Source organism: Limnobaculum parvum (genome assembly GCF_003096015.2).
Classification (GTDB): Bacteria; Pseudomonadota; Gammaproteobacteria; order Enterobacterales; family Enterobacteriaceae; genus Limnobaculum; species Limnobaculum parvum.
The window spans coordinates 2,301,863-2,359,533 of sequence record NZ_CP029185.2; the positions used below are offsets into that span (position 1 = coordinate 2,301,863).

54 protein-coding genes (2 of these 54 running past the window's edge) are annotated in these 57,671 nt (G+C 47.3%); 13 read left to right on the plus strand and 41 right to left on the minus strand.

Annotated elements, in window-relative coordinates; translation table 11 throughout:
• The 3 genes from tesA to HYN51_RS09665 form a co-directional block, all read left to right on the plus strand.
• Positions 1 to 423, plus strand: partial view of a multifunctional acyl-CoA thioesterase I/protease I/lysophospholipase L1 gene (gene tesA / locus HYN51_RS09655; protein WP_192878483.1) — the 3' portion only. It extends 228 nt beyond the left edge of the window; the window shows 423 of its 651 coding nt (coding positions 229-651); the start codon falls outside the window, past its left edge; its stop codon occupies positions 421 to 423.
• A 25-nt stretch (positions 424 to 448) separates the two neighbouring features.
• Positions 449 to 1,225 (plus strand): SDR family oxidoreductase, encoded by a 777-nt coding sequence (locus HYN51_RS09660; RefSeq protein ID WP_108899842.1) that lies wholly within the window; start codon positions 449 to 451, stop codon positions 1,223 to 1,225.
• A gap of 80 nt (positions 1,226 to 1,305) precedes the next feature.
• A complete protein-coding gene (locus tag HYN51_RS09665; protein ID WP_108899843.1) occupies positions 1,306 to 2,160 on the plus strand; it encodes a co-chaperone YbbN in 855 nt (284 codons plus the stop codon).
• Between the two features lie 205 nt (positions 2,161 to 2,365).
• On the opposite strand, the gene HYN51_RS09670 is transcribed toward HYN51_RS09665, so the two are convergent.
• Positions 2,366 to 3,505: an MFS transporter gene (locus HYN51_RS09670; protein WP_407936347.1), complete on the minus strand. Its 1,140-nt coding sequence runs from the start codon at positions 3,503 to 3,505 to the stop codon at positions 2,366 to 2,368.
• Between the two features lie 560 nt (positions 3,506 to 4,065).
• Between HYN51_RS09670 and HYN51_RS09675 the strand changes: the two genes are divergently transcribed.
• Positions 4,066 to 4,986: an SPFH domain-containing protein gene (locus HYN51_RS09675; RefSeq protein ID WP_108902015.1), complete on the plus strand. Its 921-nt coding sequence runs from the start codon at positions 4,066 to 4,068 to the stop codon at positions 4,984 to 4,986.
• A gap of 5 nt (positions 4,987 to 4,991) precedes the next feature.
• Positions 4,992 to 5,453: an NfeD family protein gene (locus HYN51_RS09680; RefSeq protein ID WP_108902016.1), complete on the plus strand. Its 462-nt coding sequence runs from the start codon at positions 4,992 to 4,994 to the stop codon at positions 5,451 to 5,453.
• Between the two features lie 176 nt (positions 5,454 to 5,629).
• On the opposite strand, the gene cueR is transcribed toward HYN51_RS09680, so the two are convergent.
• Together cueR and HYN51_RS09690 are read right to left on the minus strand one after the other, a co-directional pair.
• Positions 5,630 to 6,046, minus strand: a complete 417-nt coding sequence (gene cueR, locus HYN51_RS09685) for a Cu(I)-responsive transcriptional regulator (protein WP_108899844.1) — start codon at positions 6,044 to 6,046, stop codon at positions 5,630 to 5,632.
• A 23-nt stretch (positions 6,047 to 6,069) separates the two neighbouring features.
• Complete coding sequence (locus HYN51_RS09690) at positions 6,070 to 6,474, minus strand: lysozyme inhibitor LprI family protein (protein ID WP_157953017.1); 405 nt, start codon at positions 6,472 to 6,474, stop codon at positions 6,070 to 6,072.
• A 169-nt stretch (positions 6,475 to 6,643) separates the two neighbouring features.
• On the opposite strand from HYN51_RS09690, the gene HYN51_RS09695 reads away from it, so the two are divergent.
• The gene (locus HYN51_RS09695; RefSeq protein WP_108899846.1) at positions 6,644 to 7,633 is read left to right on the plus strand and encodes a sulfate ABC transporter substrate-binding protein; all 990 of its coding nucleotides are present in this window, start codon (positions 6,644 to 6,646) and stop codon (positions 7,631 to 7,633) included.
• Positions 7,634 to 7,681: 48 nt separating this feature from the next.
• Here the strand turns inward: HYN51_RS09695 and tam are convergent, their stop codons facing one another.
• The 5 genes from tam to cysG all read right to left on the minus strand — a co-directional run bounded on the left by tam (position 7,682) and on the right by cysG (position 13,143).
• Entirely contained in the window at positions 7,682 to 8,470 is a 789-nt protein-coding gene (gene tam, locus HYN51_RS09700; protein WP_108899847.1) for a trans-aconitate 2-methyltransferase, read from the minus strand.
• 221 nt (positions 8,471 to 8,691) lie between these two features.
• The gene (gene cysC / locus HYN51_RS09705; protein WP_108899848.1) at positions 8,692 to 9,288 is read right to left on the minus strand and encodes an adenylyl-sulfate kinase; all 597 of its coding nucleotides are present in this window, start codon (positions 9,286 to 9,288) and stop codon (positions 8,692 to 8,694) included.
• Between the two features lie 6 nt (positions 9,289 to 9,294).
• On the minus strand, positions 9,295 to 10,755 hold the full coding sequence (cysN, locus tag HYN51_RS09710; protein ID WP_108899849.1) for a sulfate adenylyltransferase subunit CysN: 1,461 nt from the start codon (positions 10,753 to 10,755) through the stop codon (positions 9,295 to 9,297).
• A 10-nt stretch (positions 10,756 to 10,765) separates the two neighbouring features.
• Positions 10,766 to 11,674, minus strand: coding sequence for a sulfate adenylyltransferase subunit CysD (gene cysD / locus HYN51_RS09715; protein ID WP_108902017.1), 909 nt, complete (start codon positions 11,672 to 11,674; stop codon positions 10,766 to 10,768).
• A 32-nt stretch (positions 11,675 to 11,706) separates the two neighbouring features.
• Positions 11,707 to 13,143: a siroheme synthase CysG gene (gene cysG / locus HYN51_RS09720; RefSeq protein ID WP_108899850.1), complete on the minus strand. Its 1,437-nt coding sequence runs from the start codon at positions 13,141 to 13,143 to the stop codon at positions 11,707 to 11,709.
• Between the two features lie 192 nt (positions 13,144 to 13,335).
• Here cysG and yghX point away from each other — a divergent pair, with 192 nt between their 5' ends.
• Complete coding sequence (yghX, locus tag HYN51_RS09725) at positions 13,336 to 14,253, plus strand: YghX family hydrolase (protein ID WP_108899851.1); 918 nt, start codon at positions 13,336 to 13,338, stop codon at positions 14,251 to 14,253.
• Here the strand turns inward: yghX and HYN51_RS09730 are convergent.
• Positions 14,234 to 14,350: a CcdB family protein gene (locus HYN51_RS09730; RefSeq protein ID WP_108899852.1), complete on the minus strand. Its 117-nt coding sequence runs from the start codon at positions 14,348 to 14,350 to the stop codon at positions 14,234 to 14,236. The genes yghX and HYN51_RS09730 overlap by 20 nt on opposite strands.
• Before the next feature lie 194 nt (positions 14,351 to 14,544).
• Between HYN51_RS09730 and HYN51_RS09735 the strand changes: the two genes are divergently transcribed.
• Complete coding sequence (locus HYN51_RS09735; protein WP_108899853.1) at positions 14,545 to 14,808, plus strand: hypothetical protein; 264 nt, start codon at positions 14,545 to 14,547, stop codon at positions 14,806 to 14,808.
• 151 nt (positions 14,809 to 14,959) lie between these two features.
• On the opposite strand, the gene HYN51_RS09740 is transcribed toward HYN51_RS09735, so the two are convergent.
• The 6 genes from HYN51_RS09740 to HYN51_RS09765 all read right to left on the minus strand — a co-directional run bounded on the left by HYN51_RS09740 (position 14,960) and on the right by HYN51_RS09765 (position 21,042).
• On the minus strand, positions 14,960 to 15,268 hold the full coding sequence (locus HYN51_RS09740; protein WP_108899854.1) for a CcdB family protein: 309 nt from the start codon (positions 15,266 to 15,268) through the stop codon (positions 14,960 to 14,962).
• Between the two features lie 2 nt (positions 15,269 to 15,270).
• Positions 15,271 to 15,513, minus strand: coding sequence for a type II toxin-antitoxin system CcdA family antitoxin (locus HYN51_RS09745; protein ID WP_108899855.1), 243 nt, complete (start codon positions 15,511 to 15,513; stop codon positions 15,271 to 15,273).
• A gap of 607 nt (positions 15,514 to 16,120) precedes the next feature.
• A complete protein-coding gene (locus tag HYN51_RS09750) occupies positions 16,121 to 16,855 on the minus strand; it encodes a phosphoadenylyl-sulfate reductase (protein WP_108899856.1) in 735 nt (244 codons plus the stop codon).
• A 9-nt stretch (positions 16,856 to 16,864) separates the two neighbouring features.
• Complete coding sequence (gene cysI, locus HYN51_RS09755; protein ID WP_108899857.1) at positions 16,865 to 18,562, minus strand: assimilatory sulfite reductase (NADPH) hemoprotein subunit; 1,698 nt, start codon at positions 18,560 to 18,562, stop codon at positions 16,865 to 16,867.
• Positions 18,562 to 20,367, minus strand: a complete 1,806-nt coding sequence (cysJ, locus tag HYN51_RS09760) for an NADPH-dependent assimilatory sulfite reductase flavoprotein subunit (RefSeq protein ID WP_108899858.1) — start codon at positions 20,365 to 20,367, stop codon at positions 18,562 to 18,564. Before cysJ ends, cysI begins: the two co-directional genes overlap by 1 nt.
• A gap of 168 nt (positions 20,368 to 20,535) precedes the next feature.
• Positions 20,536 to 21,042: a hypothetical protein gene (locus HYN51_RS09765; RefSeq protein ID WP_108899859.1), complete on the minus strand. Its 507-nt coding sequence runs from the start codon at positions 21,040 to 21,042 to the stop codon at positions 20,536 to 20,538.
• Between the two features lie 242 nt (positions 21,043 to 21,284).
• Between HYN51_RS09765 and copA the strand changes: the two genes are divergently transcribed.
• Complete coding sequence (gene copA / locus HYN51_RS09770; protein ID WP_108899860.1) at positions 21,285 to 24,005, plus strand: copper-exporting P-type ATPase CopA; 2,721 nt, start codon at positions 21,285 to 21,287, stop codon at positions 24,003 to 24,005.
• Positions 24,006 to 24,098: 93 nt separating this feature from the next.
• Here copA and HYN51_RS09775 read toward each other — a convergent pair whose 3' ends face one another.
• From HYN51_RS09775 to cdiI (HYN51_RS09820), 8 genes are all read right to left on the minus strand, one after another.
• Complete coding sequence (locus tag HYN51_RS09775) at positions 24,099 to 24,359, minus strand: hypothetical protein (RefSeq protein ID WP_108899861.1); 261 nt, start codon at positions 24,357 to 24,359, stop codon at positions 24,099 to 24,101.
• Between the two features lie 152 nt (positions 24,360 to 24,511).
• On the minus strand, positions 24,512 to 24,964 hold the full coding sequence (locus HYN51_RS09780; RefSeq protein ID WP_108899862.1) for a hypothetical protein: 453 nt from the start codon (positions 24,962 to 24,964) through the stop codon (positions 24,512 to 24,514).
• Positions 24,965 to 25,887: 923 nt separating this feature from the next.
• Positions 25,888 to 26,340: a hypothetical protein gene (locus tag HYN51_RS09795; protein ID WP_108899865.1), complete on the minus strand. Its 453-nt coding sequence runs from the start codon at positions 26,338 to 26,340 to the stop codon at positions 25,888 to 25,890.
• Positions 26,340 to 26,486, minus strand: coding sequence for a hypothetical protein (locus tag HYN51_RS09800; RefSeq protein WP_157953018.1), 147 nt, complete (start codon positions 26,484 to 26,486; stop codon positions 26,340 to 26,342). Before HYN51_RS09800 ends, HYN51_RS09795 begins: the two co-directional genes overlap by 1 nt.
• 154 nt (positions 26,487 to 26,640) lie before the next feature.
• Positions 26,641 to 26,907: a hypothetical protein gene (locus tag HYN51_RS09805; RefSeq protein WP_108899867.1), complete on the minus strand. Its 267-nt coding sequence runs from the start codon at positions 26,905 to 26,907 to the stop codon at positions 26,641 to 26,643.
• Positions 26,904 to 27,110 carry a hypothetical protein gene (locus HYN51_RS09810; RefSeq protein ID WP_157953019.1) on the minus strand — a complete coding sequence of 69 codons (207 nt, stop codon included), beginning with the start codon at positions 27,108 to 27,110 and terminating at the stop codon, positions 26,904 to 26,906. Before HYN51_RS09810 ends, HYN51_RS09805 begins: the two co-directional genes overlap by 4 nt.
• A 117-nt stretch (positions 27,111 to 27,227) precedes the next feature.
• Positions 27,228 to 27,578 carry a hypothetical protein gene (locus HYN51_RS09815; RefSeq protein ID WP_108899869.1) on the minus strand — a complete coding sequence of 117 codons (351 nt, stop codon included), beginning with the start codon at positions 27,576 to 27,578 and terminating at the stop codon, positions 27,228 to 27,230.
• A 157-nt stretch (positions 27,579 to 27,735) separates the two neighbouring features.
• Positions 27,736 to 28,119, minus strand: a complete 384-nt coding sequence (cdiI, locus tag HYN51_RS09820) for a ribonuclease toxin immunity protein CdiI (protein WP_157953020.1) — start codon at positions 28,117 to 28,119, stop codon at positions 27,736 to 27,738.
• A gap of 206 nt (positions 28,120 to 28,325) precedes the next feature.
• Here cdiI (HYN51_RS09820) and HYN51_RS09825 point away from each other — a divergent pair.
• Positions 28,326 to 29,431, plus strand: a protein-coding gene (locus HYN51_RS09825) for an IS3 family transposase (RefSeq protein ID WP_108899870.1) whose coding sequence is annotated in 2 segments (ribosomal slippage) — positions 28,326 to 28,578 and positions 28,578 to 29,431 — 1,107 coding nt in all. Because the reading frame shifts where the segments join, the coding sequence is not laid out codon by codon here.
• Here the strand turns inward: HYN51_RS09825 and HYN51_RS09830 are convergent.
• The 5 genes from HYN51_RS09830 to HYN51_RS09850 form a co-directional block, all read right to left on the minus strand.
• A complete protein-coding gene (locus HYN51_RS09830; protein ID WP_108899871.1) occupies positions 29,412 to 33,980 on the minus strand; it encodes a hemagglutinin repeat-containing protein in 4,569 nt (1,522 codons plus the stop codon). The genes HYN51_RS09825 and HYN51_RS09830 overlap by 20 nt on opposite strands.
• 199 nt (positions 33,981 to 34,179) lie before the next feature.
• On the minus strand, positions 34,180 to 34,776 hold the full coding sequence (locus HYN51_RS09835) for a hypothetical protein (protein ID WP_108899872.1): 597 nt from the start codon (positions 34,774 to 34,776) through the stop codon (positions 34,180 to 34,182).
• On the minus strand, positions 34,776 to 35,246 hold the full coding sequence (locus tag HYN51_RS16620) for a hypothetical protein (RefSeq protein ID WP_230513963.1): 471 nt from the start codon (positions 35,244 to 35,246) through the stop codon (positions 34,776 to 34,778). Before HYN51_RS16620 ends, HYN51_RS09835 begins: the two co-directional genes overlap by 1 nt.
• A 142-nt stretch (positions 35,247 to 35,388) precedes the next feature.
• Positions 35,389 to 35,778 carry a DUF6911 family protein gene (locus tag HYN51_RS09845; RefSeq protein WP_108899873.1) on the minus strand — a complete coding sequence of 130 codons (390 nt, stop codon included), beginning with the start codon at positions 35,776 to 35,778 and terminating at the stop codon, positions 35,389 to 35,391.
• Between the two features lie 19 nt (positions 35,779 to 35,797).
• Complete coding sequence (locus HYN51_RS09850) at positions 35,798 to 36,532, minus strand: cytidine deaminase-like fold-containing protein (protein WP_230514076.1); 735 nt, start codon at positions 36,530 to 36,532, stop codon at positions 35,798 to 35,800.
• Here HYN51_RS09850 and HYN51_RS09855 point away from each other — a divergent pair.
• Positions 36,445 to 36,633 carry a SymE family type I addiction module toxin gene (locus HYN51_RS09855; protein WP_108899875.1) on the plus strand — a complete coding sequence of 63 codons (189 nt, stop codon included), beginning with the start codon at positions 36,445 to 36,447 and terminating at the stop codon, positions 36,631 to 36,633. The genes HYN51_RS09850 and HYN51_RS09855 overlap by 88 nt on opposite strands.
• A 319-nt stretch (positions 36,634 to 36,952) precedes the next feature.
• On the opposite strand, the gene HYN51_RS09865 is transcribed toward HYN51_RS09855, so the two are convergent.
• The 9 genes from HYN51_RS09865 to HYN51_RS09900 form a co-directional block, all read right to left on the minus strand.
• A complete protein-coding gene (locus HYN51_RS09865; protein WP_108899877.1) occupies positions 36,953 to 41,260 on the minus strand; it encodes a hemagglutinin repeat-containing protein in 4,308 nt (1,435 codons plus the stop codon).
• A gap of 170 nt (positions 41,261 to 41,430) precedes the next feature.
• A complete protein-coding gene (locus tag HYN51_RS09870; protein WP_108899878.1) occupies positions 41,431 to 41,901 on the minus strand; it encodes a hypothetical protein in 471 nt (156 codons plus the stop codon).
• Between the two features lie 10 nt (positions 41,902 to 41,911).
• On the minus strand, positions 41,912 to 43,843 hold the full coding sequence (locus HYN51_RS09875; protein WP_108899879.1) for a VENN motif pre-toxin domain-containing protein: 1,932 nt from the start codon (positions 43,841 to 43,843) through the stop codon (positions 41,912 to 41,914).
• The gene (locus HYN51_RS16470) at positions 43,767 to 43,991 is read right to left on the minus strand and encodes a hypothetical protein (protein ID WP_192878393.1); all 225 of its coding nucleotides are present in this window, start codon (positions 43,989 to 43,991) and stop codon (positions 43,767 to 43,769) included. Before HYN51_RS16470 ends, HYN51_RS09875 begins: the two co-directional genes overlap by 77 nt.
• A gap of 344 nt (positions 43,992 to 44,335) precedes the next feature.
• Positions 44,336 to 44,938, minus strand: a complete 603-nt coding sequence (locus HYN51_RS09880) for a hypothetical protein (protein ID WP_108899880.1) — start codon at positions 44,936 to 44,938, stop codon at positions 44,336 to 44,338.
• A complete protein-coding gene (locus HYN51_RS09885) occupies positions 44,935 to 49,701 on the minus strand; it encodes a hemagglutinin repeat-containing protein (RefSeq protein WP_157953021.1) in 4,767 nt (1,588 codons plus the stop codon). Before HYN51_RS09885 ends, HYN51_RS09880 begins: the two co-directional genes overlap by 4 nt.
• 296 nt (positions 49,702 to 49,997) lie before the next feature.
• Positions 49,998 to 50,345: a ribonuclease toxin immunity protein CdiI gene (gene cdiI, locus HYN51_RS09890; RefSeq protein ID WP_157953022.1), complete on the minus strand. Its 348-nt coding sequence runs from the start codon at positions 50,343 to 50,345 to the stop codon at positions 49,998 to 50,000.
• On the minus strand, positions 50,342 to 50,875 hold the full coding sequence (locus HYN51_RS09895) for a CdiA family toxin C-terminal domain-containing protein (RefSeq protein WP_108899882.1): 534 nt from the start codon (positions 50,873 to 50,875) through the stop codon (positions 50,342 to 50,344). The genes cdiI (HYN51_RS09890) and HYN51_RS09895 overlap by 4 nt, the downstream gene beginning before the upstream one ends.
• 410 nt (positions 50,876 to 51,285) lie before the next feature.
• The gene (locus HYN51_RS09900) at positions 51,286 to 51,627 is read right to left on the minus strand and encodes a VENN motif pre-toxin domain-containing protein (protein WP_108899883.1); all 342 of its coding nucleotides are present in this window, start codon (positions 51,625 to 51,627) and stop codon (positions 51,286 to 51,288) included.
• Between the two features lie 44 nt (positions 51,628 to 51,671).
• On the opposite strand from HYN51_RS09900, the gene HYN51_RS09905 reads away from it, so the two are divergent.
• Positions 51,672 to 51,827: a SymE family type I addiction module toxin gene (locus HYN51_RS09905; protein WP_108899884.1), complete on the plus strand. Its 156-nt coding sequence runs from the start codon at positions 51,672 to 51,674 to the stop codon at positions 51,825 to 51,827.
• Between the two features lie 82 nt (positions 51,828 to 51,909).
• Here the strand turns inward: HYN51_RS09905 and HYN51_RS09910 are convergent, their stop codons facing one another.
• Positions 51,910 to 52,467, minus strand: a complete 558-nt coding sequence (locus tag HYN51_RS09910) for an immunity 42 family protein (protein WP_157953023.1) — start codon at positions 52,465 to 52,467, stop codon at positions 51,910 to 51,912.
• A 2-nt stretch (positions 52,468 to 52,469) separates the two neighbouring features.
• Entirely contained in the window at positions 52,470 to 53,327 is an 858-nt protein-coding gene (locus tag HYN51_RS16625; protein WP_230513964.1) for a DUF6862 domain-containing protein, read from the minus strand.
• A gap of 476 nt (positions 53,328 to 53,803) precedes the next feature.
• On the opposite strand from HYN51_RS16625, the gene HYN51_RS16355 reads away from it, so the two are divergent.
• Positions 53,804 to 53,953, plus strand: coding sequence for a hypothetical protein (locus HYN51_RS16355; RefSeq protein ID WP_157953024.1), 150 nt, complete (start codon positions 53,804 to 53,806; stop codon positions 53,951 to 53,953).
• A gap of 263 nt (positions 53,954 to 54,216) precedes the next feature.
• On the opposite strand, the gene xerC is transcribed toward HYN51_RS16355, so the two are convergent.
• Together xerC and HYN51_RS09925 are read right to left on the minus strand one after the other, a co-directional pair.
• On the minus strand, positions 54,217 to 55,305 hold the full coding sequence (xerC, locus tag HYN51_RS09920) for a site-specific tyrosine recombinase XerC (RefSeq protein ID WP_108899886.1): 1,089 nt from the start codon (positions 55,303 to 55,305) through the stop codon (positions 54,217 to 54,219).
• Positions 55,298 to 57,671, minus strand: the 3' portion of a protein-coding gene (locus tag HYN51_RS09925) for a CHC2 zinc finger domain-containing protein (RefSeq protein WP_108899887.1). The gene runs 884 nt beyond the window's last position; the window shows 2,374 of its 3,258 coding nt (coding positions 885-3,258); the start codon falls outside the window, past its right edge; the stop codon is at positions 55,298 to 55,300. Before HYN51_RS09925 ends, xerC begins: the two co-directional genes overlap by 8 nt.

The window sequence follows — 57,671 nt, forward strand, 5'->3', positions numbered from 1 at the left end:
GCGCAAGGACTATCCCGCTTGCCAGAATTACTGAAAACACATCAACCACGCTGGGTTCTAGTTGAATTGGGCGCAAATGATGGTTTACGAGGTTTTCCAACGGCCGATATTGAACGGGATCTAACGCATATTCTGACATTAGTGAAACAAGCTAATGCACAGCCGCTGTTAATGCAAATACGTATCAGCCCAAACTATGGTCGTCGATATACTGAGGGCTTTACAGCTATATATCCTAAACTCGCTCAGCAATATCAAATTCCATTACTCCCTTTCTTCATGGAAAAAATCGCTATTAGGCCTGAATTGATGCAGCCTGACGGCCTGCATCCTACTGCCGAAGCACAGCCGGAAATCACTGATTTTATGGAGCAAACTCTGGCTCCTTATGTTGGTCTTAACGCTAAAAAACAGGCAAAATAAGCCCAATTACGGAGAATGTAAAGTTATGCAAAAGGCAATTTTAATTACCGGTTGTTCCAGCGGAATTGGTTTAGTGACCGCAACCGATCTCAAACAGCGCGGCTATCGGGTGATTGCGACCTGCCGGAAAGCAGCCGATATAGAAATGCTTCAGCAAAAAGGATTTGAAGTAGTCAGGCTGGATTTGGACGACAGTGAGAGTATTCAACAAGCAGCCACCGAAGTATTGACCATGACCGATGGTAAACTTTATGCGCTGTTCAACAATGGTGGGTATGGCGTCTATGGGCGACTTGATACCATTTCCCGTCGTCAGTTTGAACAGCAGTTTTCCACCAATCTGTTTGGTGCACATGAACTGACCCAACTTCTCCTGCCATCAATGTTAAAACAGGGAGAGGGTCGAATTATTCAAACCAGCTCAGTGATGGGCATCATCTCCACACCGGGTCGTGGGTTGTATGCCGCCAGTAAATACGCGCTGGAAGCCTGGTCAGATGCACTGCGGCTTGAACTATACGGCAGCGGTATTCAGGTTAGCCTGATTGAGCCGGGTCCCATTAGCACTGCCTTTAGCGATAACGTTAACCAAACTCAGAGTAATAGCCCGGTAAAAAACCCACCGATAGCTAAACGCTTCACCCTGCCGCCGGAGGCGCTAATCCCCATCGTTCGTCATGCGTTGGAAAGCCCACGCGCAAAAATTCGCTATCGGGTCACTTTGGTGACCAAAGCCATGGCAATTTTCAAGCGCCTGCTGCCGGATCGCTTAATGGATAAGATTTTGGCAAATAAAGGCTAACGTCGCTTGAAGCGAATAAGAATGCCCATATATATCTGCTTAATAACGCTCACCGAAGAATCGATTAGAGAGAATCTATGATGACCACTCATGCCATTATTGACATCAACGAGTCTAATTTTCAGCAAGTGCTGGAACAATCAGCACAAGCCCCAGTACTGTTTTATTTCTGGTCTCCCCGCAGTCAGCATTGCGAACAGCTAGACCCGGTTCTGGAAAGATTAGCGGCGGAATATGCCGGTAAGTTTACTCTGGCAAAAATTGACTGTGATACCCAGCCGATGATTGCAGGTCAGTTTGGTATTCGAGCAATTCCTACTGTTTATTTGTTCAAAGATGGTCAACCTGCCGATGGTTTTCAAGGACCACAACCGGAAGACGTTATCCGTGAATTATTAAACCGTTTTCTACCGAAAGAAGAAGAACTGAAAGCGGCTGAAGCTGATGAACTGATGCGCGAAGGCAAATATATTGATGCTCTCCCATTACTGAAGGATGCCTGGCAGTTGAGTCATCAACGTAGCGATATTGGCCTGATGCTGGCAGAAACGCAGATTGCATTAAATAGAAGTCATGAAGCAGAAAGCGTTCTGGCAACCATTCCACTTCAGGATCGTGATACGCGTTATCAGGGGCTGATATCTCAAATTGAGTTACTTAAACAGGCGGCTGATACACCGGAAATCCAACAGTTACAGCAGCAAGTTGAAGCTCAACCGGATAATGCCGAATTGGCGGTTCAGCTAGCATTGCAGTTGCATATGGTTGGGCGTAATGAAGAAGCATTAACGCTGTTGATGAAACATCTAACCCATTCGTTGGATGCTGCTGACGGAAACGCTAAAAAGACCATGCTGGATATTTTAGCGGCGTTGGGAACCGGTGATGCTCTGGCCGCGAAGTTTAGGCGTCGGTTGTATTCGTTGTTGTATTAATTGTGGATACTGATGTAATCGCATTCTAATCGGCTTTCGTGGACATTCCGGCCGTAAGTACAATGCATATATATACATTGTGCTCGGCCGGAAGACCCTCTTACTTGGCTTCGGAGGGCGAATGCGGTTCAAACACCCACCTCCCCCAACCATGACCTTCTACGAATATTTATCTCGTCATATCATCAGTCTTGTCACTGAATGATTACTCTAACGGTTTTCCGGCTTTTTCTGGAATCAGAAATAGTGTGGCAAGGATGTCCAGCACGTATAGCGAAGCCAGCAGTGCAATAGCGGTCTGGAAGGAGTAAAGGGTGACTATCATCCCTACCACCAACGGCCCCAGTCCGCCGATACCGCGCCCGATGTTGAACAGAACGTTTTGGGCCGTTGCTCGGGCTTCGGTTGGATAGACTTCTGATATCAACGCGCCGTATCCCCCCATCATACCGTTGACGAACATTCCCATAATCGCGCCGCCAATTAACAGGCTAAAAGGGTCGGTCAGTTGTGAATAGGCTAACACCATCAGCGCTGCACCAACCTGATAGATAAGAAATATCGGGCGTCGACCATAACGATCAGCCAACTGGCCAAACAGCCAGATACCGAAGGCCATGCCCAGCACGGTTACCGCAGTCCACATCGCTGATTTAGTTAACGAATAGCCAAACTGCTGGCTCAGGTAGGATGGCATCCAAATCATGATGCCGTAATAGCCAAAGTTTTGTACTGAGGTAAGAATCGAGATACCAATACTGGCTTTGATGGTTTCACGATCGGAAACCAGCGCTTTAAACGGATTCCCTTTACGTTTTTCCTTGCTCTTTTTAACAAAGATGTCTGGTTCACCAATATAGTGACGAATCACAAAAGAAGCTAATGCCGGAATAACCCCAATGGCGAACATGCCACGCCAGCCAATTACCGGCAGCAACAGCGGTGTTAACAGCGCTGCGGCCAAAACACCCGCCTGCCACCCCAAACCAACATAAGAAGACATTCTAGCCCGTTCATTGGGTCGACAGGCTTCCGCAGCCAGTGCCATACCAATACCAAACTCACCGCCTAAACCAATACCCGCAATGGTACGGTAAATCAGCAAATCCCAATAACCTTGCGCCAGCGCACACATCCCCGTGAAGCCAGCAAACAGAACGATTGACCAAGTAAGTACTTTTACTCGACCGTAGTAATCACTTAATACACCAAATATCAGGCCGCCAATGACTGCGCCAATTAACGTCCAGGTGACTAGCGAACCTGCCTCGCTGGTGGTTAATCCCAGCCCCAGCGCTACGGCATTGAGAATAAAACCAAGAATCAGTAAATCAAATCCATCCATCGCATAACCGACAGTAGAGGCGATAACGGCTTTATAGGCATACTTTCTTCTTTTTGCCTCTTCGACAACCGGAACTTTTTGACTTTCTGTCAGGTTGATCACTTCGTTGGTCACTGTTATTCCCGCCTTATGTGTTATATCGTCATCAGTTACTACTACCCAGATGTTTTCCTACGGTAGTCCACATTAATCAATACGTGGTTTGCACGAAGCCATTTGTTTTTTTCTTCGCCCTATCCCTCCACTTTTTTTGGGCGCAGGAATAGGAGCACCTATTGGTTTAACGACCAAAGGCGAGAGAAAACAAAGTAAATTCGTTGATTTTTGAAGAGGTGCAGTCAAACCTTTTGATTATAACCGAATGAGAAATTTTTGATATATTTTTTTCATTCGTCGCTAAAAATTTTTATGCCGCATGAACCGGTGCAAGTATTCATATAAAACACATTCAAAAATAGCCGGTGTCGGAATGACCTTCACTAACCCATTCTAACTTCCTTAATACTTAATTTCGCGTAAACTGAACATATACAACGTTAAAGGATTATAGGATGGATATTATGTTGCCCAACACTTCTGCCATTGTGATTGCCATTTTGGTATTGCTGGTTTTTTTTATACTGTTCGCCGGAATCAAAGTGGTGCCGCAGGGTTATCAATGGACTATCGAACGCTTTGGCCGCTATACTAAAACGTTAATGCCTGGTCTTAACCTAATCATTCCGTTTATGGACCGAGTGGGTCGTAAAATTAACGTGATGGAACAGGTTCTGGATGTCCCCTCTCAAGAAATTATCTCCAAAGATAACGCCAACGTCACTATCGATGCCGTTTGCTTTATTCAGGTTAGAGACTCCGCACTGGCAGCCTATCAGGTTAGCAATCTCGAAGCGGCAATTCTAAATCTGACAATGACGAATATCCGTACTGTACTGGGCTCCATGGAATTAGATGAGATGCTCTCCCAGCGCGATCATATTAATACCCGTTTGTTACAAGTGGTTGATGACGCTACCAATCAATGGGGTATCAAAATTACCCGGATTGAAATTCGCGACATTCGCCCACCGACAGAGCTGATTGCTGCCATGAACGCCCAGATGAAAGCGGAACGTAATAAGCGAGCCGACATTCTGGAAGCGGAAGGTATTCGTCAGGCCGCTATTTTGCGCGCTGAAGGCCAAAAGCAATCTGAAATTCTGAAAGCTGAAGGTGAAAGACAGGCCGCGTTCTTACAGGCAGAGGCCCGTGAGCGTGCTGCTGAAGCAGAGGCAAGAGCCACCCAAATGGTTTCTGATGCAATTTCTGCCGGTAACATTCAGGCGATCAACTACTTCGTCGCACAGAAATATACCGATGCATTGCAATCTATTGGTTCTGCGGACAACAGCAAAGTGGTGATGATGCCATTGGAAGCCGGCAATCTGCTGGGCAGTATCGCCGGTATCACTGAGTTACTTAAAGGCGAGCCGAAAAAATAATGGATATTATGCAGGACATAATGGCTTACCCATACCGTTTCTGGCTGATACTCGGTGGCCTATTGCTGGCGGCTGAACTACTGGGAACCTATGGTTATCTGCTCTGGAGTGGTGTATCTGCGATTATTATTGGTGCGGTTACCTGGCTGGTTCCGATGGACTGGAACTGGCAATGGGTTAACTTTGCCATTCTGACTATGGTGACGGCAATTATCTGGTGGTACTGGTTAAAAACCCGGATCGTCAGTGAAAAGCATCATCTGAATCAGCCAAACAAACTGTTAATCGGTAAAGAGATGGTACTGAGCGCCCCCATTGTTAACGGCGCAGGCCGAATCAATCTGGCGGACGGCAGTTGGCCTATCCGATGTTCAGAAGATCTACCGCAGGGAACAAAAGTCCGTATTGTCGCTGTAGAAAGCATCACCCTGATTGTTGAAGCCGTCAGGGATGAGCATAACCATTAAATAAAGTGTGCTTTTGTTATTTATCTGGCCGTTGGCCTGCTCAATTGCACACTGAAATTCGGCCGGCAACTGAGTTAGGGGGGATTCGCCACCCCTTAACTCGACCACTGTCACAATCGTCCATTTGAGCACCGCACTTATGGTGGACGAAACTGACTCAACGTTAAATTTCCTTTTTAGTACGACGCTTCCTTACCATGCCGACAGCACCCAGTAAAACTATCAATAATCGGGCAATCGGCACCACTATCCCCCGGGCAAAGCGCCACTAACTCCATCAACCGCTCCCGCATCTGCGTCAACTCAGCAATATGCTTATCGATATCAGCCACTTTTTCCAGCGTACGCGCTTTCACATCAGCACTACGGCGATCGGCGTTATGGAACAGTGCCAGCAATTCCTTGCACTCTTCTAGAGTAAATCCCACCAGTCGGGCCTGTCGTAATAGCGTCAATTCCTCAATATTGCGCGAATTATAAGTACGGTAGCCATTCAGCGAACGATTGGGCGGAGTGATCAATCCCTTTTCTTCATAAAAACGAATCGCTTTACTGCTTAAACCGGTTTTTTCCGCAACCTGACTAATATTCATAACACCGCCTGCTAATCAATGAACTACTTCAGGGTCGAGCCAGAAAGATAGCGATCTAAATCATCAATTCGTCTTTCGGCATGTTTCTTCATGCAAGAAATATACACCACATTGCGAATCGAACCGTCTATATAGAAGTCATACAGCGCATCACAATCCTTTTTTCGAAAGGTTATCCACGCTCGCTGGCTCTCCAGTAGATCTTTCTTCACGGCAGCGAAAGACATACCGGGTAAATCCGGTTGGCTCATCATTTGCATCACCGCTTTATAGGTTTGATTCAGCTTTTGTTCGACTTTTTGCTGTTCTTGTTCGGCACAGGCGTTAATCTCCAGCGTGTTCATGGCATTGTTGCAATCCAATTCAGCGTAGACATTCAGGCTAAAAACTGAAAACACGATGCCATATAACCATTGTTTGCTTTTCATCAGTTCCCCCTTATTTGTCATGGTCTCTACCGTGCTACCGTAGGCCAAAAGTAAATAAATGCGATATTCCTTATTATTATAAAAAGTATCTTTTTATTCTTTATTATCTAATTCCATTTTCTGGCAGTCTCAAGGTGTTAATTACCTAACCACTTAATGAGGCAACCCCATGCGTAACTGGAATATCGGCATACTGCTTTTTCTTACCGCAACCAGCGTATCTGCGAAAGATATACAACTGCTCAATGTCTCTTACGATCCTACCAGAGAGCTGTACCAACAGTACAATCAGGCTTTCTCTACCTACTGGAAAGATAAAACCGGCGATACGGTAACCATTAAGCAGTCCCACGGTGGTTCAGGCAAACAGGCATCATCAGTGATTAACGGTATTTCTGCCGATGTTGTTACGCTGGCGCTGGCCTATGATGTTGATGCAATTGCAGAGCATGGCAAATTAAATAAGAGCTGGCTTACCCAGTTACCGGATAACTCGGCACCTTATACTTCCACCATTGTGTTTCTGGTGCGAAAAGGAAACCCAAAACAGATACACGACTGGAATGATTTAGTTAAACCCGGCCTGAATGTGGTTACGCCAAACCCTAAAACCTCCGGCGGGGCGCGTTGGAACTATCTAGCCGCCTGGGGTTATGCACTGAAGCATAATAATAACGATCGGGCCAAAGCACAGGCGTTCGTTAAAGCACTGTATAGCAACGTGCAGGTATTGGACACCGGCGCCCGCGGTTCGACAACCACCTTCGTTGAACGGGGCATTGGTGATGTGCTGATTGCCTGGGAAAATGAAGCGTTACTCGCCATCGAGCAGCTAGGCAAGGATCAGTTTGAAATTATCACACCCAGCGTCTCTATTCTGGCAGAGCCAACGGTTGCCGTGGTGGACAGCGTAGTGGATAAAAATGGCACTCGTGAAGTTTCAGAAGCCTATCTGAAGTATCTCTATACGAAAGAAGGTCAAACTATTGCCGCTAAAAACTACTACCGACCACGGGACCCGGAAGTGCTGAAACAGTTTTCCGCTAACTTCCCACAAATAAGCCTGTTTACTGTCGACCAAGTTTTTGGCGGTTGGCAAAAAGCACAAAAAGAACATTTCTCAACGGATGGTATTTTCGATCAAATCAGTAAACGATAATGACCTGAGCCTGAGGCACTATGTTGCCTCAGGCACTTCATCAGCGAATTAATGTACCACTGAACGCTTTTTACTGGCGATGACAAACAGCCTAGGGAAAGGCAATAAAACGTGGCCATCCTGACGCAATGTAAACGCTTTCGCCAACTCTGCCTGATATTGCTGCAAAAATAGTTGCTGCTCTATCTCATCCAGTGGGGTAAGAAATGGGCGAAGCCCGGTTGATTTCAGCCACTCCACAATGGAAGAAATTGATGGCAACACGTGATAAAAAGTGGTGCGCCAGATATCAACCTGATAACCATGACTAGCCAGCAAATCGTAATACCTTTCCGTGGTCAACAGCGGACTGCGATTCAATATCTGCTCACTGTATTTTTCCCACCATGCCCCTTCCATTGCCACTTTACGCATTAGGGCATGAGAAGGCTGCGTCAAATTATCCGGCACCTGAAATGCCAGAACGCCACCATCAGAAAGCTGCTGCAACAAGTGAGGAAGCAGGTCATCGTGATCGGGGACCCACTGCAATGAGGCGTTCGCGTAAATAATATCCTGAGGGATACCCGGTCGCCATGTGCTGATATCCGACAGGTGGAAATGACAGGCAGGCAATCGCTGTTTAGCCTGTATCAGCATGTTTTCAGAACTATCAATGCCCGTAACGTTTGCTCGAGGATAAGCCTGATAAAGTAATTCGGTACTGTTCCCCGGCCCACAACCGAGATCGCTGATATGTTTAGCTTCTGGATGAAAAATACGTGCCAATAACTCTGCGGCGGGACGTGTTCTTTCTGCTTCAAACTGCAAATAGAGATCAGGATTCCAGTCTTTCATGATATTCCTTAATTAGCGGATCGATACGCTTATGGATTAGATCTAAAATACAGAATCAATAGATTGAAGTGAATAACATATACAGGACTAAAAAGATAATGAAGTTTTGGCTGGGGGTAATTTGCCAGAATTGCCAATGAACAAGGCCAGCATAGGTTTTTAACTCATACTGGCCTTATTCGTTATCAAAGATAACGCACCACAGTCGGGGAACAAAACGTTTAGATTTTAATTATCCCCCGCCCTTTCAAATACCCAATAAGCTCAGCAACCAGCGCCGCCACTGGCTGTCGCCCATCCAAATGCACATCCGGGTCTAACGGTGCTTCGTAAGGTAAATCAACGCCGGTAAACTGGGTAATTTCCCCTTTTCGGGCCTTTTTATATAGCCCCTTAGGGTCACGCTGTTCACACACCTCAATGGGTGTATCAACAAAGACTTCAATAAACTGACCGGCAGGCAGGCGTAAAGCAACGCTATCTCTGTCATCACGATAAGGAGAGATGAACGCGGTAATGACCACTAATCCCGCATCCAGCATCAGGCCGGACACTTCTCCTACCCGACGGATATTCTCTTTACGATCCCGGTCGGAAAAGCTTAAGTCCTGACACAAGCCGTGGCGTACATTATCCCCATCCAGCAAATAGGTATGAATATTGAGATGATGTAATGCCTGCTCTAATGCTCCGGCAATGGAAGACTTTCCTGAACCTGACAGCCCCGTTAGCCAAACCACGGCGGCACGATGTTCATTCAAGCGTTCCCGTTCGATACGGGTCACCGGATGGGTGTGCCAGACAATGTTATTTTCCATCAGGCATCACCCTTTGTTATTGGCCCCACTGATATCCCAGTGAGGGTAGTAACGACGAATCAACGTAAACAGTTCTTGTTCGAACTCGCTGTTAAAGGTTGGCTGCTGTTTTTGCACACCGTCAGTTTTCTGAACCAGACCTGCACCTACCGTCACATTGGTTAATCTGTCGATAAAGATAAAACTGCCGGTCTCATGATTAGTCTGGTAACTATCAAACAGCAACGGTTCATCAAATAACACTTCAACCACACCGATACCATTAAGTGACAAGCTCTCTGATGGACGCTGTTCCAGAGAGTTAATATCTCGCTGATGTACAATACGCGCTATGCGTACTCGGCTCTTTTTACCTGATACCTTAATGTCGTAGCTCTGACCTGCCTGCAACGGCTGCTCAGCCATCCAAACCACGTCCAGCGTTGCTCCGGTAGTCGGTTGCAAACTGTTATCCTCTGCGGCTACCAGCAAATCTCCCCGACTGATATCAATTTCATCCTCCAGCACCAGCGTTATCGCCTCTCCCGGCCAAGCTTTTTCAAGTTCACCGTCGAAAGTAACAATCGATTTAATCCGGCTGGTTACGCCTGAAGGCAGTACTTTAATCGCCTGCCCGGTTTCAATCACACCAGAAGATAAGGTACCGGCATAACCGCGAAAATCCAGATTAGGCCGGTTCACATATTGAACCGGAAAGCGCAGAGGCTTTTGCTGCTGTTCAGCCACCACGTTTACCGTCTCCAGAATTTCCAGCAGTGTAGCTCCAGAATACCAAGGCATATTGTTGCCCACGCTGGCGACGTTGTCCCCATCCAGTGCGGACAATGGTACGAACTTAATCTCAGTTTGTTGCGGAAGCTGATTTGCAAACGTCAGATAATCGGTGCGAATCTGTTCAAATACCGACTGTTGATATCCCACCAAGTCCATCTTATTTACCGCAACCACCAGATGGCGAATCCCCAACAGCGTGGCAATAAAGCTATGGCGACGGGTCTGATCCAGTACGCCTTTACGCGCATCAATCAGCAAAATAGCCACATCACAGGTGGACGCCCCAGTTGCCATATTGCGAGTGTACTGCTCATGCCCCGGCGTATCGGCAATGATAAATTTGCGTTTTTCAGTAGAAAAATAACGATAGGCCACATCAATAGTGATGCCCTGTTCACGCTCTGCCTGTAAACCATCCACCAACAATGCCAGATCCAGTTTTTCACCCGCAGTGCCAATACGTTTACTGTCATTATGCAGCGTGGTGAGCTGATCCTGATAAATTTGGCGGGTATCATGCAGCAATCGTCCGATAAGGGTACTTTTGCCATCATCCACACTGCCACAGGTGAGGAAACGTAACAGACTTTTATTCTGTTGAGCATGAAGATAAGCTTCAACGCCGCCCTGCTCCGCAATTTGTCGGGCAATCGCCTCGTTAACGCTCACAGGCTGATTAATCACTTCACTCATCATCTATTCCTCAGAAATAACCCTGCCGTTTTTTCAATTCCATCGAGCCTGACTGATCCCGATCGATAACCCGCCCCTGACGTTCACTGGTGGTGGACACCAGCATTTCTTCAATAATTTCCGGCAGGGTTTCTGCTTCGGATTCAACCGCACCGGTTAACGGCCAGCACCCCAGCGTTCTGAAACGCACTTTACGCTTCACAATCACTTCCCCCGGCTGCAAGTCAATGCGGTTGTCATCTATCATCATCAGCATACCGTCACGCTCTAAAATAGGCCGTGGCTTTGCCAAGTACAAAGGAATAATCTCTATATTTTCCAGAAAGATATATTGCCAAATATCCAACTCGGTCCAGTTAGAGAGCGGAAATACACGAATGCTTTCCCCCTTGTTAATCTGACCATTGTAGTTATGCCACAGCTCAGGACGCTGGTTCTTAGGATCCCAGCGATGAAAACGGTCGCGGAATGAATAGATACGTTCTTTCGCCCGGGATTTCTCTTCATCACGACGGGCACCACCGAATGCGGCATCAAAACCGTACTTATTCAGCGCCTGCTTCAGCCCTTCGGTTTTCATGATATCGGTATGTTTCGCACTGCCGTGCACAAAAGGATTAATCCCCATAGCGACCCCTTCCGGATTTTTATGCACCAGCAAATCGCAGCCATAGGCTTTTGCCGTGCGATCGCGAAACTGATACATCTCCTGAAATTTCCAGCCGGTATCCACATGCAACAGAGGAAACGGCAAATTACCGGGAAAAAAGGCTTTGCGCGCCAAATGCAGCATGACCGAGGAATCTTTTCCAATGGAATAAAGCATCACTGGATTAGCAAATTCAGCCGCCACTTCACGAATAATGTGAATACTTTCTGCTTCCAGTTGGCGTAAGTGAGTCAGTCGTTTTTCGTCCACGTTCAATACCTCAATGCTTTGTCTAAAGGCCATCAGGCCAGATTGACTACCGACTGCCACTGCGCCGGACTATTCTGTGATGCTAAGGATGGCTGAGCAGGTTCACCGAACCAGTTCAGCCGCTGATGCAGCGCCGCCACTTCACCTATCACTAACAACGCGGGGGTTGGCGCTTCACGGGCTAACTCATGCAGTTGTGAAAGTGTTCCGGTTAGCACTTTCTGATCGCTGCGTGTTCCTCTGCTAATCACTGCCACCGGTGTCGATGCTGAACGTCCATGATTTATCAGTTGTTGCTGAATATCGCTGGCTTTTACCGTTCCCATATAAATCGCCAGAGTTTGATGCCCTTGAGCCAGTTGTGACCAATCCACACCATCAGACTCTGGCTTGCAGTGCCCCGTAATAAACGTGATGCTCTGAGCATGATCGCGATGTGTTAGTGGAATTCCAGCATAGGCCGCCGCACCTGCGGCGGCGGTAATACCAGGAACAACTTGATAGCGAATCCCGGCATTAACCAAAACTTCCAGCTCTTCACCCCCCCGACCAAAAATGAAGGGGTCTCCACCTTTTAAACGCACAACACGTTTACCCTGCTGGGCTAATTTAACCAGTAACTGATTGGTCTCTTCCTGTTGTACTGAATGCGATCCAGCACGTTTTCCTACGCTAATTAGCGTGGCGTCACGACGTACCAGTTCCAATATTTCTGGGGTAACCAAAGCATCATGCAATACCACATCGGCCTGTTGAATGGCTCGCAACGCATGTAACGTCAACAGCCCTGGATCTCCGGGGCCTGCCCCTACCAGCGTGACTTCACCGGTCGTTGAAGCGGGATGATATAGCTGTTGTTCAAGCTCGACCTCTGCCTCTTCGGTACGATTTGCCGCCACCAGCGAAGCAAAACGACCATCAAACAGACGCTCCCAAAAATAGCGGCGTTCGCTTAATGAGTGCAGATGTTGCTTAACTCGCGTGCGCCAGTTACCGGCTATTTCGGCAACCTGACCCAGACTGGCTGGTAATAATGCTTCCAGTTTCTCCCGTAACAAACGCGCTAATACCGGTGCTTTACCACCAGAAGAGATAGCAACCACCAAGGGCGAACGGTCAATAATAGAAGGAAAAATGAATGAGCAGCGAGCAGGATCGTCCACCACATTAATCAGGCGACGGCGTTGGTTAGCCGCCTGAAAGACTCTGGCATTCAACGTGCTGTCATTGGTTGCCGCCACCACTAAAAAAATATCGTCTAACTGGCAGGTATCAAACTCCTGCGCCAGCCAGTTCAATGCCTTTTCCTGATGCAGTTTATTCACCTCAGTACCCAGAGATTTAGCCACCACAAACACTTCCGCACCGGCGCTTAAGAGCAAACCAATTTTGCGGGCAGCAATCTCTCCGCCGCCAACAACTAGCACCGGACGATGTTTCAAATCGGCAAACAGAGGTAAATAATCCACGATAACCTTCAGGTTCTTAACAAAACAATAACCTGACTATAGAGAGTCGTTGCTAACGAATGAAATCACCAAATGGAATTTGATATAGCTGAATGGAATAGGAAAAAGATTATCAAATGTTATGTTTACAAAACGGCCAGTTACAGACCATTATTTATACTGACTTAATGACAGCAAACGTGGAGCCTGCATATGACTCGTCTCACCGCAAAAGATTTCCCTCCCGCACTGCTCGAGTATTTTGATTTCTACGTACATGGGCGTATCAGCAAGCGTGAATTTCTCGATCTAGCAACCAAGATGGTGGTTGGTGGAGTATCGGCGGCGGCACTTGGCTCATTATTGATGCCCGACTACAGCTATGCGCAACAGGTAGAGTTTACCGATCCTGAAATTATCGCTGAATATATCCAATATCCATCACCGTTGGGACACGGTAGCGTTCGGGGTTATTTCGTCCGCCCGGCGAAAACCAGCGGTAAAGTACCTGGTGTGGTCGTGGTGCACGAAAACCGTGGACTCAACCCCTATATTGAAGATGTAGCGCGACGTCTGGCAAAAGCAGGCTTTGTCGCTCTGGCTCCGGACGGACTCAGTTCGGTTGGCGGTTACCCGGGAAACGATGATAAAGGGCGCGAACTACAACAGCAGATCGATCCGACTAAATTAATGAATGACTTTTTCGCTGCCATTGAGTTTTTAATACATCACGCGACAACCACCGGCAAAGTGGGTATTACCGGTTTTTGCTACGGTGGCGGAGTCGCGAATGCCGCCGCAGTAGCCTACCCGGAACTGGGTGCTGCCGTGCCCTTCTATGGTCGTCAAGCCAAAACCGAAGATGTACCACACATCAAAGCACCAATACTGCTGCACTACGCCGGGCTAGACTCACGCATTAATGAAGGCTGGCCGGCCTATGAGGCCGCACTGAAAGCCAATCATAAAACTTATGAAGCCTATATTTACCCCGGTGTAAATCATGGATTTCACAATGATTCAACACCGCGCTATGACAAAGAAGCAGCAGAACTTGCTTGGGACAGAACGCTGGCCTGGTTCAGGAAATATTTAATATCTACGGATAGTACTAAAAACCATCAATCATAAAATCAATGGCGGCTTTAATCTCATCGCGATAATGCTGGGCCTGGCACCCTTGGTCACCCAGCATACTTTGACGTACGCTGGCTATTTCATGGGTCATCAGCAGATACTCAACTTCTCCGCGCCAAACAACAAATTTTCACTATTTGTGTTTAAATAAAAATAGACGTTTGGATATGATTTACAATGATGCGGTTTGAATTTTTGGCAGCGATTTAAAAAAATTATGATTATCGTATTAACTATGATTACATAATCTAATTAACAAAATCATATGGAAATTTTATAGGTAACATGCGTATTAACATCCCGAGACCCGAGAGTGAAAAAGAATCGGTTAACTTATTTGATACCGTCATTACTGCAATAAAAGCTATTGATATGGAACTACCCAATTACTTTTTAGAAGCCAATATCATGGACGATAAGAGTATTGAAGAGATTATCGAGTTGTTAAATGCTTATTATACTTCTACTCGAAACTTATCACTTGCACTAACGCATAGTGATAGAAAAAACTGGGAGTTAACTTTAACCGACAAAAAAGTGCCTGAATAATCGCTTAAATTCTTTAGCCTGTCTTAAAAATATATTTCATTGATATTTAAATTAAATATTTATAGCCAACTCTTAATAGCGACACTTACAAACATTATCCGGAAATGAATTAACAAAAGATAATCCGTTAGGTTGCTATAAATTAATCACATTAAAAACCATCAATCATAAAATCAATCGCGGCTTTAATCTCATCGCGATAATGCTGGGCCTGGCACACTTCGTCACCCAGCATACTTTTGCGAACGCTGGCCATCTCATGCGTCATCAATAAGTACTCAACTTCCCCAATACTCAGTATCGGGCATAAGTGTTGAGGGACCTTTCCTTTAAATCGGCGACGGGGGAAGAGTGGAATCACCCATCGCGTTGTCAACGCATCAATCAGGTCACTTTGTACATTCAATAAGTACGGGTAATCCTTGTTATTACCCGTATTACGATAGACAGTATATTGCACAATCAAAATGCCTTATATTCATCGGAAAGTAAGCCGCTCTCATCACTAATCCGGTTTAGCTCTTCCATCGCCTGCCGGTTTTCATGCTTCCATTGAGCAGCAGATGCTGCCTGTAACTGTGCCTCAATGGCTTGAGTCAATACTGCTGATAAATTGATACCCATATCGCGAGCCTTTTGATACAAAACTGGATCCAACGTCACACTGACCGTCTTTTTGGTTATTTTTGCATGGGTTTTTGTCATATTTCACCCCTGTTAAAACACGTGTTAATGAACATATAATGAACGATTAACATCAGGATGTAAAGTGCCCCTGCTTACTCATAACCCCCGATAACACTGTAAATGAATTGATTATTAAACCATTCCATTCACTGCCACAGATGCTATCCAAATAGTCTGACGCAATCCATTCACATATCATTAAGTTGCGAGGCAATACGCAATAAAAATACCAAGGGGGATCGACTTAACATAAGTCAACGAAGCACCCTATCTGTTAACAATACTGATAGTTGAGAGGAACTACCGTAGAGATCAACTTGACGCACACCAAAGAAGTGCCCTATCTGTTAGCAATGCCAATCGTTGGGAGGGACGGGCGTGGGGGTCGACTTAGCATAAACCAACGACAAACAGGCAAAGCCTGTTTGAACAGCGCTCGCGCTGGCCCGAAGGGTGAAGCACCGCAGGGTGTTTCATAACTGCCCGTAGCCCGGCCAAGCCCAACGCACTCCAATCTCAAGTACAGACGGTCTTCCGGTCGAGCACAAACCTAGTATAAGCACCTCTGATTTTACGACCGGAATATCCATCAATATCTATTAATCGGGTTTTTCATCACCAAATATCACCCTTCATGCAACCCACACTCCCGCTTCAGGCCAAAAAAACGCGTTTCTTCTTCACTCATGCCGGGTTCCCATTTACGGGTGGTGTGAGTATCCCCTACAGATAAATAGCCCTGTTCCCATAAAGGATGATAATTCAGGCCGTTATCCGTCAGATATTGATAAATCTGCCGGTTATCCCAATCGATAATCGGCAGAAATTTAAATACCCCACGCTGAATGGCGAGCACCGGTAATTGCGCCCGGGAACTCGACTGTTCACGGCGCAAACCGGCAAACCAAGTTTGCGCCTGTAGCTCCGCTAAAGCTCGGTTCATCGGCTCAACTTTATTCAACTGGTTATAACGCTCAATACCTTCAACCCCCTGCTCCCAAAGTTTGCCGTAGCGGCTTTCTTGCCAGACAGGGGAATAAGGGGAACGATAAACCTTCAGGTTAAGCTTAAGCTGCTCCGTCAGGCTATCAATAAACTGGTAGGTTTCGGGAAACAAATAGCCGGTATCCGTCAGGATCACCGGTATCTCTGGCTGCTGACGCGTAACTAAATGAAGACAAACCGCCGCCTGAATACCAAAACTGGAAGAGAGTACTTTATTTTCTGGCAAATTCTCCAGCGCCCACGCCACACGCCGTGCGGCAGATAACGATTCTAACTGGCGGTTAACCTCCGCCAGTTCCGTTTTCTGCTCTTCCGCCGTTAGCTGATTTAACCGGGCTAAATTCAGGTTCGACATGATGTCTCCTTAATCGTAAAAGTCACGAGCCGAGTCAATAACCGGTTTAATGATTCCGGCGCGAATAACGTAATCCCCAAACCCTTCCTGCTCCTGACGCTCGCTGGCCCAACGACCAATCAAGCCATCCAGTTCGGACAGTATTTGCGCTGAAGTAATATTTTCACGATACATGCGGGGAATACGCGTCCCTTCACGGTTACCACCAATATGCAGGTTATAACGATCTGGCGCTTTACCCACCAGCCCAACCTCAGCCAGCATTGCCCGCCCACAGCCGTTAGGGCAACCTGTCACCCGTAGAATAATATGCTCATCAGGCAGTTGATGCTTTTCCATCACCTGCTCTACCTGAGTAATAAAATCAGGTAGGAAACGTTCAGCTTCAGCCATTGCCAGCGGACACGTAGGAAATGAAACGCATGCCATAGCGTTTTTACGCTGTTCTGATACCCCATCACTAATTAGCCCGTGCTGGCGCGCTAGCGTCTCTATTTTGGCTTTATCTTCAACGGTAACCCCCGCCACAATCAGATTCTGATTGGCCGTTAGGCGAAAATCCCCTTTATGGATTTTGGCAATTTCAGCCATACCGGTTTTTAACGGTTTGCCTGGGTAATCCAACAGACGACCATTTTCGATAAACAGCGTTAGGTGCCATTGTTTATCAATACCTTCCACCCAACCAATGCGATCGCCACGGCGAGTGAAATGATAAGGAACAATCGGGGCAAAACTCACCCCGGCCCGTTTCTCTACTTCTTGCTTAAAAGCGTCAACACCTACTCGTTCCAGCGTATATTTAGTCTTGGCGTTTTTACGCTCTGAACGGTTGCCCCAATCGCGTTGAGTAGTCACTACCGCTTCCGCAATCGCCAAAGTATGTTCTAACGGAATATAACCAAACTCAGAAGCCTTACGTGGATAAGTCAGCTTATCACCGTGGGTCATCGCCAGACCACCGCCCACCAGCACGTTAAAACCGACCAGTTGACCATTTTCACCAATGGCAACAAAGTTGAGATCGTTAGCGTGCAGATCCACATCATTATCCGGCGGGATCACCACGCTGGTTTTAAATTTACGCGGTAAATAGGTCGCGCCAAGAATGGGTTCTACGTCGGTGGTTTCCAGTTTTTCCCCATCCAACCAGATTTCAGCGTAGGCGCGGGTTTTCGGCAATAAGTGTTCCGAAATCTTCTTTGCCCACTCGTATGCCTGCTGATGCAGTTCCGACTCAACGGGATTCGAAGTACAGAGCACATTGCGGTTTACGTCACCGGCAGTGGCAATCGAATCCATGCCCAAACGGTGCAGCAACTGATGCATAGGTTTGATATCGTTTTTCAATACCCCGTGAAACTGGAAAGTCTGACGGGTTGTCAGGCGAATGCTGCCGTACAGCGTATCTTCAGCGGCAAAGCGATCGATGCCCAACCATTGTTGAGGGGTAATAATCCCGCCCGGCAAACGACAGCGAAGCATCACGTTTAACAGTGGTTCTAGCTTCTGCTCTGCCCGTTCAGCGCGTAAATCGCGATCGTCTTGTTGGTACATACCGTGAAAACGGATCAGTTGAAAATTGTCTCCACGAAATCCGCCGGTAAGGCCGTCTTTCAAATCATCGGCAATGGTGCCACGCAGCAAGTTACTCTCACGTTTTAGCCGTTCGTTGTCAGACAGTTTAATCTCTGAATCATTGCTCATTAGTAAACATCCCGCTGATAGCGTTTATCGATACGCAGTTCGCTTAAAAATTCGTCGGCCTGTTCAGGGTCCATCGCCCCGTGTATTGACACAACGTCCAGTAAAGCACGTTCCACATCTTTTGCCATACGGTTAGCATCACCGCAGACGTAAAGATGGGCACCATCCTGAATCCATTGCCACAGTTCACTGCCGTTCTCCCGCAGCTTGTCTTGTACATAAACTTTATGTTGCTGATCTCTCGACCAGGCCAGATCGATACGGTTTAGCAGGCCGCTTTTCACATAGCCCTGCCATTCCACCTGATAGAGAAAATCAGAAGTAAAATGGGGGTTGCCAAAAAACAGCCAGTTTTTGCCTTCCGCACCGGTCGCTTCACGCTGCTGCATAAAAGCCCTGAACGGTGCGATACCGGTTCCCGGCCCAATCATAATCACAGGGGTAGAGGGATCGTCCGGCAGTCTAAAGTTGTCGTTATGTTCAATAAACACGGCAATATCGCCCTCTTCTTCCAGACGATCCGCCAGATAGCCGGACGCCCCTCCGGTACGAGGGTTTTCATCCACGCTATAGCGCACTACACCAACGGTAAGATGCGCTTCACTACCCACTTCTTCTTGCGATGAAGCAATAGAATAGAGGCGCGGGGTAATAGGACGTAGCATGGACAGCAGAGTCTGAGCATCCATAGATGAAGGCGCACGGCGAACCATATCCACGATGGGCGTGTTATGGGCATATTCCTGCCAGTGTGGCTTATCGGTCAGCAGTTCCACCAAACGGGCATCGCCACTGTGATTGGCATAAAACTCCACAATCGCGGTGGTATTTTGCGTCAGTTCATAATGATATTTCAGGGCATCCCGCAGCGGTTGCGGCTTGCCCTGAACTTCAACCTGAGTGTCACCCGCAATACCCAGCTCTGACAGCAGGGTTTCAATCAATTCACTGTCGTTTTGAAACCAGACGCCTAATGCATCGCCCGGCTGATAGCTCAGCCCCGAGTCACCTAAATCAATTTCTATATGACGTACATCGCGATCGGAACTGCGCGAGGTAATCTTTTGGTTGACGGATAACGAGGCGATCAGCGGTTGCGCTTTGGTGTATTGACTGTGACTTTTGCTAAGGCCCGGCGTATGGGCTACGGATGACGACAACGACGCAGGCACTTCAGCCTTCAGTCGCTCCACAATCTGATGACGCCATTGCTCGGCCAGCGCCTGATAATCAACATCCGCATCTACCCTATCCAGCAAGCGACGCGCTCCCAGCGCCTCTAGGCGAAGGTCAAAATCTTTACCGGTCTGGCAGAAGTTTTCGTAGGAAGTATCCCCCAGACCAAAAACCGCAAACTGCGTCTGATTCAGCGCCGGTGCTTTTTTTGAAAACAGATATTTATACAGTGCAATCGCCTCTTCCGGCGCGTCACCTTCTCCCTGAGTTGAGGCCACCACGATAAGCTGCCTTTCTTGATCGATCTGCTTAAATTTGTAGTCACCGGCGTTGACTAAGGTTGCGGATAAGCCAGCATGGTTCAGATCGTCACGCAACTGAGTTGCCAACCTGCGCGCATTGCCGGTTTGCGAAGCCGATAAAATCGTTATCGGACGTGTAGTCACAGCAGAGGTTGATAAGGGGATTGCCGCCGCAAACGTATCGTTATTCTGGCTGGTTAATCCCCACAAATAGCCTGATACCCAGGCCAACTGTGCAGGCGATAAGCCGGAAGTAGCCGTCTTCAACCGTTCTAATTGTTCCTGTGACAACGGTAAAACAGGGACAGGTAAAGCCTTATCTGACATGGGTATGCGGATCCTTTAGAATTATTCTGTCTAAGAGTATCCCGCTGGTTTCATTAGATTAAAGAATGGATAGACATAACAAATAATAAAAGGCATATGGGGGAAGTCGCGCCACGGGTTATCTGAACCCAATGGCGCTAGCGCTAACTTATCTGATGGTTAACAATATCAGTTTACGCTATCCGCCTCGGGCAGCGCCAATGGCGGAATAACCAGCTCGGCCGCATCCGATATCCAAAGGGATTTATCAGTACGGTAGCATTGCAGCTGGTCACGCAGCGATTTGCTCCAACCATATTTATCGGCCAATTCAATAGTCCTTCTGACCCGCAATAAAGCCATAAACATCAAATGACGACGCTTTTTTGATAATCCGGGAACCAAATCGGTTATTCGGTCAGCATCTAAATGTTGGGCGGCTAAAGTAATGGCTGAAGATAAATATACGTTGGAAGCATCTTCTAGCGCTCGAGCTATCATGGCTGGCTCATAGGAGCCATGAGCCGACATCAGGGCAATAACTCTATGATAATGAATATTCGAATCAGCAAGCGTGGCTAATGACTGAGATAAGGCCGGATAATTTTTAGCCTTTTTTCCCAGAGCAATCATGTATTTCCAACGTTGGTCGTGATCTAGATTTTCTATAACTTTCAAAATGTTAGCGCCATTCATGGAATATCCTTATTACTATTAGCGAATCAGGGAATTAACCCTTCAATATTCCCCCATTTCTGGTAACCAGTTTACTCATCCTATTTTTACTGTATACGGATAAAAAATCATTTTACTCACTGAATTACTATGGCATTAAAATAACACCTTGACCTTCCTGTTGCTGGAAGGTTTAAACTTCATTACAGCTAAGAAAAACCAATTACGGTAGAAAAATCTGAGCAAGTAATCAGGAGTCTATTATGCAACACACGACTATTCTGCAACTGACCGGTCTGTCCTGTATGGGCTGTGCTGGCAGAGTCAAAAAAGCACTCGATGCGTTACCCGGCGTACAATCCAGCGATGTTAATGTTACTCAGGCCAAAGTAGTCAGCGAACTCCCCGATGCTGCGTTAATGGCTGCCGTTGAACAGGCGGGCTATCAGGCTGAAAGCGCCAAACCTGACGTGACATTAGCGCTGTCTGGGCTCTCATGTGGTCACTGTACCGGCGCAACCACCAAAGCACTGGAAGCCGTTGACGGCGTGCTGGCAGCAGATGTTACGCTGGATAAAGCCGAAATCTACGGTAGTGCAAAACCGTCAGTGCTAATAGAAGCCATTCATCAAGCTGGCTTTGAAGCAACCCTGAGTTCCGCTAGCCCAAAAACTGAGCCGCTGTCAGTATCAGAAACGCCGGAGCCAATGACAGCGGCAAACACTCGCCATCCGGCAAATGTATTACCGACCGTTGTACTCAATGAGAGTGATGACAGCGTACAGCTACTGCTTAGCGGCATGAGCTGCGCCAGTTGTGTCAACAAAGTACAGAAAGCGCTGGAAAGCGTTTCCGGTGTTGAACAGGCTCGGGTCAATCTGGCGGAGCGCAGCGCTATGGTATTTGGTCAGCCACAGCAGTCTGAACTGCTCCGCGCGGTGCAAAAAGCCGGCTATGGGGCCGAGATCATTCAGGATGAAGAGCAACGTCGTGCCCGACAGCACCAAGCGTCACAAAAAAGCATTCGCCAATATCGTTGGCAGTCCGCGCTGGCACTGGTGTTAGGTATTCCACTTATGCTATGGGGTGTCTTTGGCGGCACCATGATGGTGACCTCTGATAACCAGTCTTACTGGATTATTATCGGTTTAATCACCCTAACGGTAATGGTTGCTGCCGGGGGGCATTTCTATATAAATGCCTGGCGCAGCCTGATGAACCGCAGCGCCACCATGGATACCCTAATTGCATTGGGTACCGGCGCGGCATGGATTTACTCCATCAGCGTTGCTATCTGGCCACAAATTTTCCCGATGGCTGCCCGGCATATCTATTTTGAAGCCAGCGCCATGATTATCGGCCTGATCAATTTAGGTCATGCGCTGGAGCAGAGGGCAAGACAGCGTTCATCAAAAGCATTGGAACGACTGCTGGACTTGACGCCACCAACGGCCAAAGTCGTTACCGAACAGGGTGAGCAAACGATCCCTCTGTCTGAAGTTCAGGTAGGCATGTCAATTCGCCTCACCACCGGCGACCGAGTGCCGGTAGATGGGGAAATCATTCAGGGCGAGATCTGGCTGGATGAAGCCATGCTGACCGGCGAAGCCATGCCACAGCAAAAATCAGCACAGGACCGGGTTCATGCAGGTACCGTGGTTCAGGATGGTAGCGCCCTGTTCCGCGCAGGCGCTATCGGTAATCAAACCACCCTAGCACGTATTATCAAGCTGGTTCGTCAGGCACAAAGTAGTAAACCAGAAATCGGTCGAATGGCTGACCGTATATCCGCCGTCTTCGTGCCGGTGGTGGTCGCCATCGCCTTAATCAGCGGACTGATTTGGTATCTGATAGGGCCACAACCACAACTTGTATATACCCTCGTGATTGTCACTACGGTACTGATTATCGCCTGCCCTTGTGCGCTGGGCCTAGCTACGCCGATGTCGATTATCTCCGGCGTTGGCCGCGCCGCTGAACTGGGGGTATTAGTTCGTGATGCGGATGCCCTGCAACAGGCCAGCACGGTAGACACGGTAATTTTTGATAAAACCGGTACCCTGACCGAAGGTAAACCGCAGGTTACCGCTATTCATACCTTTAATCAGGTAACTGAAACTCAGGTTCTGCAATGGGCGGCGGCATTAGAACAAGGTACCAGCCATCCATTGGCGCATGCCATTATAACTAAAGCGGAAGGAATAAGCCTGCCGCAGGTGAATGGGTTCCGCACGCTGCGAGGTTTAGGGGTTAGCGGCTCTGTTGGCGAATCTGCCCTCCTGCTGGGTAACGATCGCTTGATGACTGAACAGCAAGTAGATATCAGCGCAGCCGCTGATACAATCCGCACTGAAGCAGAACGGGGAGCGACGCCGGTATTGCTAGCAGCAAATGGCACATTGGTCGCCGTGTTCGCCATCCGCGATCCGTTAAGAAACGATAGCATTCAGGCGCTACGGCGCTTACACCAGCAGGGTTATCAACTGGTGATGTTAACCGGAGATAACCAAGTCACCGCCAATGCGATTGCTAAAGAGGCTGGCATCGATAACGTGATCGCCGGTGTGTTACCTGAAGGTAAAGCCGATGCTATTAAGCAACTACAGCAAGCTGGACATAAAGTGGCCATGGTGGGTGATGGCATCAACGATGCGCCAGCACTGGCCTGTGCCGATGTGGGTATCGCCATGGGAGGAGGCAGCGATATCGCCATTGAAACCGCGGCTATCACCCTGATGCGCCATAGCCTGAACGGTGTTGCCGATGCGCTGGCGTTGTCTAAAGCCACGCTACGCAATATGAAGCAGAACCTGTTGGGAGCCTTTATTTACAACTCGCTGGGTATTCCGATTGCGGCCGGTGTGCTTTATCCATTGACCGGTGCTTTACTCAGCCCAGTAGTGGCTGGCGCTGCTATGGCTTTGTCGTCCATTACCGTGGTGGGAAATGCCAACCGCCTGTTGCGGTTTAAACCAAAGGGATAATTGAACCTGAAGTTAAGGTTCGATGATAAAAATACAATCCGTGCCCCAGCTTAATTCACCACAGTTGGGGCATACTGATGTTTATCAGCACGGCTATTTAGGAAACGATAATTCAACATGATACTCATCACAGATAAACCCTTCACTGGCTGGATTATCTGGTTCTTCCTCGATTGACCAATAGCGCAACGACGGTTCTTCCTTTTCAATCGTCCGTCGAACGTCCGAGGTTAATACATCCGACATATGAATCACCATCTCAACTTTTGACCAACTATCAGAAACTTCCTTAACGCGGTTACCTGCCGAAACGGCAATCACTAACGCGTGGCTTATAGATGGGGAGCTGATCATGCGGTTTTCCTGACGTAATATTATTGGGTAAGTTTAGATGATTTAAGCTGTTTATGATAAATAGCTGAGGGTTACTTCTCTATAAAAATACATTTAATTTTTATAGTTAAAGTCGATGTGTGTCACTCAGAACATCGGGATCTTAGTGCTTATTAACTAACTGCGGGATAAAGCTCTTTTATATACTCTTCTACGAATGGTATTAATTCATCAACCGGATAAAAATCCTTCCGTTGAACCAAGTAGGAATCATCATAAATGACTCTAGCGATTAAGTATTTTGCAAGCAAATAAGCAATGATGGTAGAAAATTTCTGACTCATTTCGCCTCTTGTGCTGACCCCTGTCATAATAGGCCAGTCCATATCATCCTCGTCACGAACTTCCGGCTCAAAATAAGAAAAGCTTACCCAGCAAAAATATCCATGAGCATGATCTTGAATAAATAAAAATTTATCAGATAAATCAATGGATTTCTTAGCTGACACGCCAACAGTTAACTGCTGTGTTGATAACGATAGCTCATGAAAACCATCGACTACAACATCCAGTAATCGCTCAAAAGAAGGGACTTCTCTGATAGGGAACATTATTTCATTTGCCATTACTTTCCACCTTCCTTTGTTATTGAACCATTTGATCGTTGGGGATATCTTTCTCCATTAATCCATTATAATCCTGACGGCCTTTTTATGCTCTAAAGGATCCGAGTCGTTGAGTTTCTGCTTCGCTAAATCAAGCGCGGTCTTTTCCAACTGGCGGAAAGATGGTGATTGAAGTGGATATTCAGCTCTGGCGGTTACAATCAAGCTCTCAAGCAACATCGGAAGCTTGATGCTTATTGATTAATTGCGGGATAAAGCTCTTTTATATACTGTTCTTTCTACGGATGGCGTTAATTCATCAACAGGATAAAATTCTTTAACAGTAATTGTGTTTGTTTAACTATTTCGATAATAGAAAAGCCATAAGACAAGCCCTATGGGAAATCCCAACAGGCTAATTTTTAAGATGGTAACTATTTCTTCTTTTCCAAAAGGGAAAGGCTTATCAAAATCCCATATAAACCACCCCTTGAGAAAATAAGAAAAAACACCTATCAATAGCAAAGGAATACACATCAGGAAACACAGATAAATCAAGGTCAATATGGATTTTTTCCAATTATGTAGATTCATTTTTTCCTCCTGATGTAGATTTATTTAAGTTATCGCCAACAAGGCCAAAGTTAATTTTAGTTCTATAACCGCAGAGACTAGTTTAATTCGCTCTACATTTATTCCTAAATAGCCTGAATAACCCACCCAGAAAATATATGAAAATCTTTTATCAAATACAGTTAAATACTTAAGGCTGGAGGTGTTAGTCTCATTTTTTAGAAAAAGGTCACATATATTTTTCATTTTATCCCTCTGACTTATAAAAATTGATAAATAACCAATAAATTTAGAATTTTCATAATCTAAGCCAAATTAGTCAAAATCAATAACATTTCAATAAACTCGGGATATCATTTGCCGGATACTTATTAACTCACTACGGGATAAAGCTCTTTTATATATTGTTCCACGAATGGTCTTAATTCATCAACAGGATAAAAATCCTTCCGTTGAACCAAGTAGGAATCATCATAAATGACTCTCGCCGCTAAGTATTTTGCAAGCAGATAAGCAATGATGGTAGAAAATTTCTGACTCATTTCGCCTCTTGTGCTGACCCCTGTCATAATAGGCCAATCCATATCATCCTCATCACGGACTTCCGGCTCAAAATAAGAAAAGCTTACCCAACAAAAATATCCATAAGCATGATCTTGAATAAATACAAACTTATCAGATAAATCAATGGATTTCTTGGCTGATACGCCAACAGTTAACTGTTGTGTCGATAAGGATAACTCATCAAAACCATCAACAATAACATCCACTAGCCTTTCGAAAGAGGGACACTCTTTGATAGGAAACATAATTTTATTTGCCATTACTTGTCACCTCCTTTTGTCATTGAACCACTGGTTACATTCAACCACCCATCTTGGGTTTTAATATAAATATGATTAACAGTACCTTCCATCGTTACATTAGACACAGGAGAACCGGGCTTAAAGTGATTAATCATTTCATTCATACTAACACCCGTTTTAGACGCATCAATGTATAAATCACCTTGCAAGTACCAATCCATTCTGCTGCAACGGCACTCGTTCCGTCCAGTGTACTAACCAGATCGGGATCAAGCCCCATCGCTTTCAGATAAGCGTATTCTTCCGTGTTTCAGATAGCTATTCACCATCTTTACTTTTTGTTTGCTTTTTTCGAGACTCTCGTAAGTCAATGATGTTAAAAATTAAAGCACCTAAAGATATTAATGCTCCGGCAGCCACACTTATTTTTATTACTTTAATTACACCATCGAAAGATAAATGAAACTCAGCAGTATAAATAAAAGCTGTCACAATTCGTACAGCTACACCTAGTATAAAAAAAGCAGTCGTCATATATAAAAAAATGAGAATAAATATATAAGGTGTCATTTTTTTTATTGTCATTTCTTAACCTTATCTTTGGTTAACTCTTTGACGGTATCATTTGTCATTTCAAATGTAACAGAAGAACCAATGTCACCTATCAAACCAGAAAAAGCTCCTGTATATGGCATTAATATATTTGGCACATATTTCCCAAAAGCCCCACCGGCTAATGAACCAGCAATAGCCCCAGACTGAGCGGACAGATCTGGTCCATCAGTCATAAACGCCCCACCCATATTAATTACCATATTTTGAATAATACCTCTCCCCGGCGCCAAGAATCAAACGGCACCTCCAAAACTCTGAAGGGGCCGTTTATCTTGATTAAGAACTCAGTATTACCCTTGTTGGTAACGTTCATCCTGCTGAATAAGCGGCTCTATTTGAGTCTCCCAAATATTTTTTTGAAAAATTTGTAATTCTGATGGCTCTTTTCTGGATGAAATACAATTTCTGATAGCTTGAACTGCTATATTGAAATCAGTAATGCTTAATTCAATAAAACTAATTTGATCAAGAACTTCATATTGCATAATTTGGTCATATATGCCTACAAATCTTTCTTGTAAAGCTTCCTTAAATAGCACTTCTAATGCATTAGAAGCACTTCTATTGAGCCCTTCATGCAAGCTACCCTCAATGTTGTCATTTTCTGGAGGCTTATATCCAATAAAAAAAGTTGCACCCATAAATCACCTCATAATTTTATTATTACTATTTTATTTTGTTGCGCTTCAGGCAATGTTTTAACAAAAATTCGCAGGTGGAGTGGTGATTGAGGCAGATATTACTAGCTGACGGTTAAAACAAATCTCCCGACCAAAATATATAGTCGGGAGCTTTTTATTACGGCATTTTAGCCAGTAGAGTATTAACTTTTTCAGTATCTTCCGGATGTAGCTGGAGATATTTTTCACAGGCCAGCCTGACATATTTATAGCAGGTCTCTTCACTTACTATAACTATATTGTCTTCCTCTGGTGGATAGCCAACAGCAAATTCAACACCTTCAAAGTGTTCCTCTTCATCATAACTATCCATATCAGGAAAGTGACAATACGCGCCATCAGTATTCAGAGCACCTTTTTGAGATAATAGTTCAATTGTCCTCAAAAAGTCTCCATCACTATACATGATGTCAAAATAAGATTTTACAATCCAATCTCGATTATTATAGTCATATGGCAGTTCAAATAAAAAACGATTTAGTTCGTCAAAAGAATCACTCATTTTTACATTCCTATTTAGGATGAAAATTACTAATGCTTTTAGTTTTTGGATCTATATATACTCTAAAGGTAATACCACCTGCTGTAGAAGTATAAGACTGCAACCCTTTAGCCCTTGCATTTTCATATCCTTTAGCCGTGTCCACTTCCCTTAAAATGAGACAATTATAATTAGACTTTCTGCCTTACTTAACTGCAGGAGTATTTATGAAAAAGATCCGTTTTACTGAGACCCAAATCGTTAATATCTTAAAACTCGCTGATTCTGGGATAAAAGTGGATGATATTTGCCGTCAAAATAGCATTAGTAGTGCAACCTATTATAACTGGAAGTCAAAGTATGGTGGGATGGAAGCGGCTGATATAAAAAGAATTAAAGAGCTTGAAGAAGAAAATACTAAATTGAAAAAGATGTTTGCTGATGTCAGTCTGGAAAATCATGCTATGAAGGAGCTCTTTGCAAAAAAGGGTTGGTGATGGCAGAGAAAAAATCCTGCGCAAAAATACTCGTTACCTCAGGATTATCTGTCATAAAAGCTTGCAAGATGACGGCATTAACACGCTCAGTTTATTATCGACAATGCATTGATTGGAAAGAAAAAGATAGTCAGGTGATTACAGCGATTCAATCAGTTTTAGCTAAATCGCCTCAAGCTGGTTTTTGGAAATGTTATTTTCGACTTCGCTTTCAAGGCTATCATTTTAATCATAAACGCGTTTATCGGGTTTATTGCCGTTTAGGACTGAATTTACGACGCCGGGTTAAAAAGATTTTGCCAAAACGAGAAAAACAGCCATTGTCAGTCGCTAAAATGGCAAATGCTCAATGGGCGTTGGATTTCATGCATGATGCTTTGTATTGTGGAAAACGCTTTAGAACATTAAATATTTTGGATGAAGGGACTCGGGAATGTTTAGCTATCGAAATTGATACATCGTTACCCGCAGAACGAGTTATTCGGGTTCTTGAACGTTTAAAAGAAGAGCGTGGGTTACCAAAGCAAATTAGGGTTGATAATGGCCCCGAGCTTATTTCTATTAACTTATTGAATTATTGTGAAGAAAACAATGTGAAATTAGTTCACATTCAGCCTGGGAAACCCACGCAAAATGGTTTTATTGAGCGATTTAATGGTTCGTTTCGTCGCGAATTTTTAAATGCCTATTTATTTGACTCATTAAGCCAAGTACGGGAAATGGCTTGGTTTTGGCAACAAGATTATAACGATGAAAGAACACATGAAAGCTTAGGAAATATGCCACCAACAGCTTATCGGAAACAACTGGAAAACTCTAATAACTTACTGTCCTAAATATAGGGGAGTGGACAAAAGGATGTAGAGCTTCTGCCTTTATATTTGCATTACTACTACCGATAGCTATTTTTCCTGTCAAGGAATCATATGCGCCAACCATTACAGCGTTTTTACTTGCTTGTGAACCAGACGTAAATTTATTAATTTCATTTAATAAATCTTTCTTAGCTTGTACAGCTAATGCACTTGTATCTGCCCCACTATTATAAAATAAACTACTTTCCTGCCACGCTTTCCCCGGCGAAGCTATAGCTCCATCAATTCTCGAAATAGCACTATTCCCTGCCATACCACCCGCAAACATCGCAGTTCCTAACCCAATATCCCAAGCCCCTGCACCATAATGACCATCAGAGAGTTCCCCAACACCATACCCCATCTGATAAGCTCCGCCAGCTTTCAGTGCATAACGTGCTATAGCTCCCGATGTCCCCGGTGCTCCCGGTAATCCTAAAAATACGTCATTACCTATTTTTGCCAGACTATTGGTAGAGCCTGCTCTTGCCAAATAACGGTATGCTTCATTATAAGCCTCAACATCTGTTGGTGGAGCAAAGAATGAATTACTGGTCAGGATGCTTTGTACTGCCTCCTCTGCCCGCTCTTTTGTATAACCGAGATTAAGCTGAAGATCTAAGCTATATTGATTCAATGAACGTGCCAGTGATTGTTGTTCACTTTCCGTCAGTTCCTGACCTTGCTGGAGCTTGTGTACCAACCCATTGGTATACTTGTCTTCATCCATCAGTTGAACAATATCAGTGGAGGCCTTAACTAGGTTTTCACCGGCCTTTTGCTCCTCAAGTGCTTTTGTCAGCGCATCTGATTTTGATGGGCTAAGGTAATTATTAACAGAAGAATTATACGCAGCCGCCGCAGCCGTTCCCGCATCCGCGGTATTATCAGCCACTAAACCAGCCGCCACGCCGGTGGCGATTGAGGTCATGTTGGCAATAAACTGACGTTCGGCTTCGGTCAGGTCATCAGTCTTCTTATGATACAGATCTTCCGCTATCGTCTTCGCTATCAGCTCACCGCTGGCCGCACCTAACGCACCAGACAGGCCATTATTACCCGAACCCTCAGCTACCGCCAGACCAACAATCGCATGACCTATCACTTTCGCGAACAGGTTCGCATTGTTCGGATGTTCCTCGTCTATCGGGAAATTCGTATCCGCCAGTTTCTTCACGCCCTGAGCCAGTAACGGGGCCGAAGCCGCCGCGGCGGCGTTCCCCGCACTACCACCGCCCATCGCTACCGTCAGCGCTGCACCGGCTGCCTGTATCGCTCGGCCAACATTGCTGCCGGTGCCGTAGAACTCCATTTCCTTTTCGTAGAATTTGTCATAAGAAGCCTGATAGATAACCGCGTAGGTCGCTTTGTTTAAATCTTCCTGCGTTGGATTCTCATTACCGGCTTTAGCTAAATCCGCTCTCGCCTGTGCAACGATGGCCGGATCTTTAGAAGCCGCATCCTTATTGGCATCTGCCTCGGCACGGGCTTGATCCTGTGCGTTCATCACCCCAATATTGGTCGCAATAGTCGTCACCTGCGACACTATCTGCCCCGCCAGACCTATCGCTTCCAGATTACGCATCTGCTCATCGGCATCAAAAATCTTATCCAGCGGATTGGCTGCGTTAGCCGTGTCATTGCTGAGCTTCGCAATATCCTGCTGCTGATTGTTTTGGTCGCGAATAGTGATATTGCCATCCGCTATCGCCGCATGGGTCGTGCTACTGGCGCTGTCACCATAGGCCACCACGATAGGCGTACCCGGTACGCCCGGGAACCCAAACGGTGCGCCACCGCCCGAGCCGATACTCATCGACACATGGCTGACGTCATAATCTGCCTTGTTCTTGATATCGCTCCAACCCAACGTGCCGGTGTCCAGACTGTTCAGTTCTGGCGTCGCTTCCGACGCAATCACCGCCCCGTCTAACTGGGTGTGCTTACCGACGGTAATGTCATAGCCGCCCTTGCCGGCGTAAATCCCGCTCTGTTCAGTCACGCTGGCCCACGTGCTGTCCATCTTGTCCATCGTGAAGCCCAGACTGCCGTCGAAACCGGTGCCGTAGCTGCCGGCAATATTCAGTGAGTATTGCTCGTAGCTGTAGTCATCGGTGTCCTGCAATGAACGCACCGTCAAGTCACGACCCACGTCCATCGTGACGGAATCCCCTTTCGCCAGTGCGCCAATCAGGTTGGTATCCCGACCGCTGATGATGGTCAGGTTATTACCGGCCTCAAGCTGACTCTCCGTCCAGTACAGGCCGTCTGCATGCATATTCCCTTGTGAGAAGTTCGCATCGGCAAAGAAGCGCAGGCCGTTTTTACCCCCGCCAATACCAAAACTGACCCCGGCGTTACCGCCGTAGCTCTTGTTCTCACTGTCAGTTTTCTGGGTGTTCGCCGAGGCCAGCAGGTTAACGTCCCGGTTGGCGTCAAGCAACATATTATTCCCCGCATTGATGGCGGAGCCTTTAAGGGTGATATCGCCATCCACCCCTTTCTCACCGTTACCGGTGGCGGTAATCGACAGATTATTCCCCGCCGCAATGGTCGAACCCTGCGCGGCCCGTATCTTGGTGTCGGTGGTGGATTCAGTACGCTGAGCACCGCCCGAAATACTGATACCCACAAACCCTTCGCTGTCTTTGGGCAAGTCCATCATCCCGGCCTGTACGGCCTGCACCGCCGACAGCGCCGCTTTGATTTCCTGTAGCGCCTTGATTTTGCTGTCGTGAGTTTCCTGCGCCTGTTTCGCTTCGGTCACCGCCGCATTCAGTGCACCACCCACCGCACCAGACAGCGCAACGGTCACGCCCGACTGGGTACGTTCGTACTTGTCCTGAATGTGGGTCTGGTTTTCCACTGACTCAACGGTGACGTTTTTACCCGTCAGGCTGATGTCTTGCTGGGCGACAACGTCTGAGCCTTTGACCGCGAGATGATTGCCCGCGCTTAAGGTGACGTTGCCTTCGGTACTGCCGACAATACTGCCAAGATTGCCAATACCGTGCGTCGTGTTGGTGGATTTTTCATCTATTTTACCAACGGTAAAGCCAATACCCCCGGTGCCCATCAGGCCCGATTTGGTGGTGCGGGACAGATGCATCTCATCCCGTTTTTCCGCGGCGGTATCGATAGTCAGGTCATTTCCGGCACTGAGCGAAACATCATGAATTCCAGTAACCTGACTTCCGTGAACCAACAGGTCGTTTCCGGCCTTCATCACCACTGAGTCACCGCTAAAGTTGCTGCTGCCCCCCGAAACAGCATGCAGCTCATCATGGCTTTCTGACGTAAGTTTTTTGCCAAAACTTCCCCGGCTACTGTACTTTGAATGTTCGCTCAGGTCTTCCGTTGACTCACCGGTAGTAATCGACAGATTATTTCCCGCAATGACCCCGAGTTGACCACCGGCCTCCACCTGCGCGGCTCGGGCATTGATGTCATTTTTCGCTGACAGGGTGATATCGCCGCTGCCGGTCATTTGACTGCCCACCTCTGACGAAGTCGATTCCCGACGGTAGTTGTTTTTATCTTTATAAAACTCCGTCTGTTTCGCTACTGTCACCGTATTCAGATTCAGGTCGTGACCCGCCGCAATGCTCGTATCACTGTTCTGACCCGCGTTGCTCAGCAGCGCCGCCGTCAGATTAATATCGTGACCCGCCGAAAGCTGTAATGTGCCGTTGTCGTTATTAACCGCAAGGATTGCCACCTGATTGATAGCCGTATGGGAAGAGCCATTGCGACCCGCCTTTTCTCCCTGCGTGGTGGTGGTGATGAGGTTAATATCATGCCCGGCCTGAAGCCTCAGGCTGTCAAAGCCCTGCATCAACCCACCGATATTATTAATATCGTTATTCGCCAGCAGCGCCACGTTATTGCCGCTGATGCTACCGCCCTGATTTTGAATATTCTGCGCCAGCACATTCAGCTTATCCCCCGCCAAAATGCGCCCCTGATTCACCAAATCATTGGTCAGTTGCAAGTTAACCTGTTTCCCAGATAACAAGGCACCGCTGCCGTCAATATCCTGCGGCCTAATCATGGCATACACCTGCGGCACCAGAACCGTTTGGATACTGCCATCCGGTAAGGTCACGTCACGGCTGACCAGCCAGACGATGTCTGAAGTCAGGTTAGCCATCTGCTCTGGCGTCAGCGCGATACCTAATGACAGAGGATACTTCTGAGCAAACTCCACGCCGCTGTTCATCAGCGCCATATACTGCTCTTCGTCATTGGCGTAGCCGTTTAAAAAACGCATTCCCGTCAGGTTGATGACCTGCTCACGGATAAGCGTCTGCTCATAGTAACCATCGCCTAAACGCTTATGCATATTGTTCGGGTCAGCCTTTAAACGGCTGGTCATATAGTCCGAACCCAGCCAGCGCTTAAGTTGGGTATATTGAGGGTCGGTTTCGATTAAATAGCGACTACCTACCGCCGGATTGATTTTATACAGACTGGCATTGGGTAATATCAGATTCAGGCTCGGTGGACGGGTTACCACGCTGACGTCCTTCATACCGTTCTCACCCGGCAGTTGAATATTTACCCGTTCAATACTGTAACTGAACGTCAAAGAGCGGGTATAGGGGTAACGCTTTTATCGGGTGGGATTTTTTGTTTTGAGCTTGGGTATTTTTTGACACACACCAAGTTTGGCAGCTTATCCCCAAGATTGAATATTCAATTTTGGGGATAACTCACTGAGCAAAATACTATTATGAATACATTCTTGGGAAATATTCATTAATACGATCATTATCCAGTAAACGATCTACCGTGAAGTCTATTGTATCTGACACAACGATCCCTTGCCTTAGGGGTTCAGGAAAATCTTCAATAGAGGCATAAATAGTTGGCATTAAATATCTAAAATAATCACCCATTTTAGTTTCACCATCATAGCCGACCGGATAGTCTTTTCCCGGGTTATCGCCTTCTATACTATGATAAATAAACACTCCTTTTCTTGATGGCATATTTATTTCACACAGTGATTCAGATTGTTTAGCACAAACCCAATCTTCAATATCCTTTCTAATATTACTATTCCTATGTACTAGGGATGAATACAAGTCTAATAATGTTTGTCCTTTTTTATCTGCAGGAATATTTATATATATGTCTGATTCTTCCCATTTATATTCATTGAGATCATCCAACAACTTTTCAAAATTATCGATTGATAAAAGAGAATTTGGCAACCATCCCCAGCAATTATTAACCATTACGGCTATTTTCCCATTTCGGTCCATCGCAAACCAAGTATAAATCGTTCCAAAACCAGGTTCCCAAACTATATTCTTTTCATTCATTATTTTGTTCCTTTTGGCCAGGTAACTTTACAATTATTACATGTTTCAACGATTACTTTATCTGATAATATACCATTTTCTTGCCTAACAGCCTGTGTAAACTGAATATTTTCAGGCCTTACACCTTGTCTTATTAAAGAATCTGCAGCAGATACTTCCGCACACGCGCCTGCCTTGTTTTTACAAAAACTAGTAAACTCTCCAATTTTAACACCTAGTTGTCCTTCAACATAACTAACTGTTGTAGGATGTAATGAATCAGCTGTAATTATTTTATTACTGTAGCCTACGGCAGTTTTACCTGTAATAGGGTCATATGCACCTATCATTACAGCAACCCGTTCAGCTTGAGTATTAGATTTAAACTTATTAATTTCATTTAATAATTCTTTCTTAGCTTGTACAGCTAATGCACTTGTATCTGCCCCACTATTATAAAATGAACTACTTTCCTGCCACGCTTTCCCCAACGAAGCTATAGTTCCATCAATTCTCGAGCAACGCTTTTTTCGGGTGGGATTTTTTATTTTGAGTTGAGGAATTTTAATGGTTAAAAATTCACGAACTACCCCCTTTATGTAAGGGCAGTTCGTAAAGATAGGGCTGATAAAATCAGTTCAGATATTTTTTTGATACATTACCAGTTTCGAAAAACTCTTTGAAAACAGCAACAACAAAATCAAAATCTTTTGTAAGCTGTTTATCAGGCCAATAATCTCCATTTACAAGTATTTTATTGTTACCGCCTTTCGGCTCAGAAAATGATCTTACATCTCCACCTAATTCGTTATATTCTAACAGGGTTATTAAATAATACTCACCTTCACCCTCAACACTTAAACGTTCAGGCCCTATATCTTGAGTATTAATAATTCTTAGATGCGTACTACCTGATTGCCCTCTTAATAAATTCAAATACTCTTTCACCATTACCCAAGTAGGTTGAATAATCTCATGATATTTATTATTCAAATGAATAGAGAGTTCATATTCAATTATCATTCCGAAGGTCCTCTATTCTCTATTTTTTCATACCTTGCTGCCAATACAAGGTATGACCAGTTGATTTCTCGTAAATAGTTAATGAGTTTAGACCAGCCTTCTCTGCCATAGAGCGAATATCAGTCATACAGAAGTTACACACGGGTTTTCCTGAAACAACTAACTCCATATTACGGCCTTGCGTCATTCCTTGCTCATAAGCTTGTTGAATCGAACCAACCTCAGCGTGAGCTGTAGCCATATCACCATTAGGGTAGTTTTTATCTGGACGTTTATCTATTTTAGCCTGAATAATATTGTTAATTAATGTCGGCCTACTTTGGTCACCTAAATAGAAATCCGGACGATTTCCCTGATTCGTATCAGTAAACACTTTACCCGTTACTGGATCTGTTAGTTCTGCAGTAACTTTAGGAATCGAAGAATGTGCTTTTGGATCTAATGATTGACTACTCTCCTGCCACGATATTGCTTTCCCCGGCGAAGCTATAGCTCCATCAATTCTCGAAATAGCACTATTCCCTGCCATACCACCAGCAAACATCGCAGTTCCTAACCCAATATCCCAAGCCCCTGCACCATAATGACCATCAGAGAGTTCCCCAACACCATACCCCACCTGATAAGCTCCGCCAGCTTTCAGTGCATAACGTGCTATAGCTCCCGATGTCCCCGGTGCTCCCGGTAATCCTAAAAATACGTCATTACACCGTGGGATATGTCCCCAATGGCGGTAAAACTCAACCCTGCCCACAACTTAAAATCAGCGGTAAATGGCTGGAAGAACTAGGATTTACCACCGGGCAGCCGGTGACTGTAACCACTGAGCGGGGACGGATGGTGATTGATTTCTGACGGGTAGAATAAAGCTCCGGCTAGTATTAGTCGGAGCTTTATCAGAATTCAGATAGCTATTCACCATCTTTACTTTTTGTTTGCTTTTTTCGAGACTCTCGTAAGTCAATGATATTAAAAATAAATGAACCAATAGCAATCAATATACCCGCTATACTGCTCATTTCTAGAGTTTTAATAATACTCTCTAGTGAAATGTTTAATGAACCAGTATAAATGAGTCCAACACAACCCCTGAGTATTAGCCCGAATAGAAAAAATGCTCCTGTCATATATAGAAATATAAATATAAATATATAGGGGGTCATTTTTTTTATCATTATTCCTTCCTCTCACCACTATTATTAGGACTATTCATAGTTTTTTTTGTCGCATCATTTACAATTTCATATGAAAATGAGCTACCAATATCAGTCACTATTCCTGATAACGATCCTATATATGGTTTTGCTAGAGCAGGCACATATTTCCCAAAAGCCCCACCGGCTAATGAACCAGCAATAGCCCCAGACTGAGCGGACAGATCTGGTCCATCAGTCATAAACGCCCCACCCATATTAATTACCATATTTTGAATAATACCTCTCCCCGGCGCCATAAAACCGGTACCCGTAGCGACAACTGTGCTGTAATAGTCCATGTGATCACTAGGTTCCATCGTTGTGTACTGGTATATTGCGTTACCTCCCCCACTAATTAGTGCACCTACAGTTGCTCTGCCTAATGTTGCCGCTGGCCCAATGTAAATGGCTCCTCCAATCAGCAGCCCATCTGTATAACCTTCAACAATGGCTTTGGTAATATTTGCCCCTTCAGGTAAATCGCCTTTAGCTATCTTGTCCATCCCGGCTTGGATTTGTTCAGGTGATAAGTTATTGTCCACTCCGTACTGATTCCACGATGTGACCGCCTGACCATATTCAGCCATACCTGCTGGTAATGATAATTCATTATTCACCGCAGAATTATACGCCGCACTAGCCGCCGTTCCCGCATCCGCTGTATTATCAGCCACTAAACCAGCCGCCACGCCGGTGGCGATTGAGGTCATATTGGCAATAAATTGACGCTGGGCTTCGGTCAGTTTTTCCGGATCGGTTTTGTAATATTCTTCCGCTATCGTCTTCGCTATCAGCTCTCCGCTGGCAGCTCCTAACGCACCCGCCATACCGCTATTGCCCGAACCTTCCGCAACCGCCAGACCGACGATGGCATGACCGATAACTTTGGCAAACAGATTAGCGTTATCCGGATGCTCTTTATCCACCGGGAAATTCGTATCCGCCAGTTTCTTCACGCCCTGAGCCAGTAACGGGGCCGAAGCCGCCGCGGCGGCGTTCCCCGCACTACCACCGCCCATCGCCACCGTCAGTGCCGCACCGGCCGCCTGTATCGCTCGACCAACATCACTGCCCGTACCGTAGGTTTTCATCTGTCTTTCATAAGCAGCCTGGTACACCACATCGTAGGTAGCTTTATTCAACTGCTCCTGCGTTGGGTTTTCGATATCCTGCTTCGCTAAATTCTCTCTGGCCTGTGACTGAATAGCGGGGTCTTTCGATGCCGCCTCCATGCTGGCCTTCGCCTCATCCTGCGCCGCCTTCACCCCAATATTGGTCGCAATAGTCGTCACCTGCGACACTATCTGCCCCGCCAGACCTATCGCTTCCAGATTACGCATCTGCTCATCGGCATCAAAAATCTTATCCAGCGGATTGGCTGCGTTAGCCGTGTCATTGCTGAGCTTCGCAATATCCTGCTGCTGATTGTTTTGGTCGCGAATAGTGATATTGCCATCCGCTATCGCCGCATGGGTCGTGCTACTGGCGCTGTCACCATAGGCCACCACGATAGGCGTACCCGGTACGCCCGGGAACCCAAACGGTGCGCCACCGCCCGAGCCGATACTCATCGACACATGGCTGACGTCATAATCTGCCTTGTTCTTGATATCGCTCCAACCCAACGTGCCGGTGTCCAGACTGTTCAGTTCTGGCGTCGCTTCCGACGCAATCACCGCCCCGTCTAACTGGGTGTGCTTACCGACGGTAATGTCATAGCCGCCCTTGCCGGCGTAAATCCCGCTCTGTTCAGTCACGCTGGCCCACGTGCTGTCCATCTTGTCCATCGTGAAGCCCAGACTGCCGTCGAAACCGGTGCCGTAGCTGCCGGCAATATTCAGTGAGTATTGCTCGTAGCTGTAGTCATCGGTGTCCTGCAATGAACGCACCGTCAAGTCACGACCCACGTCCATCGTGACGGAATCCCCTTTCGCCAGTGCACCAATCAGATTGGTATCCCGACCGCTGATGATGGTCAGGTTATTACCGGCCTCAAGCTGACTCTCCGTCCAGTACAGGCCGTCTGCATGCATATTCCCCTGGGAAAAGTTCGCATCCGCAAAGAAGCGCAGGCCGTTTTTACCCCCGCCAATACCAAAACTGACCCCGGCGTTACCGCCGTAGCTCTTGTTCTCACTGTCGGTTTTCTGGGTGTTCGCCGCCGCCAGCAGGTTAACGTCCCGGTTGGCGTCAAGCAGCATATTATTCCCCGCATTGATGGCGGAGCCTTTAAGGGTGATATCGCCATCCACCCCTTTCTCACCGTTACCGGTGGCGGTAATCGACAGATTATTCCCCGCCGCAATGGTCGAACCCTGCGCCGCCCGTATCTTGGTGTCGGTGGTGGATTCAGTACGCTGAGCACCGCCCGAAATACTGATACCCACAAACCCTTCGCTGTCTTTAGGCAAGTCCATCATGCCGGCCTGTACGGCCTGCGCCGCCGACAGCGCCGCTTTGATTTCCTGTAGCGCCTTGATTTTGCTGTCGTGAGTTTCCTGCGCCTGTTTCGCTTCGGTCACCGCCGCATTCAGTGCACCACCCACCGCACCAGACAGCGCAACGGTCACGCCCGACTGGGTACGTTCGTACTTGTCCTGAATGTGGGTCTGGTTTTCCACTGACTCAACGGTGACGTTTTTACCCATCAGGCTGATGTCTTGCTGGGCGACAACGTCTGAGCCTTTGACCGCGAGATGATTGCCCGCGCTTAAGGTAACGTTGCCTTCGGTACTGCCGACTATACTGCCAAGATTGCCAATACCGTGCGTTGTATTGGTGGATTTTTCATCTATTTTACCAACGGTAAAGCCAATACCCCCGGTGCCCATCAGGCCCGATTTGGTGGTGCGGGACAGATGCATCTCATCCCGTTTTTCCGCGGCGGTATCGATAGTCAGGTCATTTCCGGCACTGAGCGAAACATCATGAATTCCAGTAACCTGACTTCCGTGAACCAACAGGTCGTTTCCGGCCTTCATCACCACCGAGTCACCGCTAAAGTTGCTGCTGACCCCCGAAACAGCATGCAGCTCATCATGGCTTTCTGACGTAAGTTTTTTGCCAAAACTTCCCCGGCTACTGTACTTTGAATGTTCGCTCAGGTCTTCCGTTGACTCACCGCTGGTAATCGACAGATTATTTCCAGCAATGACCCCGAGTTGACCACCGGCCTCCACCTGCGCGGCTCGGGCATTGATGTCATTTTTCGCTGACAGGGTGATATCGCCGCTGCCGGTCATTTGACTGCCCACCTCTGACGAAGTCGATTCCCGACGGTAGTTGTTTTTGTCTTTATAAAACTCCGTCTGTTTCGCTACTGTCACCGTATTCAGATTCAGGTCGTGACCCGCCGCAATGCTCGTATCACTGTTCTGACCCGCGTTGCTCAGCAGCGCCGCCGTCAGATTAATATCGTGACCCGCCGAAAGCTGTAATGTGCCGTTGTCGTTATTAACCGCAAGGGCTGCCACCTGATTGATAGCCGTATGGGAAGAGCCATTGCGACCCGCCTTTTCTCCCTGCGTGGTGGTGGTGATGAGGTTAATATCATGCCCGGCCTGAAGCCTCAGGCTGTCAAAGCCCTGCATCAACCCACCGATATTATTAATATCGTTATTCGCCAGCAACATCACATTATTGCCGCTGATGCTACCGCCCATATTTTGAATATTCTGCGCCAGCACATTCAGCTTATCCCCCGCCAGAATGCGCCCCTGATTGACCAAATCACCGGTCAGTTGCAGATTGACTTGTTTACCGGCCAAAAGCGCACCGTTACTGTCAATATCCTGCGGCCTAATCATGGCATACACCTGCGGCACCAGAACCGTTTGGATACTGCCATCCGGTAAGGTCACGTCACGGCTGACCAGCCAGACGATGTCTGAAGTCAGGTTAGCCATCTGCTCTGGCGTCAGCGCGATACCTAATGACAGAGGATACTTCTGAGCAAACTCCACGCCGCTGTTCATCAGCGCCATATATTGCTCTTCGTCATTGGCGTAGCCGTTTAAAAAACGCTGTCCGGTTAGGTTAATTATCTGGTCGCTAATCAGCCGCTGCTCATAGTAACCATCCCCCAGACGTTTATGCATATTGTTCGGGTCAGCCTGTAAACGGCTGGTCATATAGTCCGAACCCAGCCAGCGCTTAAGTTGGGTATATTGAGGGTCGGTTTCGATTAAATAGCGACTACCTACCGCCGGATTGATTTTATACAGACTGGCATTGGGTAATATCAGATTCAGGCTCGGTGGACGGGTCACCACGCTGACGTCCTTCATACCGTTCTCACCCGGCAGTTGAATGTTTACCCGTTCAGTACTGTAACTGAACGTCAAAGAGCGGGTATCGGGGGAACGCTTTTATCGGGTGGGATTTTCTATATTTAGCTTGGGGAATTTTATATATATTCCCGGTCAGTTTGTGAACTGACCGGGATTGCAGACATTAGCTAAACCGTAATTTCGTAGAGTGTATCGGTTGGCCCTTGATGCTCCTCAAAATCAGAATAAATAACATCATACAAATCAGATAGTTTTATCTTCTTTATTGTCTCAATCTGGTTGCAATCAGTCAGCGCTACAACCATCTTCTTTGCGTTCGTTATTTTAATCATATCCACGAATGTATCTAGAAGTATAGTGAGTCTATCTTTTCCTCCAAACGGGAAACCAGTATTCGATGAAATTGGATCATATTCATAATAATCAATTAAATATGTAGCATTAGGGTATCCTGGTCGATCCCCAATTGAAAACATAAATGCATCATCTACAGGTAACATATCTAAAGGAAAATTATACAATTCATCTTTACGAATCTTATAGATTCCGATCTCTCTCTGAGAGATATAATGTTCCAATATATCTTTAACCTCTCTGGTAAGAGCCGGGGTAATATAACCACTAACATCATTCGACATAATTATATCTCTAGTTTTCAGGTATCCACGGACCTACAGCCTTACCATTACTATCTATTAAGCGATACTGTCTGGTATCAACAAAACCTCGTTCGCTGTAAGTTATAGTATGTTCATGAGGAGGAACGCTCCCATCAGTATTATAGCCTAACTGACCATGTGTTTTCTGTTGTCCATAATCCTCTCTAGAAAAAGTTCTTCCCTTATCATCATAATACGTAATACTTTTTGTCCCATCAGCTCGTGACACTTCATATACTGAATTTGGTATATAATTTTGAGGGGCTTTCCGTGAAGGCACAATAGTATGTTCGGTCGGAGTCAGACTCTGAATATATTGTTCTTTGCTAGTATAACTCCCCCAACTTTCCGTCGGACCAGCAAGTTTCTCTCCTGCTGTGCTGTCAGCTGTCTTTGATCCTGTCGATGTATTTTTACCATAAGGCAATGAATTACCATCATACTTACCACCGGGATACTCAACATCAACAATTTTCCCGTTTGATTTCGGACTAAACGCGCCCTCACCTGAAGACCAGTTATAAGAAGTTTTTGACGCACTTTTTGCTGCATTAGCCTGTGATACTGCCCCTTCTGCCGCCAGATACGAATGTGCGGCTTGTAGGTTATCTTTCAGCGCCAAAGACGCAACAAGAATATCCATACCTTGCTTGGTATCGGCATAACCCCGTGCTGTCTCGTAATCTACGCCCGTTACCGCCATAAAGTAACGAGCCAGACCATCGGTAACTTGCTCTTTATGCTCGGCATCTACCGTCGTGCTATTTAACAGGCTAACAATTTGACCATAAGCGTCAGCATACTGTTTTTTGGCCTGAGAGTTATACGAACCCGTTTCATAGCTATCCCTCGCTGCTGCCGCATCCTGTCTGGCACTAGCACAACCTGCACTTCCCGCCTGACCATTACCACAGGCATCTATTACGGCCTGATCGCTGGAAATATCTTTCTCCATCAACTGGTCGTAATCCTGACGTGCTTTTTCACGCACTAAAGGATCCGGGTCGTTAAGTTTCTGCTTCGCTAAATCAAGCTCAGTCTTTTCCGACTGGCTAAGGTAGTTGTTAGTAGCAGAATTATACGCCGCACTAGCCGCCATCCCCGCATCTGCCGTATTATCCGCCACTAAACCAGCCGCCACGCCGGTGGCGATTGAGGTCATATTGGCAATAAATTGACGCTGGGCTTCTGTCAGTTTTTCCGGATCGGTTTTGTAATATTCTTCCGCTATCGTCTTCGCTATCAGCTCTCCGCTGGCGGCTCCTAACGCACCCGCCATACCGCTATTGCCCGAACCTTCCGCAACCGCCAGACCGACGATGGCATGACCGATAACTTTGGCAAACAGATTAGCGTTATCCGGATGTTCTTTATCCACTGGGAAATTGTCATCCGCCAACCGTTTCACGCCCTGAGCTAAGAGCGGCGCAGAAGCCGCAGCCACCGCATTCCCTGCACTACCACCGCCCATCGCTACCGTCAGTGCCGCACCGGCTGCCTGTATCGCTCGGCCAACATTGCTGCCGGTACCGTAAGTCTTCATTTGCTCTTCATAGGCCGCCTGGTACACCACATCGTAGGTAGCTTTATTCAACTGCTCCTGCGTTGGGTTTTCGATATCCTGCTTCGCTAAATTCTCTCTGGCCTGTGCCTGAATAGCGGGGTCTTTCGATGCCGCCTCCATGCTGGCCTTCGCCTCATCCTGCGCCGCCTTCACCCCAATATTGGTCGCAATGGTCGTCACCTGCGAAACAATCTGTCCCGCCAGACCAATCGCTTCCAGATTACGCATCTGCTCATCGGCATCAAAAATCTTATCCAGCGGATTGGCTGCGTTAGCCGTGTCATTGCTGAGCTTCGCAATATCTTGCTGTTGATTGTTTTGGTCGCGAATAGTGATACTGCCATCCGCTATCGCCATAGGCCACCACGATAGGCATACCCGGTACCCCTGGGAACCCAAACGGTGCGCCACCGCCCGAGCCGATACTCATCGACACATGGCTGACATCATAATCTGCCTTAATTGTCCCAAAAAGCGACAACATAGCGACTCTATATAGAGTCATTCACATCTAACCTACTGATTATAAATACAAGACTCTAAACCAACTCCCAAACAACTCTAAACCGACTCGGTGACGACTCTGTTTTGACTCTGATTTCATCTTTATTTTTATTTGAAAACTTTCTTTGCAAACTAACTCACTGAAATAGAATGACAATCAGGCAAAATGCAATTTTGCGTGGGGTGTGGTAACTGAACGTCAAAGAGCGGGTATAGGAGTAACGCTTTTATCGGGTGGGATTTTTTGTTTTTAGCTTGAAAATTTTTTGACACACACCAAGTTTTGCAGCTTATCCCCAAGATTGAATATTCAATCTTGGGGATAACTCACTGAGCAAAAGACTATTATGAATACATTCTTGGGAAATATTCATTAATACGATCATTATCCAGTAAACGATCTACCGTGAAGTCTATTGTATCTGACACAACTATCCCTTGCCTTAGGGGTTCAGGAAAATCTTCAATAGAGGCATAAATAGTTGGCAGTAAATATCTAAAATAATCACCCATTTTAGTTTCACCATCATAGCCAACGGGATAATCTTGCCCTGGATTACTTCCCTCAATTGCTTGATAAATATAAAATCCTTTATTAACAGATAAATTTGTATCGCTATAATTTGTTGATTCAATTAAATCATCATTAATATATTTCTCTACCTCAATCCTTGAAGAAGTATGACGATATACATAAGCAGAATACATATCCAAAAGTGCCTCCCCCTCTTTATTTGGAGGATATACAGTATAATATTGCGATTCTTCCCACATATATTCATTGATAGCAGTGAGCATCTCATCTACTGAGTCTATTGATAACAATATCTGAGGTAAATCCCCAAAACTATTGTTAATCATAACAGCAATTTTTCCATACTTATCCATTGCAAACCAAGTAAATACCGCCCCAAAACTAGGTTTCCAATTCTTATTTAATAGACTCATTTTTTATTTCCATTAGGCCACGTAGCCGCACAATTCTCACATGTATCAACAATAGCTTTAGCGGGAACCTCTTTTTTACCATAAGCATCTCTAGGCCTTACAGCTCGAGTAAATTTAATACTTGCTGGATCTGCCCCCTGCCGAATCAATTGATCCGCTGCTGATACTTCTGCACAGGCGCCCACAGTATTCTTACAAAAACTTGTAAACTCACCAATCTTAGCACCTAGTTGTGACTCTATATATGTAACAGTTTTTGAATCTAATAATTCAGCTGTAATATTATTGTTACTAAAACCTATCGCTGTTTTACCTGTAGCTGAGTCATATGCGCCTATCATTGTTGATGTATTTGTTGCTTGAGTCCTAGAACGGAATTTATTGATTTCATCTAATAAATCTTTCTGAGCTTGTATCGATAATGGACTTGTATCCGCTTTACTATTAGGAAACAAACTACTCTCCTGCCACGATACTGCTTTCCCCGGCGAAGCTATAGCTCTATCAGTTCTCGAAATGACACTATTCCCTGCCACTCCACCAAAAATCGCTGCAGTTCCTAACCCAACATTCCATGCCCCTTCGCCATAGTTCCCGTCAGAAAGCTGCCCTAAACCATAACCTGCCTGATAAGCACCACCCGCTGCCAATGCAGAGCGAGCTACAATCCCCGGCGCGCCAGGTAACGCCATTAACGCATCAGTGCCCATTATCGCTTGACTGGTGTGTACACTAGCCGTTTTAAGATAGCTCAATGCTTCATTATAGGCACTGATATCTCCCGTTGACGCAACAAACGCTTTACCTGCAAGCACTCCCTGAATAGCCTCATTCGCTTTCTGTGGCGTAAATCCATACATAACCTGAAGTTCATAACCATATTGGTCAAGTAAACCAGCCAGCTCTTGTTTCTGGCTTTCTGTCATTGGTTGGCCTGATTGATACAGTTCCAGTAAAACATTACTAGCACGGTCTTCATTCGTCAGCTTCACAATATTCAGTGATGCTTCCACCAAATTTTTACCCGCCTTCTGGTCTTCTATTGATTTAATCAGCGTTTCAGCTTTTTCCGGACTCAGAAAATTATTCACCGCCGCGTTATACCCTGCATTAGCAGAAGTGGCAGCCGATTCAGTACTATCTCCGACCACACCACCAATCGCGCCCGATGCTATCATCGACAACGCAGCAACCGCCTGACGCTGCTCTTCTGTTAGTTCTTCCGGCTTTCTACCTTCGTACAGATATTGCGTAATGGTCTGTGCAATGATTTCACCGCTGGCGGCACCAATAGCTCCGGAAGCCGCGCTATTACCACTCCCCTGAGCCACTGCGGCACCGATAATCGCATGTGCAATTGCGTTAATGGCCTTGTCCTTCATTTCAGGCCCTTCGGTCAGCACTTTCACGCCCTGAGCCAGATAAGGTGCTGAAGCCGCCGCAGCCGCATTCCCAACACTACCACCGCCCATCGCTACCGTCAGCGCTGCGCCAGCCGCCTGAATTGCCCGTTGCACATCGCTACCCGTGCCGTACTCCTTCATCTGCTTTTCATTGGCAATCTTAAACTCAGCCTGATACACCACATCGTAGGTGGCTTTATTGAGCTCTTCCTGCGTCGGATTGTCGTTACCCGCTTTAGACAAATCGGCTCTCGCCTGTGCAATGATGGCCGGGTCATTCGCCGCTGAGTCTTTCTGAGCATCCGCCTTAGCATGTGCCTCATCCTGCGCCGCCTTCACCCCAATATTGGTCGCAATGGTTGTCACCTGCGACACTATCTGCCCCGCCAGACCTATCGCTTCCAGATTACGCATCTGCTCATCGGCATCAAAAATCTTATCCAGCGGATTGGCTGCGTTAGCCGTGTCATTGCTGAGCTTCGCAATATCTTGCTGCTGATTGCTCTGGTCACGAATGGTCAACGTGCCGTCCGCTATCGCCGCATGGGTCGTGCTACTGGCGCTGTCACCATAGGCCACCACGATAGGCGTACCCGGTACGCCCGGGAACCCAAACGGTGCGCCACCGCCCGAGCCGATACTCATCGACACATGGCTGACGTCATAATCTGCCTTGTTCTTGATATCGCTCCAGCCCAACGTGCCGGTGTCCAGATTGTTTTTGTCAGCTGTCGCTTCCGAGGCAATCACCGCCCCGTCTAACTGGGTGTGCTTACCGACGGTAATGTCATAGCCGCCCTTGCCGGCGTAAATCCCGCTCTGTTCATTGACGCTGGCCCACGTGCTGTCCATCTTGTCCATCGTGAAGCCCAGACTGCCGTCGAAACCGGTGCCGTAGCTGCCGGCAATATTCAGTGAGTATTGCTCGTAGCTGTAGTCATCGGTGTCCTGCAATGAACGCACCGTCAGGTCACGACCCACGTCCATTGTGACGGAATCCCCTTTCGCCAGTGCACCAATCAGATTGGTATCCCGACCGCTGATGATGGTCAGGTTATTACCGGCCTCAAGCTGACTCTCCGTCCAGTACAGGCCGTCTGCATGCATATTCCCCTGGGAAAAGTTGGCATCCGCAAAGAAGCGCAGGCCGTTTTTACCCCCGCCAATACCAAAACTGACCCCGGCGTTACCGCCGTAGCTCTTGTTCTCACTGTCGGTTTTCTGGGTGTTCGCCGCCGCCAGCAGGTTAACGTCCCGGTTGGCGTCAAGCAGCATATTATTCCCCGCATTGATGGCGGAGCCTTTAAGGGTGATATCGCCATCCACCCCTTTCTCACCGTTACCGGTGGCGGTAATCGACAGATTATTCCCCGCCGCAATGGTTGAACCCTGCGCCGCCCGTATATTGGTGTCAGTGGTGGATTCAGTACGTTGAGCACCGCCCGAAATACTGATACCCACAAACCCTTCGCTGTCTTTGGGCAAGTCCATCATCCCGGCCTGTACGGCCTGCGCCGCCGACAGCGCCGCTTTGATTTCCTGTAGCGCCTTGATTTTGCTGTCGTGAGTTTCCTGCGCCTGTTTCGCTTCGGTCACCGCCGCATTCAGTGCACCACCCACCGCACCAGACAGCGCAACGGTCACGCCCGACTGGGTACGTTCGTACTTGTCCTGAATGTGGGTCTGGTTTTCCACTGACTCAACGGTGACGTTTTTACCCGTCAGGCTGATGTCTTGCTGGGCGACAACGTCTGAGCCTTTGATCGCGAGATGATTGCCCGCGCTTAAGGTGACGTTGCCTTCGGTACTGCCGACAATACTGCCAAGATTGCCAATACCGTGCGTCGTGTTGGTGAATTTTTCATCTATTTTACCAACGGTAAAGCCAATACCCCCAGTGCCCATCAGGCCCGATTTGGTGGTGCGGGACAGATGCATCTCATCCCGTTTTTCCGCGGCGGTATCGATAGTCAGGTCATTTCCGGCACTGAGCGAAACATCATGAATTCCAGTAACCTGACTTCCGTGAACCAACAGGTCGTTTCCGGCCTTCATCACCACCGAGTCACCGCTAAAGTTGCTGCTGACCCCCGAAACAGCATGCAGCTCATCATGGCTTTCTGACGTAAGTTTTTTGCCAAAACTTCCCCGGCTACTGTACTTTGAATGTTCGCTCAGGTCTTCCGTTGACTCACCGGTAGTCATCGACAGATTATTTCCCGCAATGACCCCGAGTTGACCACCGGCCTCCACCTGCGCTGCTCGGGCATTGATGTCATTTTTCGCTGACAGGGTGATATCGCCGCTGCCGGTCATTTGACTGCCCACCTCTGACGAAGTCGATTCCCGACGGTAGTTGTTTTTGTCTTTATAAAACTCCGCCTGTTTCGCTACTGTCACCGTATTCAGATTCAGGTCGTGACCCGCCGCAATGCTCGTATCACTGTTCTGACCCGCGTTGCTCAGCAGCGCCGCCGTCAGATTAATATCGTGACCCGCCGAAAGCTGTAATGTGCCGTTGTCGTGATTAACCGCAAGGGCTGCCACCTGATTGATAGCCGTATGGGAAGAGCCATTGCGACCCGCCTTTTCTCCCTGCGTGGTGGTGGTGATGAGATTAATATCATGCCCGGCCTGAAGCCTCAGGCTGTCAAAGCCCTGCATCAACCCGCCGATATTATTAATATCGTTATTCGCCAGCAACATCACATTATTGCCGCTGATGCTACCGCCCATATTTTGAATATTCTGCGCCAGCACATTCAGCTTATCCCCCGCCAGAATGCGCCCCTGATTGACCAAATCACCGGTCAGTTGCAAATTGACCTGCTTACCGGCCAAAAGCGCACCGCTGCCGTCAATATCCTGCGGCCTAATCATGGCATACACCTGCGGCACCAGAACCGTTTGGATACTGCCATCCGGTAAGGTCACGTCACGGCTGACCAGCCAGACGATGTCTGAAGTCAGGTTAGCCATCTGCTCTGGCGTCAGCGCAATACCTAATGACAGAGGATACTTCTGAGCAAACTCCACGCCGCTGTTCATCAGCGCCATATATTGCTCTTCGTCATTGGCGTAGCCGTTTAAAAAGCGCTGTCCGGTTAGGTTAATTATCTGGTCGCTAATCAGTCGCTGCTCATAGTAACCATCCCCCAGACGTTTGTGCATATTGTTCGGGTCAGCCTGTAAGCGGCTGGTCATATAGTCCGAACCCAGCCAGCGCTTAAGTTGGGTATATTGAGGGTCGGTTTCGATTAAATAGCGACTACCTACCGCCGGATTGATTTTATACAGACTGGCATTGGGTAATATCAGATTCAGGCTCGGTGGGCGGGTCACCACGCTGACGTCCTTCATACCGTTCTCACCCGGCAGTTGAATGTTTACCCGTTCAATACTGTAACTGAACGTCAAAGAGCGGGTATCGGGGTAACGCTTTTATCGGGTGGGATTTTCTATATTTAGCTTGGGGAATTTTATATAGATGGGTGTGAAATAGATAAATAAGCAATCGTCCGGATTTGTTAGGGTTTACCCCCGAGCAGGCGGTGACCGTGACCACTGAGCGGGGGCGGATGGTGATTGAGGCGGATATTACTAGCAGACGGTTAAAACAAAGCTCCCGACCAAAATATATAGTCGGGAGCTTTTTATTACGGCATTTTAGCCAGTAGAGTATTAACTTTTTCGATATCTTCAGGATGTAGCTGGAGATATTTTTCGCAAGCCACTCTGACATAACCGAAACCAACTGACTCTGAAACAATAATTTCACCTTCCCATACGCCAAACATTATTCCTTCAAAATGACACTCAGGATCGGGATCGTCCCAATCAGGAAAATTACAACACGTTTCATCAATTACAAAACCAACCCTATTGATAATATGTTGAATCCCCCATATAAACCGGCCATAAAGATTTATTGAATTAAAACAATCTTTAACAACCCAATGAGGGTCATTATCATAATCTATATGTGTAAAAAGATACTCATTCATTTGGTTACCACCGGAAAAAAGTTCATTACTGTTCCTGTGTTAGGATCGATATATACCCTAAAATCGATTCCTCCTGCACTTGAAGTATATTCCCTAGCTCCCGAAGCCATTGCCGATTTATACCCTTTAGCGGCCGCCTGCTGGCCTAAATCAAGTATTTTCTGATCTGAAAATACTTTTGGATCATATATAGTTTTCGTGAGTGGCTTTTCTTTATAACCAACTATATTGCCAGCTCTATCATAAGCTGGAATCTGATAACTAACTTCAGTGACACCTTTAATACCCGTTGGAGTTTCACTCAATATCTTCACCCCATTTTGCTTCACAGATATATAAAATGCCTCTGAATTATGCCCGCCTGTAATACCTTTTTGTTGGGTATACTTTTCAACAGCACTTAAATGCGCAGGCTGTTCGATTTTAAAACTTATACCATCGGGATAAGTGATCGTAGTTACCCCTGTGGTAGCATCTTTCCCAGCCTTCCACGTACCCACACCACCAACGATGTTCGTCGCCGCATCCATTGCCCACAACAACCGCTCGCCATCCGTAGGCACCTTACCATCAATCGGGTTTGCACCACCCGCAGCAAAATAACTCTGGCAAGCCGCCGTTGCTAATCCCGGCAGTCCACACCCTGCATTAAAATAAGCTGCACTCAGCTCCTTAATAAATGCTTCTGCATCTCCATTCTGATGTTTAGCCGCAATGGCCTGAACCTCATTAGCCTCAGCTAAAATCCATTCTTTGCCATTGCTGGTTGATTGCTCGGTAACAACACAAAACCCATTACTGGAGCCTACACAGCTAACAACATCGCCCGGTTTGTGGTCAATTTTCTCCGTGCCAGCAAGTTGAAAATCAGGGCCAAATTCATTCTCTTCAACTTTATCAATGCTGCTGCCTTTCTCTTTCAGCTTATCAATATCTTGCTTCAGCTCCTGACAGGCACCACTTCCAGCATTGCCCCCCTGACAGGTGAGGCATATTCCTTCTCTTTACGATCAAGAACCTGTTTTTCACCTGTCGTCAGGTGGTTATTGACCGCCGCGTTATACCCTGCATTAGCAGAAGTGGCAGCCGATTCAGTACTATCTCCGACCACACCACCAATCGCGCCCGATGCTATCATCGACAACGCAGCAACCGCCTGACGCTGCTCTTCTGTTAGTTCTTCCGGCTTTTTACCTTCGTACAGATATTGCGTAATGGTCTGTGCAATGATTTCACCGCTGGCAGTACCAATGGCCTCGGAAGCAGCACTGTTGTAAGTCAAAACAGGCCGTTAAAGCAAAAGAACCACAGCCCCGTCATTACACCGTGGGATATGCCCCCAACGGCGGTAAAACCCAGCCCAGCCCGCAGATTAAAATCAGCGGTAAATGGCTGGAAGCGTTGGGATTCACCTCCGGGCAGCCAGTCACTGTGACCACCGAACGGGGACGGATGGTGATTGAGGCGGATATTACTCTCTGACGGTTAAAGCAAATCTCTTGATAATTTATAAACTGCATCCTTATACATTAGATATTCGATCTAGGATGCAGTTTATTTATGGTCATAGTTTATTTATCAAAGTAAATTGCATCTTAATTTCATTAACTATTTTATGTACTTCCTCTTTTTGCAAAATTACTTCTGCAACATCTAAATGCTCACAGTTTATCCATTTATAACCATCAATATCATTACCTGATAAATAACTTGTTTTAGCTCCCAAGATTCTTATTTCATCGCCGGAGCTAACAGCGAATACATAACAAGCGTTATCTTCTAAGTTATATGTAGAAGCTTGATAGCTATAATTTGTTTCAAAATCATCGGGTACATCCACATTTGGATCCAACAGTGTGGGTAACATAGCTCTTAGCATTGTCGAAAATGCTTCTATTTTATCCAGACTAAATAAAATGCTATCTTCCAGTGGAGAAAGTAAGGCGTTATCTTCTGAGAGACAACTCACATCACCACTCAAAGTAGCTACTCCAGCAGAATCAGGGAATAACTTTCCATCAATAATAAAATGAAATAATCCGTTTTTATAGTTATCCTCTAGACTCCAAGGAGGTACTAATTCCATCAATATTGCGAAATTATTTGGATCACCAAAAACCATAATCACCATCCCTTTTTAGGTAAATTTAATTGTTTCTTAACATCAGCTGGAATCATATTTTTATCTAGTTGAACTGACTTATCTCCGGTACTACCAGACCAATGCCAAGTCCCATCATTCGTATTCGTAAACTGATGAACATTTCCTTCAGCATCTTTTGCATATCTCTTTTTCCCACTTACAACAGACGCCCCAAATAGTTCTATAGAATCCTTAGGTTCAGTACCAGCTCTATAGCTATAACCTTGTTGTCCTGGTGTATGCTTGGGATTTGATTTATAACTCAAGCCATTTGAAGCAGTCGTTGGTATTGGAGTTGGTAGCGCACTCCCCTTCCCAGAACCACCTTTAGCCTTACTTCCAATAATCCCCACGGCCCCCATCGCCATGCTTGACATCGTATTGTTCACTTCTTGGTCTGACATGCCATCCATATCAAAACCAAGTGACTTAAAGACGGCTCTATTACGATCTGCGGCTGCTTTTACCAGTTCTGGATTATTCAGATTACGGTCAGCATCAACCGCATTCGATTTATCTTGCGCAGACAGCACCGCTATACAGTTAGCCGGTGCCGCTTTACACACTTCTCCCACGCCGTACTGCCCAAAATCCATCCCTAACTTCGCCAGATCGGACTGAGTATACAGATACATGTCCCCGTCTCTGGCCTTCGCTAAATGACTCTGGCAAGAGGCTGAAGCGGGGTTAGCACTACAAGCCGCTTCTAATTCAGCACTTTGCTGTTTATCGATCTTTTGGTATTTATCCTGAACCTGCTGAACACAGCCTTCTGTCTTGCAGCTTTGGATTTCACGGGTCATGTCATCCATCTGCTTATCGCTCAGATAGTTATTCACCGAAACAACTCATCCCGACATGAACTTACTCTTCGAACACCACTTTTCCCTGTTTAGTCAGCTAGTTACAACCACTTTTTGCCAGTGCATTTTGATACCCGAACACTCAAGCCCAGACGCGCTTTTTTGGCCCGATAAGGCACCACCCCGGAACTGTTAAAGAGCAACCAACGCCACATCATAACAGCGGCGTTAGCCGCTGCCATTACCGGTTTTGACCTTTTTTGCTGAACCTCCCCCGTAACCTGCCAGACCAGAACCGGTGACGGTTTCGCAGCTTGCTGCGGGACTGGCGCCGGTTGACCGGGGCGCGGGGTGGTAGACCCCGCTTATAAAGCTTTAACAGGGAGGCCCCCGTGGGGGCCGGATGGGGCGAAGGCTGGTTAAACAGGGAACGAGCAACGCAGTGCGAGCCTGTTTAACCAGACGTAGCTGGGTGGGCCGGGGGTAATAAGCTGCGGAGGCCAACGGCCGACATGCCTTTAGCGTTGTTGAACTTGGCCCTTGGAGCCAACAGGACGTTGGCGACTGCGGTGGTGGGCGTGGGTGATGCAGCCAACAGCGGCGGGAACCGGCGCGCCACTCAGCACCACGATGCCAATGAGCGGCGGCAAGCCGCACTGTGAAGCCCTGTAAGACGCGAAGCGCCCTGAGCTGAACGGCGCTGACATAATGTGTGTTAACCGTACCAGACCGTTATGGGCTGGTACGGTTAATGCCACATTATGTTGAGTGGGGGATGGCCGGGAACAGGTGTTGCAGAGTAGAACTTGGCCAAGTCCCGGACAGCCACCACGTACCGCCGCTGACACTGATGGTAGGGGGCAGTCCGTGCACAAGGATGTGCGCGGTCTGCCAACTCGGACTCAGCAGGCTCACAGAGAGCCAGCTAACTTTGCTCTTTTTGACTCTCCGGCAACGCCGGTGTATCACTGATATTTGGCACTACCCGCAGGTTGCCTTTCCTTACGTCTCCACACTCTGCCGGGTGCGTAGAGGTATGCACCGACTGAAGCGCCTTGATCGATACCTGAGTATAGATCTGCGTGCTGCTCACATCCGCATGACCTAACATCGCCTGTATCCAGCGCAGATCGGCACCGTTCTCCAGCATCTGGGTTGCCATCGCATGACGGAACAGGTGACAGCTTCCCCACTGGCTTATTTCCGCCGCCCGGATATAGTGACCGATGGCGTTGGTGATTCCATTAACCCCCAGTCCCGCCATACCATCCGCCGCCACGAACAGCTCGTTAACTTCCGGGTTGATAACCAGCTCCGAGCGGACCTTATATTTGTACTGTTCCACCCACTTTAACGCACGTTCGCCTATCGGGATGATACGGTCCTTTTTCCCTTTGCCCTGCCGGACTATCAAGGTGCGTCTGTCGGCATTCACGCTGTACATATCCAGCATCGCCACTTCCCCACGCCGGATCCCCGTAGACCACAGTACTTCCATCAGCGCACGATCCCGCAGGCCTAACGGTGTACTGACATCAGCCTGCGCCAGCACCCGCTCTATCTCTTCCACACTCATGATGTGGCGCGGCAGGTGTTTTTCTGCCCGTGGTAACTCAAGGTCTGCTGCCGGGTTAGCCAGTATCAGATTGCCTCTCGCCATCCAACTGAACCAGCCCTTCAGCGGATCTAACGCAGTACGCTGCGTCCGGCTGCTCAGCGGTTCTCCGTTGGCCTTACGATACTGATACAGATGGCGTTGATAGCGCTCAAGCACCGGCCGGGTAATATCACCGGCATAGTGCAGGCCGTGTTCATTCGCCCACAGGATGAAGTGATACAGATGGTGGGTTTGCACCTTCAGCGTGGTTTCTGACCAGTTGCGTTCTCTGCGCCAGATAATGAACTTCAGCAGCAGCGTGTACAGGCTTTTCGGGTGATCGATTGGGCCAACCGGTGTTCGGTACACCTGATCCACCGTCAGCAGGCTATCAACACGGGTGCGGCGCTTAACCATGTGTCACCTCCCGATCGTTCACCACAGCGGAAGAAGCACTTTTCTTTTTCTTTCTTATTACTGTGTTTTGCTCAGACCCGACCACTTTAGCCTCAACCCCTTGCGCCATCTGGCCCGATGCCCCTTTATCACCCTCCGACTGACCGCCGACCACACCCCGACCTTGAACCGACTGAGCCTCATCACTAACCGACCGGTCAGACTCAGACCCCGACCGGCTCTTCCTGCCCGTCACCTTTTGATTGATAGCTGGCTCTACTGACTGAGACATTCCTTTTTTCTCCTTTATTATTCTTTTTTTGCCAGACCCGACCGCTTTGCCCTTTAGGCCTTGCGCTGCCTGACCTGAAGCCCCTTTTTCACTCTCCGACTGACCACCGACCACATGCCGACCGGAGGCCGACTGAGTTCCACCAACATTCGACCGGTCAGGCTCACACCCCGACCGGTTATCATTCCCCGTATCCAGCAACCCACACAGATGGGTGCCGTTGTTATCTTCCCCATCCCATAACAGTGTGTATTCATAGGTCAGTCCGCGCCGGTACAGCAGCAGATATTCCATTTCCAGCAGCCGGGCCAGATGTATCTTGAGTTGCGTATCGCCCCAGCCTAACGCGGCCCGTACATCACGGCGGCTGAAGCGAACCTCTTCGGCCTTCAGCGCCTGATGTACTGCCGTTTCTCCTACCCAGCCCTTTAACAGCACCAGTAACCGGCGGGTTTGCGGCGGCATTTCGTCCAGCGTTCGCCCCAGCACTTCATGGGCCAGCTTATTAGCCAGTTCGATATCGCTTTTTTCCACCTCGATGTAGTCCAGCCACTGACCACGATGCTCCACCCGCTTAACTTTCCGCTGGTACTGATGCAGCAACGCGATGCTTTGTATCAGTGTCAGATACTTCATATGGTCTCTGCGGGTGCGGGTTTTGTCTGACAGGAAGGTCAGTTGATGGGCGAACGGATTGACCACCTTCAGCGGTCGTAGTAGCCGTTGGGCGTTTTGATGCAGTTTAGTCAGCCAGCCTTTTTCACTTTCAGCCAGCAGCCCTTCAAGGGTTTGGTTATGACGCTGAAGCGCGTGGATAGCCTGAGTTTGTTCCCGGCTCTCGTTCACCGTCAGCACAAGACAGCGGTTTAACAGTTCTTCGTCCACGTCGATGGCCGTGGTGGTAAGCATTAGCATGACCGGCCCCTGCACCTTGTACTCCCGCGTCACCAGTTCGCCGCTTTGCTCATTCTTGCCAGTTGAGGCTATCTTCAGCTCACCGTCTGACTGTAGCAGCTTCAGCGCATAAGCAGCCTGCCGAACACCCTCTTCCTCCGCTATCGCCAGTATCTTGTGCTGAAGGCTGGTTTCACCCAGATAGTAAAGGCTCTGACCGGTCATGGCCGAGTACTGGATACGCTCTTCTTCCGGCATCAGGCCGAGAACCGCATCCATCAGACTACTTTTACCGGCTGCCGAACTGCTTTGTATCAGTACGGCCAATGGCTTATCTAACTTGCGTGAAGTCGCCGCCAGATAACCGGTCAGCAGATTGCTGCTCTCTCCCACCACACCGCACGAAGCCAGGTCATTCACCACCCGCTCAGCCAGGTCAGGGGATTTCAGCAGTTCAAGCGCCGCCGCTTCATCCTCTGCCGACATGGTTATCGCAACCACCTCACGCGCCTGCTGTGCCTCCCGCTGTTCGTCCTGCTTTTGTTCCAGCATCAACAACACCCGGCCACATTCGCGTTTGATAACCGAAGGTTCGCATTCCAGCTCTTCCGCTGCCGTATTGATATACCCCTGCCGGTGGCGTGAGCTGTACATATCCAGAGTATCAACGTGGAACACGCCACTGGTTTCGTCACGCACCTGTATGCTGACCTTCATCACTTCCGCAACGGTATTTTTCTGCCAGCCCCGCACCCGCCACACGCGAGGGCCACAGCGTAGCAACAACTCACCTGTTGCCGTTTGTTCGCAGGGTATAATTTCCTCAACGGACTGAGTAGCCGGTGAGGCCGGGGCGGCTAAAGAAGAAGGTTTTTCTTCCTGTCGTTCATCATTATTCGGCGTGGTTTGTAACACCGCCATCGGCCCGGTACTGTGCCCCATCCATGCAGCCTGTTGCAGCACCAGACCCAGAGCCTTTTCAGGCGCACCGCTTTTAACCGCGAACTCGTTGGCATCCATCCCCAGCGAGAACCGTACCCGCCACGCCTCTATTCCCACTTCCAGCAGTTCAGCCGCCACCGATTCAGCCCCTTTATCTCCGGCCTCATCACGGTCGTAGGCAATGAACACTCGCTTCACCCCGTGATGCTGCAACGCCACCAGATGGTCAGCCGTAAAGCCGTTACAGCCATAGGCCGCA

What these genes read in the sequence shown, in the direction of transcription:
- HYN51_RS09660 (WP_108899842.1), top strand. Translation starts at nt 449, where the DNA reads ATGCAAAAGGCAATTTTAATTACCGGTTGTTCCAGCGGAATTGGTTTA.
- HYN51_RS09665 (WP_108899843.1), top strand. Translation starts at nt 1,306, where the DNA reads ATGACCACTCATGCCATTATTGACATCAACGAGTCTAATTTTCAGCAA.
- HYN51_RS09670 (WP_407936347.1), bottom strand. Translation starts at nt 3,505, where the DNA reads ATGGATGGATTTGATTTACTGATTCTTGGTTTTATTCTCAATGCCGTA.
- HYN51_RS09675 (WP_108902015.1), top strand. Translation starts at nt 4,066, where the DNA reads ATGTTGCCCAACACTTCTGCCATTGTGATTGCCATTTTGGTATTGCTG.
- cueR (WP_108899844.1), bottom strand. Translation starts at nt 6,046, where the DNA reads ATGAATATTAGTCAGGTTGCGGAAAAAACCGGTTTAAGCAGTAAAGCG.
- HYN51_RS09690 (WP_157953017.1), bottom strand. Translation starts at nt 6,474, where the DNA reads ATGAAAAGCAAACAATGGTTATATGGCATCGTGTTTTCAGTTTTTAGC.
- HYN51_RS09695 (WP_108899846.1), top strand. Translation starts at nt 6,644, where the DNA reads ATGCGTAACTGGAATATCGGCATACTGCTTTTTCTTACCGCAACCAGC.
- tam (WP_108899847.1), bottom strand. Translation starts at nt 8,470, where the DNA reads ATGAAAGACTGGAATCCTGATCTCTATTTGCAGTTTGAAGCAGAAAGA.
- cysC (WP_108899848.1), bottom strand. Translation starts at nt 9,288, where the DNA reads ATGGAAAATAACATTGTCTGGCACACCCATCCGGTGACCCGTATCGAA.
- cysN (WP_108899849.1), bottom strand. Translation starts at nt 10,755, where the DNA reads ATGAGTGAAGTGATTAATCAGCCTGTGAGCGTTAACGAGGCGATTGCC.
- yghX (WP_108899851.1), top strand. Translation starts at nt 13,336, where the DNA reads ATGACTCGTCTCACCGCAAAAGATTTCCCTCCCGCACTGCTCGAGTAT.
- HYN51_RS09730 (WP_108899852.1), bottom strand. Translation starts at nt 14,350, where the DNA reads ATGACCCATGAAATAGCCAGCGTACGTCAAAGTATGCTGGGTGACCAA.
- HYN51_RS09735 (WP_108899853.1), top strand. Translation starts at nt 14,545, where the DNA reads ATGCGTATTAACATCCCGAGACCCGAGAGTGAAAAAGAATCGGTTAAC.
- HYN51_RS09745 (WP_108899855.1), bottom strand. Translation starts at nt 15,513, where the DNA reads ATGACAAAAACCCATGCAAAAATAACCAAAAAGACGGTCAGTGTGACG.
- HYN51_RS09750 (WP_108899856.1), bottom strand. Translation starts at nt 16,855, where the DNA reads ATGTCGAACCTGAATTTAGCCCGGTTAAATCAGCTAACGGCGGAAGAG.
- cysI (WP_108899857.1), bottom strand. Translation starts at nt 18,562, where the DNA reads ATGAGCAATGATTCAGAGATTAAACTGTCTGACAACGAACGGCTAAAA.
- cysJ (WP_108899858.1), bottom strand. Translation starts at nt 20,367, where the DNA reads ATGTCAGATAAGGCTTTACCTGTCCCTGTTTTACCGTTGTCACAGGAA.
- HYN51_RS09765 (WP_108899859.1), bottom strand. Translation starts at nt 21,042, where the DNA reads ATGAATGGCGCTAACATTTTGAAAGTTATAGAAAATCTAGATCACGAC.
- copA (WP_108899860.1), top strand. Translation starts at nt 21,285, where the DNA reads ATGCAACACACGACTATTCTGCAACTGACCGGTCTGTCCTGTATGGGC.
- HYN51_RS09775 (WP_108899861.1), bottom strand. Translation starts at nt 24,359, where the DNA reads ATGATCAGCTCCCCATCTATAAGCCACGCGTTAGTGATTGCCGTTTCG.
- HYN51_RS09780 (WP_108899862.1), bottom strand. Translation starts at nt 24,964, where the DNA reads ATGGCAAATGAAATAATGTTCCCTATCAGAGAAGTCCCTTCTTTTGAG.
- HYN51_RS09795 (WP_108899865.1), bottom strand. Translation starts at nt 26,340, where the DNA reads ATGGCAAATAAAATTATGTTTCCTATCAAAGAGTGTCCCTCTTTCGAA.
- HYN51_RS09800 (WP_157953018.1), bottom strand. Translation starts at nt 26,486, where the DNA reads ATGAATGAAATGATTAATCACTTTAAGCCCGGTTCTCCTGTGTCTAAT.
- HYN51_RS09805 (WP_108899867.1), bottom strand. Translation starts at nt 26,907, where the DNA reads ATGACAATAAAAAAAATGACACCTTATATATTTATTCTCATTTTTTTA.
- HYN51_RS09810 (WP_157953019.1), bottom strand. Translation starts at nt 27,110, where the DNA reads ATGACTGATGGACCAGATCTGTCCGCTCAGTCTGGGGCTATTGCTGGT.
- HYN51_RS09815 (WP_108899869.1), bottom strand. Translation starts at nt 27,578, where the DNA reads ATGGGTGCAACTTTTTTTATTGGATATAAGCCTCCAGAAAATGACAAC.
- cdiI (WP_157953020.1), bottom strand. Translation starts at nt 28,119, where the DNA reads ATGAGTGATTCTTTTGACGAACTAAATCGTTTTTTATTTGAACTGCCA.
- HYN51_RS09830 (WP_108899871.1), bottom strand. Translation starts at nt 33,980, where the DNA reads ATGAAGGACGTCAGCGTGGTAACCCGTCCACCGAGCCTGAATCTGATA.
- HYN51_RS09835 (WP_108899872.1), bottom strand. Translation starts at nt 34,776, where the DNA reads ATGAATGAAAAGAATATAGTTTGGGAACCTGGTTTTGGAACGATTTAT.
- HYN51_RS09845 (WP_108899873.1), bottom strand. Translation starts at nt 35,778, where the DNA reads ATGATAATTGAATATGAACTCTCTATTCATTTGAATAATAAATATCAT.
- HYN51_RS09855 (WP_108899875.1), top strand. Translation starts at nt 36,445, where the DNA reads ATGTCCCCGGTGCTCCCGGTAATCCTAAAAATACGTCATTACACCGTG.
- HYN51_RS09865 (WP_108899877.1), bottom strand. Translation starts at nt 41,260, where the DNA reads ATGAAGGACGTCAGCGTGGTGACCCGTCCACCGAGCCTGAATCTGATA.
- HYN51_RS09870 (WP_108899878.1), bottom strand. Translation starts at nt 41,901, where the DNA reads ATGTCGAATGATGTTAGTGGTTATATTACCCCGGCTCTTACCAGAGAG.
- HYN51_RS09875 (WP_108899879.1), bottom strand. Translation starts at nt 43,843, where the DNA reads ATGGCGATAGCGGATGGCAGTATCACTATTCGCGACCAAAACAATCAA.
- HYN51_RS16470 (WP_192878393.1), bottom strand. Translation starts at nt 43,991, where the DNA reads ATGACTCTATATAGAGTCGCTATGTTGTCGCTTTTTGGGACAATTAAG.
- HYN51_RS09880 (WP_108899880.1), bottom strand. Translation starts at nt 44,938, where the DNA reads ATGAGTCTATTAAATAAGAATTGGAAACCTAGTTTTGGGGCGGTATTT.
- HYN51_RS09885 (WP_157953021.1), bottom strand. Translation starts at nt 49,701, where the DNA reads ATGAAGGACGTCAGCGTGGTGACCCGCCCACCGAGCCTGAATCTGATA.
- cdiI (WP_157953022.1), bottom strand. Translation starts at nt 50,345, where the DNA reads ATGAATGAGTATCTTTTTACACATATAGATTATGATAATGACCCTCAT.
- HYN51_RS09895 (WP_108899882.1), bottom strand. Translation starts at nt 50,875, where the DNA reads ATGGATGCGGCGACGAACATCGTTGGTGGTGTGGGTACGTGGAAGGCT.
- HYN51_RS09910 (WP_157953023.1), bottom strand. Translation starts at nt 52,467, where the DNA reads ATGGTTTTTGGTGATCCAAATAATTTCGCAATATTGATGGAATTAGTA.
- HYN51_RS16355 (WP_157953024.1), top strand. Translation starts at nt 53,804, where the DNA reads ATGCCTTTAGCGTTGTTGAACTTGGCCCTTGGAGCCAACAGGACGTTG.
- xerC (WP_108899886.1), bottom strand. Translation starts at nt 55,305, where the DNA reads ATGGTTAAGCGCCGCACCCGTGTTGATAGCCTGCTGACGGTGGATCAG.